48 protein-coding genes, 1 tRNA gene and 1 other annotated feature (1 of these 50 cut by a window edge) are annotated in these 53,976 nt (G+C 39.0%); of the genes, 45 read left to right on the top strand and 4 right to left on the bottom strand.

All coding sequences use genetic code 11. The annotated features are described in order from the left end of the window. Positions 1-572: 572 nt before the first annotated feature. From rpmH to BPR_RS14870, 35 genes are all read left to right on the top strand, one after another. Entirely contained in the window at positions 573-707 is a 135-nt protein-coding gene (gene rpmH, locus BPR_RS15045; protein WP_013282343.1) for a 50S ribosomal protein L34, read from the top strand. A gap of 55 nt (positions 708-762) precedes the next feature. Next, positions 763-1,113, top strand: coding sequence for a ribonuclease P protein component (gene rnpA, locus BPR_RS15040; RefSeq protein WP_013282342.1), 351 nt, complete (start codon positions 763-765; stop codon positions 1,111-1,113). After that, positions 1,110-1,319 (top strand): membrane protein insertion efficiency factor YidD, encoded by a 210-nt coding sequence (gene yidD, locus BPR_RS15035; RefSeq protein ID WP_013282341.1) that lies wholly within the window; start codon positions 1,110-1,112, stop codon positions 1,317-1,319. Before rnpA ends, yidD begins: the two co-directional genes overlap by 4 nt. Before the next feature lie 20 nt (positions 1,320-1,339). Next, positions 1,340-2,650 carry a YidC/Oxa1 family membrane protein insertase gene (locus BPR_RS15030; RefSeq protein WP_013282340.1) on the top strand — a complete coding sequence of 437 codons (1,311 nt, stop codon included), beginning with the start codon at positions 1,340-1,342 and terminating at the stop codon, positions 2,648-2,650. A gap of 14 nt (positions 2,651-2,664) precedes the next feature. Then, complete coding sequence (gene jag / locus BPR_RS15025) at positions 2,665-3,423, top strand: RNA-binding cell elongation regulator Jag/EloR (protein ID WP_013282339.1); 759 nt, start codon at positions 2,665-2,667, stop codon at positions 3,421-3,423. A gap of 295 nt (positions 3,424-3,718) precedes the next feature. Then, on the top strand, positions 3,719-5,155 hold the full coding sequence (gene mnmE / locus BPR_RS15020; RefSeq protein ID WP_013282338.1) for a tRNA uridine-5-carboxymethylaminomethyl(34) synthesis GTPase MnmE: 1,437 nt from the start codon (positions 3,719-3,721) through the stop codon (positions 5,153-5,155). A 3-nt stretch (positions 5,156-5,158) separates the two neighbouring features. Continuing rightward, positions 5,159-7,087, top strand: a complete 1,929-nt coding sequence (mnmG, locus tag BPR_RS15015) for a tRNA uridine-5-carboxymethylaminomethyl(34) synthesis enzyme MnmG (RefSeq protein ID WP_013282337.1) — start codon at positions 5,159-5,161, stop codon at positions 7,085-7,087. Continuing rightward, positions 7,077-7,817: a 16S rRNA (guanine(527)-N(7))-methyltransferase RsmG gene (gene rsmG / locus BPR_RS15010; RefSeq protein WP_143754364.1), complete on the top strand. Its 741-nt coding sequence runs from the start codon at positions 7,077-7,079 to the stop codon at positions 7,815-7,817. Before mnmG ends, rsmG begins: the two co-directional genes overlap by 11 nt. Positions 7,818-8,139: 322 nt before the next feature. Further along, positions 8,140-8,904 carry a ParA family protein gene (locus BPR_RS15005; protein ID WP_013282335.1) on the top strand — a complete coding sequence of 255 codons (765 nt, stop codon included), beginning with the start codon at positions 8,140-8,142 and terminating at the stop codon, positions 8,902-8,904. Positions 8,905-8,952: 48 nt separating this feature from the next. Further along, positions 8,953-9,855: a ParB/RepB/Spo0J family partition protein gene (locus BPR_RS15000; protein WP_013282334.1), complete on the top strand. Its 903-nt coding sequence runs from the start codon at positions 8,953-8,955 to the stop codon at positions 9,853-9,855. A gap of 22 nt (positions 9,856-9,877) precedes the next feature. After that, positions 9,878-10,399 (top strand): DUF4446 family protein, encoded by a 522-nt coding sequence (locus BPR_RS14995; RefSeq protein WP_013282333.1) that lies wholly within the window; start codon positions 9,878-9,880, stop codon positions 10,397-10,399. A 154-nt stretch (positions 10,400-10,553) separates the two neighbouring features. Beyond that, on the top strand, positions 10,554-11,849 hold the full coding sequence (serS, locus tag BPR_RS14990) for a serine--tRNA ligase (RefSeq protein ID WP_013282332.1): 1,296 nt from the start codon (positions 10,554-10,556) through the stop codon (positions 11,847-11,849). A 59-nt stretch (positions 11,850-11,908) separates the two neighbouring features. Continuing rightward, entirely contained in the window at positions 11,909-12,811 is a 903-nt protein-coding gene (locus BPR_RS14985; RefSeq protein ID WP_013282331.1) for a DUF3881 family protein, read from the top strand. A 22-nt stretch (positions 12,812-12,833) separates the two neighbouring features. Then, positions 12,834-13,544: a purine-nucleoside phosphorylase gene (gene deoD, locus BPR_RS14980; RefSeq protein WP_013282330.1), complete on the top strand. Its 711-nt coding sequence runs from the start codon at positions 12,834-12,836 to the stop codon at positions 13,542-13,544. 80 nt (positions 13,545-13,624) lie between these two features. Next, the gene (locus tag BPR_RS14975; protein ID WP_167531177.1) at positions 13,625-14,326 is read left to right on the top strand and encodes a histidine phosphatase family protein; all 702 of its coding nucleotides are present in this window, start codon (positions 13,625-13,627) and stop codon (positions 14,324-14,326) included. Between the two features lie 80 nt (positions 14,327-14,406). Further along, positions 14,407-14,480: transfer RNA gene (locus BPR_RS14970), tRNA-Arg, on the top strand. 165 nt (positions 14,481-14,645) lie between these two features. Then, entirely contained in the window at positions 14,646-16,070 is a 1,425-nt protein-coding gene (locus BPR_RS14965) for an ATP-binding protein (protein WP_013282328.1), read from the top strand. Between the two features lie 63 nt (positions 16,071-16,133). Beyond that, on the top strand, positions 16,134-16,415 hold the full coding sequence (locus tag BPR_RS14960; protein WP_013282327.1) for a hypothetical protein: 282 nt from the start codon (positions 16,134-16,136) through the stop codon (positions 16,413-16,415). A 153-nt stretch (positions 16,416-16,568) separates the two neighbouring features. Further along, the gene (locus BPR_RS14955; RefSeq protein WP_013282326.1) at positions 16,569-16,865 is read left to right on the top strand and encodes an STAS domain-containing protein; all 297 of its coding nucleotides are present in this window, start codon (positions 16,569-16,571) and stop codon (positions 16,863-16,865) included. A 23-nt stretch (positions 16,866-16,888) separates the two neighbouring features. Then, a complete protein-coding gene (locus BPR_RS14950; protein ID WP_013282325.1) occupies positions 16,889-17,419 on the top strand; it encodes a hypothetical protein in 531 nt (176 codons plus the stop codon). Positions 17,420-17,659: 240 nt separating this feature from the next. Continuing rightward, the gene (locus BPR_RS14945; RefSeq protein ID WP_013282324.1) at positions 17,660-18,448 is read left to right on the top strand and encodes an MBL fold metallo-hydrolase; all 789 of its coding nucleotides are present in this window, start codon (positions 17,660-17,662) and stop codon (positions 18,446-18,448) included. Positions 18,449-18,477: 29 nt separating this feature from the next. Beyond that, on the top strand, positions 18,478-19,020 hold the full coding sequence (locus tag BPR_RS14940) for a hypothetical protein (RefSeq protein WP_042257209.1): 543 nt from the start codon (positions 18,478-18,480) through the stop codon (positions 19,018-19,020). A gap of 22 nt (positions 19,021-19,042) precedes the next feature. After that, complete coding sequence (locus tag BPR_RS14935; protein ID WP_013282322.1) at positions 19,043-19,519, top strand: methylglyoxal synthase; 477 nt, start codon at positions 19,043-19,045, stop codon at positions 19,517-19,519. Positions 19,520-19,536: 17 nt separating this feature from the next. After that, complete coding sequence (locus BPR_RS14930; RefSeq protein ID WP_013282321.1) at positions 19,537-20,667, top strand: SGNH/GDSL hydrolase family protein; 1,131 nt, start codon at positions 19,537-19,539, stop codon at positions 20,665-20,667. 180 nt (positions 20,668-20,847) lie between these two features. Beyond that, complete coding sequence (locus tag BPR_RS14925; protein WP_013282320.1) at positions 20,848-21,975, top strand: aldo/keto reductase; 1,128 nt, start codon at positions 20,848-20,850, stop codon at positions 21,973-21,975. Positions 21,976-22,214: 239 nt separating this feature from the next. Further along, complete coding sequence (locus BPR_RS14920; protein ID WP_052301838.1) at positions 22,215-24,008, top strand: glycoside hydrolase; 1,794 nt, start codon at positions 22,215-22,217, stop codon at positions 24,006-24,008. Between the two features lie 107 nt (positions 24,009-24,115). Further along, positions 24,116-25,171, top strand: a complete 1,056-nt coding sequence (locus BPR_RS14915; RefSeq protein WP_013282318.1) for a LacI family DNA-binding transcriptional regulator — start codon at positions 24,116-24,118, stop codon at positions 25,169-25,171. Between the two features lie 271 nt (positions 25,172-25,442). Continuing rightward, a complete protein-coding gene (locus BPR_RS20065) occupies positions 25,443-32,297 on the top strand; it encodes an Ig-like domain-containing protein (protein WP_013282317.1) in 6,855 nt (2,284 codons plus the stop codon). Between the two features lie 250 nt (positions 32,298-32,547). Beyond that, positions 32,548-35,040: a clostripain-related cysteine peptidase gene (locus BPR_RS14900; RefSeq protein ID WP_013282316.1), complete on the top strand. Its 2,493-nt coding sequence runs from the start codon at positions 32,548-32,550 to the stop codon at positions 35,038-35,040. A 2-nt stretch (positions 35,041-35,042) separates the two neighbouring features. Then, positions 35,043-35,852 (top strand): YlmH/Sll1252 family protein, encoded by an 810-nt coding sequence (locus BPR_RS14895; protein ID WP_042257204.1) that lies wholly within the window; start codon positions 35,043-35,045, stop codon positions 35,850-35,852. A 186-nt stretch (positions 35,853-36,038) separates the two neighbouring features. Next, complete coding sequence (locus BPR_RS20060) at positions 36,039-36,509, top strand: TetR/AcrR family transcriptional regulator (RefSeq protein WP_052301837.1); 471 nt, start codon at positions 36,039-36,041, stop codon at positions 36,507-36,509. Between the two features lie 42 nt (positions 36,510-36,551). Then, the gene (locus BPR_RS14885) at positions 36,552-37,481 is read left to right on the top strand and encodes a hypothetical protein (RefSeq protein WP_013282313.1); all 930 of its coding nucleotides are present in this window, start codon (positions 36,552-36,554) and stop codon (positions 37,479-37,481) included. 57 nt (positions 37,482-37,538) lie between these two features. Continuing rightward, on the top strand, positions 37,539-38,387 hold the full coding sequence (locus tag BPR_RS14880) for an SDR family oxidoreductase (RefSeq protein ID WP_013282312.1): 849 nt from the start codon (positions 37,539-37,541) through the stop codon (positions 38,385-38,387). A gap of 16 nt (positions 38,388-38,403) precedes the next feature. Continuing rightward, positions 38,404-39,213, top strand: coding sequence for a DUF1295 domain-containing protein (locus BPR_RS14875; protein ID WP_013282311.1), 810 nt, complete (start codon positions 38,404-38,406; stop codon positions 39,211-39,213). 36 nt (positions 39,214-39,249) lie between these two features. Continuing rightward, positions 39,250-39,870: a hypothetical protein gene (locus tag BPR_RS14870; protein ID WP_013282310.1), complete on the top strand. Its 621-nt coding sequence runs from the start codon at positions 39,250-39,252 to the stop codon at positions 39,868-39,870. Positions 39,871-39,970: 100 nt separating this feature from the next. On the opposite strand, the gene BPR_RS14865 is transcribed toward BPR_RS14870, so the two are convergent. Next, the gene (locus tag BPR_RS14865; protein WP_013282309.1) at positions 39,971-40,513 is read right to left on the bottom strand and encodes a glutathione peroxidase; all 543 of its coding nucleotides are present in this window, start codon (positions 40,511-40,513) and stop codon (positions 39,971-39,973) included. A 177-nt stretch (positions 40,514-40,690) separates the two neighbouring features. Here BPR_RS14865 and BPR_RS14860 point away from each other — a divergent pair, with 177 nt between their 5' ends. Further along, positions 40,691-41,521, top strand: a complete 831-nt coding sequence (locus BPR_RS14860; RefSeq protein WP_013282308.1) for an alpha/beta hydrolase — start codon at positions 40,691-40,693, stop codon at positions 41,519-41,521. A 1-nt stretch (position 41,522) separates the two neighbouring features. Then, positions 41,523-42,458: a 3'-5' exonuclease gene (locus BPR_RS14855; protein ID WP_013282307.1), complete on the top strand. Its 936-nt coding sequence runs from the start codon at positions 41,523-41,525 to the stop codon at positions 42,456-42,458. A 65-nt stretch (positions 42,459-42,523) separates the two neighbouring features. Here BPR_RS14855 and BPR_RS14850 read toward each other — a convergent pair whose 3' ends face one another. Further along, positions 42,524-43,921 carry a D-alanyl-D-alanine carboxypeptidase family protein gene (locus tag BPR_RS14850; RefSeq protein WP_167531176.1) on the bottom strand — a complete coding sequence of 466 codons (1,398 nt, stop codon included), beginning with the start codon at positions 43,919-43,921 and terminating at the stop codon, positions 42,524-42,526. A gap of 132 nt (positions 43,922-44,053) precedes the next feature. Here BPR_RS14850 and trmB point away from each other — a divergent pair, with 132 nt between their 5' ends. From trmB to BPR_RS14835, 3 genes are read left to right on the top strand one after another with little or no spacing between them, the layout of a single operon-like run. Next, positions 44,054-44,704 (top strand): tRNA (guanosine(46)-N7)-methyltransferase TrmB, encoded by a 651-nt coding sequence (gene trmB / locus BPR_RS14845; protein ID WP_013282305.1) that lies wholly within the window; start codon positions 44,054-44,056, stop codon positions 44,702-44,704. Between the two features lie 3 nt (positions 44,705-44,707). Beyond that, complete coding sequence (trxA, locus tag BPR_RS14840) at positions 44,708-45,028, top strand: thioredoxin (protein WP_013282304.1); 321 nt, start codon at positions 44,708-44,710, stop codon at positions 45,026-45,028. Between the two features lie 41 nt (positions 45,029-45,069). After that, positions 45,070-45,855 carry an SH3 domain-containing protein gene (locus tag BPR_RS14835; protein WP_013282303.1) on the top strand — a complete coding sequence of 262 codons (786 nt, stop codon included), beginning with the start codon at positions 45,070-45,072 and terminating at the stop codon, positions 45,853-45,855. 7 nt (positions 45,856-45,862) lie between these two features. Here the strand turns inward: BPR_RS14835 and BPR_RS14830 are convergent, their stop codons facing one another. Next, positions 45,863-46,312, bottom strand: a complete 450-nt coding sequence (locus BPR_RS14830) for a hypothetical protein (protein WP_013282302.1) — start codon at positions 46,310-46,312, stop codon at positions 45,863-45,865. Positions 46,313-46,361: 49 nt separating this feature from the next. On the opposite strand from BPR_RS14830, the gene murI reads away from it, so the two are divergent. From murI to nrdG, 3 genes are all read left to right on the top strand, one after another. Beyond that, positions 46,362-47,180 carry a glutamate racemase gene (murI, locus tag BPR_RS14825; protein ID WP_013282301.1) on the top strand — a complete coding sequence of 273 codons (819 nt, stop codon included), beginning with the start codon at positions 46,362-46,364 and terminating at the stop codon, positions 47,178-47,180. A 159-nt stretch (positions 47,181-47,339) separates the two neighbouring features. Then, positions 47,340-49,571 carry an anaerobic ribonucleoside-triphosphate reductase gene (gene nrdD / locus BPR_RS14820; protein ID WP_013282300.1) on the top strand — a complete coding sequence of 744 codons (2,232 nt, stop codon included), beginning with the start codon at positions 47,340-47,342 and terminating at the stop codon, positions 49,569-49,571. A gap of 139 nt (positions 49,572-49,710) precedes the next feature. Then, a complete protein-coding gene (gene nrdG / locus BPR_RS14815; RefSeq protein WP_013282299.1) occupies positions 49,711-50,262 on the top strand; it encodes an anaerobic ribonucleoside-triphosphate reductase activating protein in 552 nt (183 codons plus the stop codon). A gap of 264 nt (positions 50,263-50,526) precedes the next feature. Here nrdG and BPR_RS14810 read toward each other — a convergent pair whose 3' ends face one another. Then, positions 50,527-51,549, bottom strand: a complete 1,023-nt coding sequence (locus tag BPR_RS14810) for a sugar kinase (RefSeq protein ID WP_013282298.1) — start codon at positions 51,547-51,549, stop codon at positions 50,527-50,529. Positions 51,550-51,789: 240 nt separating this feature from the next. Between BPR_RS14810 and BPR_RS14805 the strand changes: the two genes are divergently transcribed. Together BPR_RS14805 and proS are read left to right on the top strand one after the other, a co-directional pair. Continuing rightward, positions 51,790-52,926 (top strand): hypothetical protein, encoded by a 1,137-nt coding sequence (locus BPR_RS14805; protein WP_013282297.1) that lies wholly within the window; start codon positions 51,790-51,792, stop codon positions 52,924-52,926. 114 nt (positions 52,927-53,040) lie between these two features. Beyond that, positions 53,041-53,280: a binding site (T-box leader), on the top strand. Between the two features lie 80 nt (positions 53,281-53,360). Further along, positions 53,361-53,976, top strand: partial view of a proline--tRNA ligase gene (proS, locus tag BPR_RS14800; protein WP_013282296.1) — the start only. Its footprint extends 818 nt past the window's final position; 616 of the gene's 1,434 nt are visible here — the first part of the coding sequence; its start codon is at positions 53,361-53,363; the stop codon falls past the right edge of the window.

Raw genomic sequence — 53,976 nt, 5'->3', positions numbered from 1 at the left:
TAAAAACTCCCCAACTAGGCATAATTTTAGACTTTAACTATTTTATATTAATTGAGTTTAAATATCAAACCACATACCTTACATTGTGGGTAAGTGGAAAACCACATTTTATTAGTAAAAAAACACAATAAAAAAATAAGCCTGTGGAAAACTCACCCTTTTTCCACTTTAAACTATCTACAGTTATAAATGGCTTAAAATAGGCATTTCTGGAATTTTATCAACCTATTATGTACAAGGTTTTCCACAGAAATTTGGAAAAATGTGGATAAAAAATGCCGGAAAATATTAATCAACATGTTATCCACAAAATCAACATTTTGCTGTGGATAATTTTTTTTTACACCACATGTAGATGAAATTAATTTTAAAAATATTTTAAGATTTTTATTATGTAATTACGTGGAGTTTATGGCTTGACTGACGCGTTTTTATTTATTATAATTATAAAGATTTTTTCCACACAGGATGCAATCATTAATCATTTAAATGGATTTTTCAATACATTTAGGTGATTACGTACATTAAATTCGAGATTGATTTAGTTTGTATAAGAAGGAGGTGTTTCCACTATGAAGATGACATTCCAGCCTCATAAGCTTCAGAGAGCCAGAGTACACGGCTTCAGAGCAAGAATGGCTACTAAGGGCGGCAGAAAAGTACTTGCTGCTAGAAGAGCAAAGGGAAGAAAGAGATTATCAGCATGATTTAAAGGCCGCAGTAAATGTGGCCTTTTTTCTTCAATTAAAAAAGGAATAAAAAATGCTTTTTTCAGAATCAATGAAAAAAACAAGTGAATTCCGCAACGTTTATGAGAATGGCAAGAGCTATGCCAATAAATATATTGTGTTATATGTGTGGGAAAATGGCCGTTCTGACAATAAACTTGGGATTTCATGTAGTAAAAAAATAGGGAACAGTATTGTGAGGCACAGATTTGCAAGACTTGTTCGAGAATCATACCGATTACAGGAAAATGTATTCAATAGTGGTTTGGATATAGTAATCGTAGCCAGAGCCTGTGCGAGAGATGCTAGTTTTTTTGATATTCAGGAATCTCTATTAAGCCTGGCAGGTAAGGCCCGCATAAAGAAAAATGGCGGTATTTTATGAAGAAAATATTGATTTTTCTTATAAAATTTTATAGGAAGTATTTGTCTCCATTAAAGAGAACAAAATGTCCATATATACCGACTTGTTCGGAGTATGGACTAGAAGCAATAGAAAAGTACGGGGCATTAAAAGGGGGACTTTTAGCCGTTTGGAGAATTATTAGGTGTAATCCTTTTTCAAGCGGAGGTTACGATCCGGTTCCGTGAACTTTTAGAGGAGGTACAATTTGATAGGAGTTTTGTTAACTAAGGACACAGGCAAAATTGTTGGTCCTGTAGCGTGGCTTCTTGGCCATGTTATGAATGGAATTTTCAATGTTCTCAACACTATTGGAATTCCTAATATAGGTCTTGCAATTATAATTTTTACAATTGTTATTTATCTGTGTCTTCTTCCTTTAACTTACAAACAGCAGAAGTTTTCTAAACTTCAGGCTAAGATGAGCCCTGAACTCAAGGCTATTCAGGATAAGTATAAAGGTAAAAAAGATAATGATTCAATGCTTGCTATGCAGGCAGAAACTAAAGAGCTTTATGCTAAATATGGCGTTTCACAGACTGGTAGCTGTCTTCAGCTTATCATTCAGATGCCTATTCTGTTTGCTCTTTACAGAGTAATTAGTAATATTCCTGCATACGTTACAATCGTAAGAAATGCTTTTTATCCTCTTGTAGAGGAACTTCGTACAGCTGATGGGGCTGCTGATTTCTTTCAGACACTTAAGAGCGCTTCTCAGTTTACAAGTAGATTTTCAAATGAACAGTTCACTTCAGGAAATGTAGAATTTGTTGAGAATACATATATTGATATCCTCAATAAGACATCAACAGCAGATTGGGCTAGTATTTCTGAGCACTTCACAAATCTTTCTTCTTCTATAGATAAGACTCATAGTGCTCTGAATACATTTAACTCATTCCTTGGACTTAATATAGCTGATAGTCCAATGTATATGATTCAGACTGCATTTGCCAATAAGAATTTCCTTTTATTCTTTGGCGGTGTTATGGTTCCTGTTCTTGCAGCATTTACTCAGTGGGTTAACACTAAGCTTATGCCTCAGAATACTGATCCTAATGCCAAGCTTGATCCTAATGATCCAGCTGCTCAGATGCAGCAGTCTATGAAGACTATGAACATTATGATGCCTCTTATGTCAGCATTCTTCTGTTTGAGTCTTCCTGCAGGTATGGGTGTTTACTGGATTGCCGGTGCTGTGATCAGATCTATTCAGCAGATTGTTATTAATAGACACATTGATAAGACTGATATAGACGCAGAGATTGCCAAGAATACTGAGAAATACAAAAAGAAGATGGAGAAGATGAAATCATCTCCTAATATGAATATGTATGCCAATATGTCTACAAGAAATCTTTCTTCAGTTGCAAGAAAAGAGACTGTTACTACTGAAGATGTAGAGAAGAAGGTAGCCAGATCCAGAGAAATATACGAGAAGAACAACATTCGTAAGGATTCTCTTTTAGCCAAGGCAAATATGGTTAAAGATTATAACGAAAACTATACAAAAGAATGATAGGGGAGATTGTAATGGACTTTAGGGAATTTACAGCTAAGAATGTAGATGATGCTATTACAGAAGCTTGTGAACAGCTTATGGTTACAAGCGACAGATTAGAGTATGAAGTAGTTTCAAGCGGTTCAGCAGGATTTCTCGGAATCAATGCTAAGCCAGCTATAATCAAAGCAAGAATTAAAGAGGACAAGCCTGAAGTTAAGGAAGTTGCTCCTAAGACTAATGAAGTTAAGACAGAAACATCTAAGGTTGATACAAAAAGTGAAACTAAGGAAGCACCTAAGGCTGAAGCTAAGAAAACATCAGCTGCTGATGGTGATCTGTTTGTTCAGAAAGCTAACGATTTTCTTAAAGATGTCTTTGGCGCTATGAATATGGAAGTTAACGTTAATACTAAATTCATTGCTGAGGATAGTATTCTTGACGTTGAGCTTAGCGGAGCCGAGATGGGCGTTCTCATTGGTAAGAGAGGACAGACTCTGGATTCTCTCCAGTACCTCATTTCACTTGTAGTTAACAAAGAGTCATCTGATTATGTTCATGTTAAGGTTGATACAGAGAACTATAGAGAGAGAAGAAAAGCTACTCTCGAAAATCTTGCCAAGAACATTTCTTATAAGGTTAGAAAGACTAGACAGTCTGTTGCTCTTGAGCCTATGAATCCTTATGAGAGAAGAATTATCCATTCTGCTCTTCAGAATGACAGATATGTTACTACTCATAGTGAAGGTGATGAGCCATTTCGCCGTGTTGTTGTAACACTCAAGAAATGATACTTTTAGATAAGTATCTAAAATACTTGTTTTCGTCTGTGTTGTAATTCATTAAGACTTTAAAACAAGAATCTGCTTCCTTTCAGCATTGATCAAAACAGTTAGCAGATTCTTGTTTTTTGTTTAATGCATTATCAGATCATTTGAAAACTGAGTATTTTAGATACTTTTTCTTTAGGTCTATTTTTTTATTTATTTCTTTGTATGCTATATTAGTATTAGTTGATAATACTTTTTGATTATATAATTGCTACTGTTTCTTTTTGTTTAAGTGAAGTTACTAGGTAAGGAAGAAATGTCGAATTATTTGAATAACTTTAATGGTGATACAATCTGTGCTATAGCGACTGCAATGAGTGATGCGGGAATTGGCATTATCAGAGTTAGTGGTCCTATGGCTCTTGAAATATGTGATAAGATTTATGTTTCTGCAGCTAAAGAACACAATCTTTTAAAGCATAAAGCCAATACCATTACATATGGATATATTGTGGATAACTCTCTTCCGGAAGAAAATCAGATTATTGATGAAGTAATGATTTCTTTTATGAAAGCACCTCATAGTTATACCAGGGAGGATGTTATAGAGATTAATTCTCATGGTGGAATGTTGATCATGAATCAGATTCTGCAACTTCTATTAAAAAACGGATGTCGAATTGCTGAACCTGGAGAGTTCACAAAAAGAGCTTTTTTAAATGGTAGAATTGATCTCACAAAAGCTGAAGCTATTATGGATGTAATAAGTGCTCAGAATAATTTTGCACTTGAGGCATCAAGAAATCAGCTTCAGGGAAAAATTTATAAAAAGATAAAATCCCTTAGAGAGAAGATTATTTATCAGATGGCTTTTATAGAATCTGCTCTAGATGATCCTGAAAATTATGACCTCACCGGATTTTCTGATAAATTAGATATTATTATTTCTGATATTATGTCGGAAATTGGACATATGATTGATACTGCTGATGAAGGCAAAATTAGAAAAGATGGTATTAAAACAGTAATTGTTGGTAAGCCAAATGCCGGTAAATCATCTCTTCTTAATACTCTTACCGGAGATGAGAGAGCTATAGTTACTGATATTGCTGGAACAACCAGAGACATTATTGAAGAAACAGTAAGGCTTGGAGATATCGTTCTGCATCTTATTGATACTGCCGGAATTCGCAATACTGAAGATGTTATCGAAAAAATCGGCGTTGATAAAGCTAAGTCTATGATCCAGGAAGCAGAACTTGTCTTGTATATTCTTGATTCTACAGCAGAAATTGATGATGAAGACAATGATATTATTGACCTTTGCAAGAATAAGAAGACTATAGTTCTTTTAAATAAGGATGATTTAAGTGATGAAATTAAGATAACAGATGATATTGTTCGTATGCGTTTTTCAGATACTTCTAACTATAATTTACCTATTATTAAGACTTCAATGCTCAAAGGAAACGGTATTGATGATCTGAAAAAAGCTGTATCTGATTTATTCTTAAATGGTGAGATTGTTCCTAAACAGGAGCTTTACATAACAAACCTTAGACATAAAGCTCTTTTACAAGATAGTTTCGATAGTTTGCAGCTTGTAAGGAATAGTATTGAGCAAGGTTTGTCTGAAGATTTTTATACTGTGGATTTAAATGATGCCTATGCAAGTTTAGGCGAAATAATAGGTGAAGAGGTTGGGGATGATCTTGTTGAAGAAATCTTCTCCAAGTTCTGTATGGGTAAGTGATTTATGATGGATATTAGAGAAAAATATGATGTTGCTGTAATTGGTGCTGGTCACGCCGGATGTGAAGCTGCACTTGCGTGTGCCAGACTTGGACTAGAAACAATTATTTTTACAATGAGTGCTGATAATATAGCATTCATGCCATGTAATCCACATATTGGTGGATCTTCCAAGGGTCATCTTGTTCGTGAGATTGATGCTCTTGGTGGACAGATGGGTAAAGTTATTGATAAAACTTTTCTGCAATCAAAGATGCTTAACACTTCTAAAGGACCTGCTGTCCATTCTCTCAGATGTCAGGCTGATAAGATGGAATATTCCAAGGAGATGAAAAGAGTTCTTGAAGCTCAGGAACATTTATCTATCAAGCAGGCTGAAGTTTCTGAAATACTAATGGAAGATTATCAGGTTGATAATGAAGAAGCAGAGTACACCAAAAAAATAGTCGGAGTTAAGATTTTTTCCGGGATTGTTTATGATGTAAAAGCTGTGATTCTTTGTACAGGCACTTATCTAAAAAGCAGGTGTCTTACAGGAGAAGCAATTACTTATAGTGGCCCTAATGGACTACTTCCATCTAATCTATTGTCTCAATCTCTTATCGATGCCGGTATAGAACTTCGCAGATTCAAGACCGGAACACCAGCAAGAATGGATGGTAATACAATTGATTATTCCAAGATGTCAGAGCAATTTGGTGATTCTCCTGTTGTTCCATTTTCTTTTGATACAGATCCTGATGAGGTTCAAAGGCCGCAGGTGTCATGCTGGTTGACTTATACAAATGAAAAAACACATGAAATAATACGTAATAACATTGATAGGTCGCCAATTTATGCCGGAATTATTGAAGGTATTGGTCCCAGGTATTGTCCTTCCATAGAGGATAAAGTTGTTAAGTTCCCTGACCATGAGAGACATCAGGTATTTGTAGAACCTGAGGGAACATATACAAACGAAGTTTATATTGATGGCATGTCATCTTCACTTCCGGAGGATGTTCAGATTGCAATGTATAGAACAGTTCCGGGTCTTGAGAATTGTAAAATTGTAAAAAGTGCTTATGCTATCGAATATGATTGCTTATGTCCTGGACAATTGATGCCTTCTTTGGAAATTAAAAATATTCATGGACTATTTAGCGCTGGTCAGTTTAATGGAAGTAGCGGTTACGAAGAAGCTGCTGCTCAGGGATTATATGCCGGAATTAATGCAGCAATGCAGATTAAGAACAAACCATATCTGACTATTGATCGCTCGGAAGGATATATTGGTGTTCTTGTAGACGATCTTGTTACTAAAGAAAACCTTGAGCCATACAGAATGATGACATCAAGAGCTGAGTATAGACTTTTACTCAGACAGGATAATGCAGATATAAGACTTCGGAAAAAAGGTTATGAAGTTGGTCTTATCAGTGAAGATAAATATAACAGGCTTACAGATAAGATAGATAAAATTGCTAAGGAAGTAGAACGCCTTAAGAATACTACTGTTGGTGCTAATGCTACTATTCAGAAATTTATGGAAGATAATGGTAGTTCTCCACTTAAAACAGCGACATCTCTTGCAGAACTAATTTGCAGACCTGAGTTTTCATATGAAACATTAGCCCCTATTGATAAAGAAAGACCTGTTTTATCTAAGGAAGTTATTGAACAAGTTGAGATAACTATCAGATATGAAGGTTATATTAATAGACAGGAAAGACAGGTTGAACAATTTAAGAAGCTTGAAAAGAAACTGATTCCTGCTGATATTGATTATAGTGATGTTTCAAGTTTACGACTTGAGGCAAGACAGAAACTTGAGAAGTTTAGACCTACTAATATAGGACAGGCTTCCAGAATTGGAGGAGTTAATCCTGCTGATGTTTCTGTTTTGTTGATTTACCTTGATTCTATTTATAGAGGAAAAAATGATGAGAAATAAATACTCGCAGATGTTAAAAGATTTAAAATCTTTTAACGTGGAACTAAGTGATAAACAGCTTGAACAGTTTGATAAGTATTATGAATTACTTATTAAATGGAATGAAGTAATGAATCTAACTGCTATTACAGATTTTGATGATGTTTGTAAGCTTCATTTTGTTGATAGTATATCTGCTGTACAATATTTTGATTTCTCTGATAAGGAATACTCACTTATTGATATAGGTACCGGAGCAGGCTTTCCAGGTATTCCTCTTAAGATTGTTTTTCCTAATTTACATATTACTCTTTTTGATTCTCTTAATAAGAGACTTAAATTCCTGGATGAAGTTATCGATACTCTTGGACTTAATGAGTCAGGTTCTATTGTAACTCTGCACGGAAGAGCAGAAGATTATTCTTCTTCTAAATCAAAAGATTCTCTTAGGGAGTCTTTTGATCTTGTAGTATCAAGAGCTGTTGCTAATATGTCTACTCTTTGTGAATACTGTTTACCATATGTTAAGGTTGGTGGTAACTTCATAGCTTATAAAAGTGAAAAAGCTTCTGATGAATTACAGAAAGCAAAAGGAGCAATTCATTTGTTAGGTGGAAAGCTTATTAGCTCTGATGAATTTCTTCTTCCTAATACTGATATCAATAGAACTATTTGTATTGTTAATAAGATTGAACCTACTTCAAAAAAGTATCCTCGTAAAGCAGGTGTTCCTTCTAAAGAACCACTTTAATATATATTGTGTTGATAATTTTTTATCGGTGAGAATGTTTCATGTGAAACATTAAATTCTCATTACTAATGATTGTTTCACATGAAACATTGCAGTACTAAATATAGTATTGTTTCATGTGAAACATTACTTTTGTATTAGAATTGTTGAAATAAGACAGAAAATAGTCAGCACAACATATAGTGATTTCATTAAAATCAAAAAATAAAAAGCAGATTTTAAGACTTTGTGACATAAAAAGTTTAAAAGAAATACAAAAACTTAGTGTTTAGTTTTAGTTTTGTGCTAAAATCATATTAGTGCTTAATTATGTGGAGGAGAAATGGGTAGAGTAATAGCAATAGCAAATCAGAAGGGAGGAGTCGGTAAAACAACGACTTCTATTAATTTGGCTGCAGCCCTTGCAGAAAAAGGTAAAAAAGTATTAGTTATAGATACTGACCCGCAGGGTAATACGACAAGTGGACTCGGACTAGATAAAAATGAGCTTGATAATACAATTTATGAATTGATGATCGGCGAATGTGATGTTAAAGATGCAATTCATGAAGAGGTCTTTGATAAATTAGATATTATTCCTTCAAATGTCAATCTGGCTGCTGTAGAAATAGAACTTATAGATGCGGAACAGAAGGAATACATTCTGAGAGAATCAATAAAAGAAATCAAAGATAACTATGACTTTATTATTATAGATTGTCCACCTTCACTTAGTATGTTAACTGTAAATGCTATGACAACAGCTAATACTGTACTGGTCCCAATTCAGTGTGAGTATTATGCTTTGGAAGGACTTAGCCAGTTAGTACATACAGTCAATCTTGTTAAAGACAGACTGAATCCTGAACTTGAAATGGAAGGTGTTGTATTTACAATGTTTGATTCAAGAACAAACCTTTCACTTCAGGTAGTAGAGAATGTTAAGGAACATATTCAGGAAAATGTTTATAAAACAATAATCCCTAGAAATATCAGATTGGCAGAAGCGCCAAGTTATGGACTCCCAATAAACATTTATGAGCCTAAGTCAGCTGGTGCAGAAGCATATAGACTTCTTGCAGATGAAGTTATAGATAGAGAATTCTGAAAGCAAATTCTAAATATATAAAATGGGAAACAATAGTTGGAGGAGATAATGGCAACAAAAAGTGTTAAAAGAGGTCTTGGAAAAGGCCTTGATTCAATAATACCTGCAAAGGTAAGTCCTGCTAAAGAAGTAAAGATTGAAGAAAAGCATATAGAGGGACAAGTTGAAAAGGTAAATATTACAAAGGTTGAGCCTAACAGAAATCAGCCAAGAAAAACATTTGATGAAGATAAGCTCTTAGAACTTGCTGATTCAATCAAACAATTTGGAATCATAAATCCTCTTATAGTTAAGGATAGAGGAGACCACTATGAAATAGTAGGTGGTGAGAGAAGATGGAGAGCAGCCAAGAAGGCTGGACTTAAAGAAGTTCCTGTAATAATTAAGGACTTGTCTGAACAGGAAATAGCAGAAGTTGCTCTTATAGATAATATTCAGAGAGAAGACATCAATCCTATTGAAGAGGCACTTGCTTATAAGAAATTGATTGATGAATTTGGATATACACAGGATGTAGTTGCTGACAAAGTATCCAAGAGCAGAGTTACGATTACTAACTCACTCAGACTTTTGAAACTGTGTGACAAAGTAAGAGAGATGGTAATTGAAGGTCTGTTATCAACGGGACATGCCAGAGCACTTATACCGGTAGAAAATCCTGATGAGCAGTATGAGCTTGCGCAGAAAGTTTTTGATGAAAAACTGAGCGTTAGAGAGACAGAGAAGCTTGTTAAGAATCTTGGAAAGACAACACCTAAGAATAAGAAGAAAGCTCAGAACCAAGAGAGTATAGATGCTGTTTATGGAAGTCTGTCAGAGAAATGTAAGCAGGCTCTTGGAACAAAGGTAGATATTTCATCTAAAGGAGATGGAGTTGGCCTTATCCAAATTGAGTTCTATAACAATGATGATCTCGAGAAAATCATTGAGAGAATATGTAAGGAAAATTAAATAACATTGTTGGGGAGCTAAAATGAACAGTAGTATACTTAGTGCGATAGGATTAGGAAATTTTGATCCGGCAATTATATTTATAGTAATGCTGGTACTTCTGATTGTAGCGTTTATACTGATAATCATCCAGTGGAGAAAAATTTCCAAGCTTGAGCGTAAATATTCCAAGTTTATGCAGGGCAAGGAAGCAGAATCTCTTGAGGATGAGATCGTAGGTCTTTTCCATGATAACAGAATGATCAGAAGTGAGAATGAGAAAAACAGAAAAGATATCATTGACATAAACAGAAGGTTGAATAACTCGTTCCAGAAAATTGGCCTTGAAAAATATGATGCATTTAGTCAGGGGGGTGGAAAACTTAGTTTTGCCCTGTGTATGCTCGATGAAAAGGATAATGGATTTCTTTTGAATTCAGTTCATAACTCAGATGGAATGAATTATTCATATTCTAAAGAGATTACTTCCGGAGTTGCAGATGTTGAACTTAGCAAAGATGAAAGAAGAGCATTGGAAAAAGCTTTGGAAAGTACAAAAAGATAAAGAATTTTAAAAAAATAAGAGAAAAAATAGAATCAAAAAATTGAGTTATAATAACGGATGATATTTAATAGATAGCATCTAACAAAAATACCAATAAGGGTACCTACAATTAACAGATACCTGGAAATAAATAAATATTTTGGAGGAGATCAAGATGATCGACATTAAATTTTTACGTGAGAATCCAGATGTAGTAAGAGAAAACATCAAAAAGAAATTTCAGGATGAGAAGCTTCCTCTTGTAGATGAAGTTATCAAACTGGACGAGCAGAGAAGAACAAACCAGCAGGAAGCTGATGAAATTAGAGCTCACAAGAATAAGATTTCCAAAGAAATCGGTGGACTTATGGCACAGGGCAAAAAAGATGAAGCTATGGCCCTCAAGGATGAAGTAGCCAAGGAAGCAAAGAGACTCGAAGAGCTCGAAGAGAATCAGAAAAAGCTTGATGAAGAAGTAACAAATAAAATGATGATCATCCCTCAGATTATTGATGAGTCAGTACCTATCGGTAAGGATGATTCACAGAATGTGGAAATCGAGAAGTTCGGTGAGCCTGTTGTTCCGGATTTTGAGATTCCTTATCATACAGATATTATGGAAAGCTTTGACGGAATTGATCTTGATGCAGCAAGAAGAGTAGCAGGAAATGGTTTCTACTATCTCATGGGAGATATTGCAAGACTTCATTCTGCAGTTATTTCTTATGCAAGAGACTTCATGATTGATAGAGGCTTTACTTACTGTGTACCACCTTTCATGATCCATGGAAATGTAGTAGCCGGAGTTATGAGTTTCCCTGAGATGGAAGCAATGATGTACAAGATTGAAGGTGAAGATCTTTACCTTATCGGTACAAGTGAGCATTCAATGATCGGTAAATTTATCGACCAGATCATTCCTGAAGAGGAAATGCCTAAGGCTCTTACAAGCTATTCACCATGCTTTAGAAAAGAGAAAGGTGCACATGGTATCGAAGAAAGAGGTGTTTACAGAATTCACCAGTTCGAGAAACAGGAAATGGTAGTTATCTGTAAGCCTGAAGAATCCAAGGCATGGTATGACAAGCTTTGGAAGAATACAGTAGATCTTTTCAGATCAATGGATATTCCTGTACGTACTCTTGAGTGCTGCTCAGGAGATCTTGCAGATCTTAAGTGTAAGTCATGTGATGTTGAAGCTTGGTCACCAAGACAGAAGAAGTATTTTGAAGTTGGTAGCTGCTCTAATCTTGGCGATGCTCAGGCAAGACGTCTTAAGATCAGAATCAAGGGTAAGGATGGAAACTACCTTGCTCATACACTTAACAACACAGTTGTTGCTCCACCAAGAATGCTTATAGCATTCCTTGAGAACAATCTTCAGGCTGATGGAAGCGTACGTATTCCTGAGGTTCTTCGTCCATATATGGGTGGAAAAGAAGTACTTGTTCCAACAAAGAAAAAGGCTTAAATCTGTGACTGTTGCACAACAGTCATAATTAGTACTAGTAAATATGAGGTGAAATCCTAGTGCATAAATTTTTACGCTGCGTAGGTTTTTCAAAAATTAAAAATAGAAAAGAATTAACGGCACTTATAACAGCTTGTATACAGGATGCTACAAGAAGAAGTTATGTATCCACTGAAGATGACGGAATGGTAGCAGAGTTTACAAGGGATTTTGCTGATGACATAGGACTGGCTGTCTGCGGGGAATTTGATGAGGAAGATAAATTCATTTATGAATATTATTATCCTTATCTGATCCCATCAGGAGTCAGTACTGAAGAAGATCTCAATGTAGAGAGACATGCGGCCACTATTTCATACGAAGGAGTGTGTAATGAACCGAGGGTTGGTGTAACACTCATATTTTATCTATTGAATATGATTCCTTATATGAAATATGAAAATGAGAAAAATTTCCCGATAAGAGGAACAACACTCAGTCTTTCAGCGCTTTCTACAAAGGGACAGATTCTGATGCCTATTGCCAAAACTGAAGAGGAAAAAGAAGTAGCCAGAAAGAAAAACAATTATCGTAATAAGCTGATCAATAATGCCAGAAAAGGAGACGACACAGCAATTGAGTCTCTGACATTGGACGACATGGATATATATACATCTATTTCTAAGAAGATAAGGAAAAATGATGTTTATAGTCTTGTTGATTCTTATTTTATGCCATTCGGAGTAGAGTGTGATCACTATTCTGTTCTGGGAGAAATTACTGCAACCAGAAAAGTTACAAACAGATTTACAGGTGAAATAGTTCACATTATGAGGATCAATTGCAATGATCTGGAGTTTGATCTTGGAATTAATGAAATTGATCTTCTCGGAGAACCGGCTGTCGGTAGAAGATTTAAGGGAAACATTTGGATGCAGGGACAAATAAATTATCCTGATTCCAAAGACAATAAAGGAAATTAAAAATATTTAAGGAGGAACAAAAATGGCAACACCACATAATAGTGCAGAAAAAGGCGATTTCGCTAAGACCGTCCTGATGCCTGGAGACCCATTAAGAGCTAAATTTATAGCAGAGAATTTCCTTACAGACGTTAAATGCGTTAATGAAGTAAGAGGAATGCTCGGCTTTACAGGAAAATATGAAGGAAAAGAAGTATCTGTAATGGGACATGGTATGGGTATTCCTTCAATTGGTATCTATACATATGAGCTTTTCAATTTCTATGATGTTGACAATATTATCAGAGTAGGCTCTGCAGGTGGAATGCAGGACGATGTTAATGTAAGAGACATAATTTTTGCTATGGGTGCACACACTGATTCCAACTATGGATTCCAGTTCGGTCTTCCTGGAACATTCTGTCCTACAGCTACATATGACATCCTCGAGAAGGCTGTTAATATAGCTAGAGAAAAGGGTGTAAGATACCATGTAGGAAACGTTCTTGCTTCTGATGCTTTCTATAAAAAGAATTGTGATGAAGCTGATCGTTATAGAAATCTTGGATGTCTTGCTGTTGAGATGGAGACAGTAGCTCTTTATATGAATGCTGCAGAAGCTAAAAAGAATGCTCTTACAATTCTTACTGTATCTGATCACCTCTACAAGACTGAGGAACTCTCAGCAATAGAGCGTCAGAACAGCTTCACAGACATGATGGAGATTGCTCTTAAGACTGCAATCAAGCTTTGATAGATAGTAATCCCAATAATATGAAAGATTATATACAGCTGTTACAAATTAGTTTGTTAACAGCTGTATTTTTAAAGAAAATGAGACTAATATTTGTTCGACACGGAGAGCCTGATTATGCTAACGACTGCCTGACAGCCAATGGTGAAATACAGGCTAAGGCAACAGCCACGAGACTTGAAAAAGAAAACATTAAAAAAATATATTCATCTCCTATGGGAAGGGCAGTTGCAACAGCCGTTTATACAGCTAAAGACCATGACCTTGATATAAATAAGCTGGATTTTATGCACGAAATAGACTGGGGTGATAAAGACAGTGACAGTCAGGAAAAAATACCTTTTGACGGACATCCTTGGTCACTTGGTTACAAGCTTCTTACAGAAAATCCTGAGTATATCGGAAGTAATAACTGGTCATCACATCCATATTTTCAAAAGAACAGATGCAGTAACTATTTTGAACCAATATCAAAGGGAATAGATGAGCTTTTATCAGAATATGGGTTAAAAAGAGAAAACGGATTTTATAGATGTGTAGAAAAAAATGATGATACTATAGCTCTTTTCGCACATGGCGGATCAGGAGCTGTTCTCTTTTCCCACATACTGAATATGCAGTTTCCGGCGGTGCTAACCATGCTTCCATATGGAGTATGCTCAGTTTCTGTAATTGCATTTGACGGAGAAGCAGGAGATATGGTTATTCCCAGGTTTGAGATATTCAATGATATGAAGCATCTTGAAAAAGTAAAACTTGAGAAGATGAATTTTGGAAAGTGATAATCTTGATTAGAGAAATTCATTGTGATAATATATATAAGCGTGCTGACTGCGACATTCAGTCAGCACATTCATATTGTGTTTCCGTAGCTCAGCAGGATAGAGCGTTCGCCTCCTAAGCGAAAGGTCGTGCGTTCGAATCGCATCGGGAACATTGAAGGGAAGTGCTTTTTGCACTTCCTTTTTTATTTTCCCCGAAAAAGTGAGTGAGTATGAGTGAAAAGTTGAAAAAAACATTTGAGGACGTTATAATTTATTCAAAGAGATTTTATTAAAACGGATTTTAATAAAAATGATTTTAATAAAATGGAGGCTTTAGATGTTTATTGGAAGAGAGCGAGAATTACAGTCGTTAGAGACAGTGTATGCTAAAGAAGGTTTTGGAATGACCGTTATTTATGGTAGACGAAGAGTGGGTAAGTCTACGCTTATTACTGAGTTTATAAAGGAAAAGAAAGCAATATTTTATACAGCTACAAAAGTGGGAGCAGATAGAAATCTAGAGCTTTTTGCTAAACAGGTTTTAGATGTGGTAGATCCGGATTATAGTGGCGTAGCGTTTTCTTCTCTTGAAAATGTGCTTGATATACTAACCAAAAGGACATCTGTATCAGATGGGAAAGTAATTCTTGTTATTGATGAGCTTCCATATTGGGCAGAGAAGGATGAAGCGCTTCTTTCCATTCTTCAGAAATACATAGATACACAGTGGCTTGATAAAAATCTCATGTTGATACTCTGTGGCTCAGCGCTAAGCTTTATGGAAAATAAAGTACTTAGCGAAAAGAGTCCTGTGTTTGGAAGACGCGATTCTCAAATCAAGCTGGAAGCATTTAATTACAGGGATTCAGCATTATTTGTTCCCAATTATTCACCTGAAGATAAGGCTGTTTGTTATGGCGTAACTGGTGGTGTAGCCAAATATCTGGCTATGATCGATTCGACAAAAAGCTTGGATGATAACATAAAAAGATTGTTCTTTAATACAGATGGGTATCTCTTTGATGAGACTAAGAATCTTCTTACGCAGGAGTTTGCGGATGTTACCTTGGTAAACAATATTATTGAGCAAGTAGCTTCTGGAGAGAATACATTAAATATCATTGCTTCTAAAGTAAAAGAGAAAGATGCTACAGTACTGTACTCTTTGGAAAAACTGATCGATGTAGGATTGGTAGAAAAGAAAAAGTGCATAACAGAAGAAAAGAACAAGAAGAAAACTCAGTATGTGCTTAAAGACCATATGTTTAAGTTCTGGTATGAGTTTATACCGAAAGCTATAAGCGTAATAGAGATGGGACAAGGTGAACTTTATTATGATAAGGTTGTAAAGCCGCAGCTACATGCGTTTATGGGAAGTGTATTTGAGGAAATGTGCAGGTACTATACCCTCGAACATGGGATACAAGGAGCATTTGGATCATTCATAACTGAGGCAGGAACATGGTGGGGCGTGGAGCAGCTTCAAGATGACACTGGTAAGTGGTATCAGCAGGCAACAGACATTGATGTAGTGGGGCTTTCCACAGTTGATAACACTGCCGTGATTGGTGAATGTAAATTCAAAAATGAGAAAATTGATAGAGGTGTATACGAAACTCTATTAGGAAGAGCGAGGCTGATCGCAGGTAAATACAATGTTACAAAGTATCTTCTGTTTTCGTTAAGCGGATTTACAGATTGGTTTGATACGCAAGATAAAACCAATATTGTACTGATAACAGTAGAGGATATGTATCATTAAAAAGCGCAGACGTCTGCGTATATTGACATTAATTTAACGAATATTAAGTTTAGGTGGCTATAAATGATAATCAAGATAGCTGAATATGAATGTACCGAATGCTGGGATGGAGTTTTTTACAAGAAGCTTTCAGACTACCCTAATATTACAGAATGGGAAATCCAGACAGTATATGATTTCATAAATTACGAAAAACAAAATGGCAGGGCTTGTTCTGTAGAAGCTGATGATAGTATCTTAAAAAAGATTGAAGAATATAGGAAAATATATGATGTAAGACATTCTATCTTGATAATGATTGTAAGGACATCTGGAGTTGGTCAGAGAAAGTGTATGAATTTGTAAAGGGTGAAAAACGATGAAGGTGGGGATAGTCTAACCTTCTTCCTAAGAAAAAATTAATAAAGGATAGCCGTCAGGTTGCTATAAATATACACTTAATTATGATAAAATTATTAGTACAAAACAGATGACCCGTTTATAGCAAGGAGGGCAAGTATGACTATAACCAAAAACCTGAATGGTGATCAACTTGAAATTGTACTTGAAGGCAGACTTGATACAATGACAGCTCCTGACTTAGAGCAGGTAATAAGAGAAAGTCTGGATAATGTTAGGAATCTGACTGTTGATATGAAGAATCTGGAATATGTTTCTTCTGCTGGTCTAAGGACTCTTCTTATTGCCAAAAAACAGCTCCACAACAAAGGAAACGTGAAAATTGTCAATGCCAATGACATTGTGAAAGAGGTATTTGAAGTAACAGGCTTTGATGAATTACTAGACGTTGAGTGATCTGCGCTAAGGAGGTGCTATAGATGAAGTCAGATGTTGTTACAATTGATAATAAAGGATTGGGATTTAAAGAAGCTGTAGAGGCAACCAAAAAAATAGCTGATTTTAACGGGCTTGGTGACAAGGAATCATTAAAGCTTCAGTTATGTGCTGAAGAGATGCTCAGCATGGCACGCAGTATTACCGGAGAAATTAAGGCTTCTTACTGGGTCGAGTGCGAGAATGGCAAGTATGATCTAAAGATGACAACGCAGACTGTGATGGACAAGGAAAAGAGACACCTTCTTCTTTCTTCTGCCTCATCACATAAAAATGAAGCAGCAACAACCTTTTTGGGAATGCTAAGAGATGCCTTTGAAGAGGCTATGCTCTCCGAAAGTGATAAAACATACTATGAGCTTCCGGACGAAATTGCTTCTGACGTTGTTGGAAGATATATTGATGATCCTGAGTGGGATCGTTATGAACAATCAGTACTTAAAAAGCTCGCTGATGATATTAAGATTTCTATCAAAGGCGGAGTAGTAGAAATGACGGTTACAAAAGCTTTCTGAAATATACTTGAGTAGACATAATAGAATTCAATATATGAAGTCTGTTAGTGGTTTGTAATACTCGCAATATTTTTCAAATAATAATCAGGGTCGGCTTATCAAAAAGAGCTGACCCATTTTTGTTGTACAAGACCGGCAAGCGAATGGATGCGGTTCTTTGTAATATAAATAAATACCCGCAACAATTAGGTAGATGTCAGGGCTCTAATCTATTACTATGGATTCTAGGAGGGTGAACTTATGGATGAGGGCAAAAAACTGATAGTAAAGAAATTAAGACCATATCTGTATCTTTTGGACGAGAATCATGAGTGTACAGGTTTTCTTGTCATTGGGGAAAAGAAAGCCTGTCTTATAGATACAATGCTGGCTTTTCACGATTATAAAAAGGTAATAGAAGAAATAACTGACAAACCTGTCATAGTTATAAATACTCATGGCCATCCGGACCATATTTACGGAAATATCTTTTTTGACGAGGCATATATTAATCCAAAAGATATTCCGATGACAAAAGAATTCATCGAAGATCCTGAGTTTATAGAAGAATGTAATGAAAGAGGATTGACTTTCCCTCCTTTTAAAGAAATAAAGGGAGGCGACGTTGTAGACCTTGGCGGGAAAACGCTTGAAGTTTACGATCTTCCGGGCCATACTCCCGGAGGAATAATACTGCTTCTAAAAGAGGATAGGATTCTTTTTACAGGAGATGCAATCAATCATCATCTGTGGCTGCAGGTTCCACATGCAATGACTTATAGAGAATGTGTCAAGGCAATTGACGATGTTCTGTTTTTGGAAAAAGAGGCAGATTATATTCTTCACGGACACGCAAGAGATTTTGATGACATTTCTCTGATGCGCTGTGTGAGGAATGGTATTCAGGAAATAGTTGATGGTAAGACAGAAAATGATATGCCCTATGAGTGGTTTGGCGGAGTCTGCAAACAGCATCCGTTCAAGGTTGTAGAAGGCAGACAATATCAGCAGGATGATCATGTTATCGTGTACATTGAAGGAAATATCTAGAATTATATTTTTAGGAAGGAATGGGGAAAATGGCAGAAAATTTTTTTCCGCTGAAGACTAAGCACTTCATTATTGCACCTGGCAATGTGAAAAATGTTTTAGAAGAGGAGTGGAGCGTAACACTTAACGATGGTGACAAGGCAAGAGTCGGCAGTATCCACTTTGAAAACGGCATTTTAAATGGCGAAGTTCAGATGGAAGTTGAACTTGAGAAGGAGTATGAAAAGAGTAAATATGTACAGGAGCTCTTTTATTCAATGGCGCGCTTTGTTTTTCAGTCTGATGATATCAGAGAAATCTCAACGCAGTGCAGGCATGAAAATGACCATAGAGTAAAGGGACTGGAAAAAGCCGGTTACGTATTTAGACAGTTTAAAGATGGAAACGACTATTACTCCATGAAAAAGCAAAAGACTTCATGGACCGGATTATATGTTTTCATCGGCCTGATTGCGGGATTTATTCTGGGACTTACAGTATCAAATCTCTTTATGGGGACAATTATTGGAGTATTATCAGGTGCAATCATAGGATTTCTACTTGATAAAAGAGAAACCGGTAAAAACAAATAAAAATAGCAAGGAAAGAGAAAATATGGAAGAAAAAATAACACTTACAATTCCCAAAAAGAAAAATATTGCGCTTATAGCTCATGATGGAAAAAAGGCTGAGCTGATCAAATGGTGCAAGGATAATTCAGAAATCTTAAAAAGGCACTTTTTGTGCGGAACAGGAACAACAGCCAGAATGATAGCAGATGCAACAGACCTTCCTGTCAGAGGTTATAATTCAGGACCACTTGGCGGAGATCAGCAGATTGGTGCCAAGATTGTAGAAGGTAAGATCGATTTTGTAATATTCTTTTCAGATCCTCTTACAGCGGCACCTCATGACCCTGACGTAAAAGCTCTTATGAGAATTGCGCAGGTTTACGATATTCCATTTGCCAACAACAAAGCAACTGCAGATTTTCTGATAAATTCATCACTTATGGAAGAGGAATACAATCACGATGTTATTAACTTCCAGCAAAATATTGAGCACAGAGCAGAAACACTGCCTAATAAGTAATTATGCGGGAGGACAATATGAGTGTTTTACAATACACAGAGATAAGTAATATCTCTTCAGATAAGATCAATATCCTTGGAAGAACAGGTAAAAAGCGTCAGCCTCTGCCTGTCTTTTTCAATGGAGGCGGAGTAGAGGTTGTTGTTACAGGATCTGAACTTTGGATTGATCTGGAAACAGATTCTGATGTCAATGAAATGTGGGTTGCACTTGAGATAAATGGCGCGTTTATAGCAAGACAGATGCTACTTCCGGGGGAGCACAGCCTGTGCCTGTTTAGGAGCATGGAAAAGACAACGCCTAAGAGAGTCAGATTATATAGAGAGCTTCAGGCAATGAATGACGATCCCAAGGTTAAGCTTCTGTTCAAAGGATTTAAACATGATGGAGAATTTCAAAATGTTCCTGTATATAGCAGAAAGCTTGAATTTATCGGAGACAGCATAACATCAGGAGAAGGCAGCTACGGAGCATTTGATGATGTAGACTGGATCCCAATGTATATGAGCGCTTCTGCTAACTATGCGACTATGACAGCCAAGGCACTTAACGCAGATTATCACCTTGTTTCTCAGGGAGGCTGGGGAGTATTCTGCGGATGGGATAATGATGTAAGGCATAATCTTCCTTCTGTATATGAGAAAGTATGCGGCCTTGCAAAAGGTGAAATGAACGAGGAACTGGGAGCTCAGGAAGAATATGATTTTGCAAGCTGGCAGCCTGATGCGATTATTGTTAACCTCGGAACTAATGACGTTACTTCTTTTAACCAGCCTGAGTTTTTAAATCCTGACGATGGCAAGACCTACAAGATGAGGACAAACACTGACGGAACCAGAAACAGAGAAGATGAGCTCAAAATAGTTTCTGCAATAATTGATTTTTTGACTATGTTAAGAAAACATAATCCAAATGCGCAGATCATATGGAGCTACGGAATGTTAGGCAGTGATCTCAATCTTGTTATAACAGAGGGAATAAATAAATATAAGGAAAATGCGGGAGATGAAAAGGTTTCATTCTTCCAGCTTCCAAATACAACAATGGAAAACTTCGGATCTCATATGCATCCAGGACCCAAATCACATCAGAATGCGGCAAAAGAGCTGGTGGATTATTTGAGAAATAAACTTGGCTGGTTTGAATGATTAGTTTTAAAGTAAGTATCAAAACCAACAATATTTTCTCAAAATAATCGGAAATATTGCCATTTGTTTATGAGACGGGCCATGTTAGAATACACATAGGTAGGTTTAATAACATATTATTGCGCACAACTGATGAGGCTCCTTATCAGTTGCATTTTTGCGCTGTTCGGAGGGCAAGCGATGGACAAATCATTTCCAGAAATAAAGACCTTTTTTGGCTTTGGATGTATGAGACTTCCAATGATCGGGTCAGAAGTAGATATTGAGCAGTTCAAGGAGATGGTTGATTACTTTATTGATAATGGTTTCAACTACTTTGATACAGCTCACGGATACATTGATGGCAAGTCAGAGAAGGCTATTAAAGTAGCTATTTCAGACAGATATCCAAGAGAGAAATTTCTTTTAACTAACAAATTATCAGATTCCTACTTCCACAAGGAAGAGGACATCAGACCATTTTTCCAGAGTCAGCTTGAGTTCTGTGGTGTGGAGTACTTTGACTTTTATCTTATGCATGCTCAGAATGCAAGAAATTTCGAGCAGTACAAAGAGTGCAGAGCGTACGAGACAGCATTTGAGCTGAAAAAAGAGGGTAAGATTAAGCACGTAGGTCTGTCTTTCCATGACAGTCCTGAGGTTCTTGATAAGATTCTTACAACTTATCCTGATGTTGAAATCGTGCAGATTCAGTTCAACTATGTGGACTACGAGGATCCAGCTGTTCAGAGCCGTAAGTGCTACGAGGTTTGCCGTAAGCATAATAAGCCTATGATTGTTATGGAGCCAGTTAAGGGCGGAAGCCTTGTTAAGCTCCCTGAGGAAGCTCAGAAGGTATTCGATGAGATGGGCACAGGCCTTTCAAATGCAAGCTATGCCATCAGATTTGCAGCTAATCAGGAGGGTATCAGAATTGTTCTTTCTGGTATGAGTGACATGGCTCAGATGAAGGACAACGTTTCCTTCATGAAGGACTTCCAGCCTCTTTCAGATAAAGAGCTGGCTGCGATTGCCAAGGTTACAGCAATCTACAAGGGCAAGGACATGATTCCTTGTACATCCTGTCACTACTGCGTTGAGCAGAATCACTGTCCTATGAATATCAAGATTCCTGAGATGTTCGGATGTCTTAATACTTACAAGATATTCAATGACTGGAATCAGAAGAGATATTACAGAGAGCAGCTTGCTTCTGGCGAGAACTCACCAGCCAGCGCCTGCATAGAGTGTGGCGGCTGTGAGGCAGTTTGTCCTCAGCATCTCGAAATCAGAAACCTTCTCAAGGAAGTGGCTAAAGAGCTGGAGTAATCTAATTTAATAGAAATGTCAAAAGGCGGCACTATTGTAAATGAAGCAGTAGTGCCGCTATTTATATTAAACATAAATATGAGTAAAAATTTAGTAAAAAAATGAATTATAATATATAAGCAGATATATTATCATGATTTGTAGAATGACAAAAATGATAATCATAGAGCAAATCATCAATTAAAGGAAATAAAGAGGCCTATTTATTCATGAGTGTAAAAATTATGGGGAAAAACACGATGAGAAGAAAACTATCTGCCGGGATACTTGCAGGGATATTAGCAGGAAGTCAGCTTGTTGGGTGCGGAAGTGCGAGTGCAGAGCATGACAATACTAATGAAGCGGTGCAGGAAAGATCAGATACCGAATTTATTGATAAAACAAGTAATGAAATCGATTCATCTGACAGCACCGAGAATAAAGCAGATAATGATATTGAGGAGACAATAGCAAATATGGAGATTTCAAGGACAATCAAGCTTGATACCAGTAATATTCAGACATTTAACGATACTAATGGTGATGGATATGGAGAATTTCAGGGTTTTGGAACAAGCCTTTGCTGGTGGGCTAACAGATGCGGATACAGTGAGAAGCTTACTCAGGATTCAGCCGAGGCCTTTTTTAACAAGGAAACAGGACTTGGTATGACAATAGGCCGATACAATGTTGGCGGCGGAGATAACGTAACAACAGAAGACATCACAGCTTCGATGAAGGAGGAAAACCCCTTTATTCACAAGGATCACATCAGAAGATCAGACTCAGTAGTTCCGGGCTATGCTACAGATGTTACGAAAATAGATTTGTCCGAGAATACCAAAGAGTATTACGAGACCAATTTTGCAAGAGCTGACTTCGACTGCGGATTTGCATGGAACTATGACTGGAATGCAGACAAGAATCAGATGAATATCCTGATGGCTGCAGCAAAGGCTGCGGGAGATGAATTTATTGCAGAAGCCTTTTCTAATTCGCCCCCATATTTCATGACAGTTTCAGGATGCACATCAGGCGGAGAAGACCCTTCAGTTGATAATCTCAGAGAGGACTCCTATACAGCGTTTGCCTGCTATATGGCAGATGTAATAGAGCACTGGGCAAAAGAGGGAGTGATAAATTTCCAGAGCGTTGATCCTATGAATGAGCCCGCATCAAGCTACTGGAAATATGAAAGCGAGAAGCAGGAAGGATGCCACTTTTCTCAGGGAGAGTCGCAGTCAAGGATACTTGTTGAGCTTAATAAAGAGCTTCAGAATAAGGGTATAAACATAATAATCTGCGCATCTGACGAAACCAGTATTGAAGCGGCTATCATGTCTTATAAGAACCTTTCTGCAGAAGCCAGAGAAGTAGTGAGCAGAATAGATACCCATACTTATCAGGGAACACAGAGAAATATGCTAAGGACAATTGCTCAGGAAGCAGGTGTTAATCTGTGGATGAGCGAAGTTGACGGAACCTATTCTATTGGTAAAAAAGCTACCAAAATGAGCGCAGCTCTTGGTTTTACAGAAGCTATCATGACAGACTTAAACGGCCTTATGCCAAGCGCATGGATAATGTGGGACGCAGTAGACCTACATGTAGATTCAAATAATAAATATGATACCTGCACAAGAGCAGAAGCAGACAAGATAATTGAGGAGGGCACTCCTTTTTGGGGAATTGCAATTGGAGATCACGATAAACAGGAGCTCCTTCTTAGCAAAAAATACTATGCTCTTGGACAGTTCTCAAGATATATCCGCCCTGGATATACCCTTGTTGGTTCATCGGATAATACAGTAGCAGCAGTTAACAAGGAAGATAAGAGTATTGTTATAGTAGCACTTAATACAAATTCAGATGATCTTAAATGGGAATTTGATCTGTCTAAGTTTGAAACCGGAACAGGAAACATCACAGCAATCAGGACAAGTGGCGATGAGAACTGGGCAGATGTAACGGATTCATGTGGAATTACACAAAACGGCAATACATTTACAAGCTTTATCAAGGGAAGTTCTGTTACTACATTTATTATCAGGTAATAATATAGGATACCGAATAAAGTCATGACTAAACAAATATGAGAAATTAGCAGTTTCTGAATATTCGTATATCATATTGGTAGCGTTAAGGAATGCGAAGGGGGAATATGGCAACACTTAAAGAAATTGCGGCGGAAAGCGGCTTTTCTATAGCGACGGTTTCAAGAGTTCTTAATGAGGATGACACATTAAATGTACCTGAATCCACAAGAGAACTTATTATTGAGACAGCTGGGCGACTTAATTACAAGACCAAGACTGAGAGGAAAAGAGATGAAGCAGCCAAAAAAAGGGGTCTTCATAAGCTTTCAAGCGTTGGAATTGTAGAAATGCTCAGTGTAGGTGAGCAGATAGAAGATGCTTATTACATGTATCTTAAAAACAATGTTGAAAAAGTATGCATGGAAGAAGAAATAGAAGCGGTTCCAATGCAGTATGATGAAGGGCTTTCTGAATACAGGAACATGGGAAGGCCCGTTGATGGAATAATAGCCATAGGGCAGTTCTCAGAAGACAGAATATCAGCCATGAGGAAAAGAACTGAGAAAATAGTTTTCGTAGATTCTTCTCCGGATGAGCAGAAATACTGTAGCATTAAGACAAACTATGAAACAGGCGTAAGACAGGGAGTAGATTATCTTGTAAGGCAGGGACATGTGAACATAGCTTTTGTCGGACCGGAGAATTCAAGGGATTCCAAGGCTGTTACAGCACCTGAAGACAGACGCCGAATATTTAAGGCAATTACCAGAGAATACGGTAACAAAGTGCATCCTGAGACCATAGATGTCACAGGAACAGCGAGAAATGCCACAGAAAATATCACAAAATTCATTATAGGAGATAATAATCTTAGACCTGATGAAGAGAAAGTGACAGCTCTTTTTACCTACAATGAAGCAACAGCTCTTGGAGCAATCAAGGCAGTTCAGAATTCAGGCTTAAGAGTTCCTGAAGATATAAGTGTTCTTGGATATAACGACACAGTTCTTGCCTCCTATATGCAGCCACCGATAACAGGAATCCATATTTATATGGACGAAATGGCAAGGGCAGCGGTCGAAGCTCTTACCAAGCTGATCAACGGGTATGTCAATATTCCATTTACAACACTAATACCAACTACTCTCAAAGAGAGGGGAAGTATCAGAAAAAAGCAGTAATATAGCGGAAAAATGAACATGCGAAGACTTATAGGCATCCATCAAAATGATGGGTGCTTATTTTTGTGGAAAAACACGAAAAGATGTGAAATAAACTTGCTAAAAATGTGCAAAATATTTGAAGTAAAATTTTAGTAAAAATGCAATATAGTATTATATTACAATTAATCTTAGAATTTTAAGTGGAAGAGTTAGCGATAATTTATAAATTATCACTAACTTATTTCGTCACAAGGCAACTCGGTATGAAAAAGTTGAAAGGGGAAAAAGAATGCAAAGGAATTGGAGGAGAGTACTAGCTTCAGTACTTGGTGTGACGACTGCGTTTACAACAGCCTTTACATCAGGAAGTGCCGCCACTGTGACCACACAGGCTGCAGAGGGCAAAGTTGACAGAACTGTTAAGCTGTCACCGGCAATAGCCTCAGTATTTAACGATACTGATGGCGATGGATTTGGAGAATTCCAGGGATTTGGTACAAGTCTTTGTTGGTGGGCTAACCGTGTAGGCTACAGTGATGAGCTTACAAAACAGTCGGCAACTGCTTTCTTCGATAAAGAAGAAGGCCTTGGTATGACAATCGGCAGATACAATGTAGGTGGCGGTGATAATGTTGGGGAATCACCTGAAGTACCTGTTAATGAGAAGGCTTATTTTTATGACACATCATCTGAGAACCTTAGTTACAGCGGTTCTAAAATGAGTGTTTCAACAAATACCAGTTTGGCAGATGCAAGCTATTCCAAGTCAGATGCTGATTTTGGACTTACTTCTGGCCAGAAAGTAGGCTCTTTTAACGCAATTGGATGGATCAATAATCTTGATGGCGAGATTGGATCAGGAGATAATCTCCACTATTTGATCAATTCAGAAGAAGATGGAACTTATACTATCAAAATGTTGTTCACTTTATCAGGAACAAACAAAAGAGGCGTTAGTATAAAGGTTACTTCAGAGGATATGACAACATATAGCCATGAAAACAAAGAGGCTGGAACAGAAGGGGAAGTTGTCGTATCAGGCGATGATCTTGAGGGTGATAGTAAGAAAGATGAAGCAGCAAGTGAGGCTACATCAGCAGAAGAGAAGGCTGCAGATGAAGCGGTAACAGAGGCTTCAAAGGAAAAAGATGAAGTATCAGAAGATTCATCAGATAGAGCATCTACTGCAAGTTCTGAAGATATTTCTGAAGAAGAAACAAAGGAAGAGACAACAGATGAAGCTGCAAGTGAAGACTCAGTAAATCCTGTAACAGATAAAGAAAGTGCTACAGATAAGCTTCTTGCAGTCACTAACGGAGAGTCCAAGGTTTACACAGTTCCTTCATCAGAAGTTAATAAGAACCTTGTAGCTTCCGGAAATAACAACATGCTCTACGTTGTTACTTTTAGCGATGTTGAGCTTAAGGCCGGAGTTAACAAGATTGATATCGGCGGAGCAGATGGTGACTGGTGTCTTGATTTTGTTAAGATGGCAGTTATTAAGTCAGGTGAGGAAGGCGTGCTTCCTGAGAGCAGTGATTTCCTTCACGGAGCTCACATAAAGAGATCAGACTCTATCGTTCCCGGCTATGCAACAGATGTAACCAAGATCAATCTTGAGAAGCATGATGCTGAGTATTATGAGACAAACTTTGTTAGAGCTGATTTTGACTGCGGATATGCATGGAACTATGACTGGGATGCTGACAGAAACCAGATGAACGTTCTCATTGCAGCAGCACAGGCAGCCGGAGATGAGTTTATCGGCGAGGCATTTTCAAATTCACCTCCATATTTCATGACAGTATCTGGCTGCTCATCAGGCGGCGTAGATCCAAACGTTGATAATTTAAGAGAAGATTCCTATACTGCATTTGCATGCTATATGGCTGATGTTATTGAGCACTGGGCAGATGAAGGAGTAATAAACTTCCAGAGCACAACTCCTATGAACGAGCCTTACACAAATTACTGGTCAGCATTTAACAACAAGCAGGAAGGCTGCCACTTCGACATAGGAGAGTCTCAGTCCAGAATTCTTGTTGAGCTTAATAAAGAGCTTGAGAAAAAAGGCATTGATATTCTCATCTCTGCTTCTGATGAGACAAGTATCGATACTGCAATAACCTCTTTTAACGCATTAACAGATGATGCAAAAGAAGTAGTAGACAGAATCGATGCTCACACATACTCAGGTTCAAACAGAGCCGGACTCAAGGCGCTTTCTGAGTCTGCTGGCAAGAACCTCTGGATGAGTGAGGTAGACGGAACATTTACAGCAGGCACAAATGCTGGAGAAATGAGAGCCGGTCTTGGCTTCGCGCAGAGAATAATCACAGATGTAAATGGCATGATGCCATCAGCATGGATCATGTGGGATGCAGTAGATGTCCACATCGATTCAAATAATGAATTTGATACAGCAACCAGAGAGTCTGTTGAGAGAACTCTTTCAAACGGAGATGGCTTCTGGGGAATCGCAATAGCAGATCATGATACCCAAGAGCTTCTTCTTAGCAAAAAGTATTACGCATTTGGACAGTTCTCAAGATATATAAGACCAGGTTATGCAATAATCGGATCAAGTGATTCTACAGTAGCAGCTTACGATCCAAAGGAAGGTAAAGTTGTTATTGTAGCAGTTAATACTGCAGAAAACGACCAGACATGGAAATTCAATCTTCAGGATTTCTCTGAGATTGGCTCCAAAGTAACTGCAATCCGTACAAGCGGATCAAGAGCAGATGGCGAGAACTGGGCAGACGTTACTGCTTCAGATGATATCGTAGTAGATAAGGCTACCAAGAATGTGACTGCAACTCTTAAGGCTAATTCAATCACAACTTATATTGTTGAGGGTGTTGTGTATGATAGCAGCGCAGAGTCAGTGGTAGCAGTAGATGATAAGAATATCTACGCGGCGAAGGGAACACTTCCTGTTCTTCCGGAGACAGTAAGCGTTAAGACCAGTAAGAATAATACAATCAATGCAAAAGTTACATGGGATCTTGAAAATGTAGACCTTGCCACAGCTAGTGAGGTTACAGGAACACTTGATGGATACGGATATGAAGTAACATATGCTATCAAGTACGTTGATCCTAACATGGCATGGTACATTGATTGTAACGACAACGAAGTAGGTCATACTTCCTACAGAACAATGGACTCCTATGCAGATCTCTTCAACGAGGTTTCTGATCAGAAGTACGATGGAACCTGGGGAAGACTTGCAGATTACGGTGCATACAATAATTCGGACGATGACCCATGGGCATATGGCTGGTATGCATATTCTAATCAGAGCATTGATTATACAGTTCCTCTTGAAGCTGGCAATTACACACTTACCTTTGGATTTAAGGAGTGGTGGAATCAGTCACGACCTATGTCAATTTATGCGGTGACTGATGGTGGCGAAACACTCATAGGTAATACAAATACCAAGAACGGTAATAACAACTGGAATACACCTGTTTACAGCTATAGCCAGGAGGAAGCAGGAAATGTAACTTTCTCTGTAAGGAAAAACGGTGGTCCTGATCCTGTTCTTTCATTTATCAGAATTCAGAAGAATTTGAATCTGGATGAATTAAAGAGCGTTCTTGCAAAGGCTCAGGTCATGGATACATCTGACTATTCAGAGTCCAAGTCAGCTCGTCTTCATTCTCTTTTTGAAAGAGCACAGAGACTGATGCTCAGAGCAGCTACAACACAGGAAGATGTAGATCTTTTGGCAAAAGAGATTTCTGAATTTGTAGAAACAGATGGAAACGTATTCTCAGAGGAAGAAATAGCTGCAAATGACTATGTACTCTATCTTGTAGATGTTGCAAGTAAAGAAACAACTCAGGTTCCTGAAGGATATAAGCTTGGTCTATATCAGTCAGTAACTGATCAGGAAGATGCAGTTGATGCAGGAACAGGGCTTAAGTGGGGATATGGCACAGATCCTTCCTACGGTGTAAGAGTAAATGGCGGTGCATCAGATGGAACTCTTACAGGAACTTATGCTTATATGTCAGATAAGGGATGGACATATGAAAAGGGCGTAAGTGGACTGTACTACAGCTTCGAGCTTCCTGACAGAAGCAATAACGAATATCTTGTTACTATCGGTGTTAAGAGCCCTTGGAGTGCAAGAGATATAAGCTATGATCTTGAAGGTGTAAACGTTGAATCAGGTCTTAATCTTGGACAGGGTTCACTTGTTGAGCGAACATATAATGTAGAAGTTACAGACGGAACACTTAATCTGTACGCATACGCTACTAACAGAACAAGTTCTTATGTTGACCCGCTTCTTAGCTATGTAATTGTTAAAGCAGTACCTGAGTATACTTACGAAACACTGATCTCTGCAATTAACAAATACAGAGCGGAAATGGAAGGAAAAGTTTATTCAGAAAAGAGCCTTGCTGTATTTGAAGAAGCAGTAGTCAAAGCACAGGCACTTATTGACGTTAAATCAACTGATGTTGCTGCTATTAAGAAGGCTTATAAGGATCTTGAAGAGGCATTTAAAGCGTTGGCAATTGTTGTTACTTATTCATCCATAACAGGTGTAGAGGGAGCTCCACTTTATGATAATAATGGAATCCTTGTACAGGCCCATGGCGGACAGATCCAGCAGTTCACAATTGATGGAGTTACCAAGTATTACTGGTATGGTGAAGATAAGACATATGACTATCAGCCTGTTGTAGGTGTTCATCTTTATACTTCAACAGACCTTTATAACTGGACTGATGAAGGCGTACCATTTAGAGCAATACCTATTGCAGATGAAGACTATGGCAAATTCAAAGAAGCCGGCTATAAAGCAGATCTTTCAATCTTTGAAGAAGACAAATATTTTGCGTCACTGTACTCTGATTACAAGGATCAGGCTGCAGATGATTCACAGTATGACAACAAGCTTGAAGAAGTTTATTGGAATATCGCAGCTGACAGAACAGTTATGGAAAGGCCTAAAGTCCTCTATAACGACAAGACCGGTAAGTATGTAATGTGGTGGCACTGCGATGGCAATACAAAGAGCAATCCTACAGGCTCTAATTATGGTAAGGCTAAAGCCGGAGTTGCTATTTCAGATTCACCGTTTGGACCATTTAAGTTCCTTGGAGCATATAAGCTCAACTACTCAGAGACAGCAGATCATCAGTGGGATAGCGATGAATCAGCATGGGGTTCTGTAAGAGATATGAACGTCTTCAAGGATGATGACGGAACAGCTTATGTTATGTATTCTTCAGACGGCAATACAAATATGTATATTGCCAAGCTCAACGATGAGTATACATATCTTGCCAAAGATCAGAAGCATGCAGTTCTTGGTGAGGACTTCACACTTAACTTTGCCGGTGCATCAAGAGAAGCTCCTGCAATGTTCAAGTATAACGGAACATATTACATGATCACATCAGGATGTACAGGATGGGATCCAAACCCGGCCAGCTACGCATATGCAAGCAGTCCACTTGGACCTTGGACAACAGTAAATAACCCTTGTACAGATGATGGTGCAAACACAACCTATAGAACACAGTCAACTTGCGTATTTCCTGTAGATGCTGCAGCAGGCAAGTTCATCTATATGGGAGACAGATGGAATTCAGGTGATCTGAGCGAATCAAGATATGTATGGCTTCCTGTAGAATTCCTGGCTGGAAACAAGATTGCTCTTAGAAGTTATTCTAACTGGACACTTGATGAGCTTGAGAACAAGGGCGTATTTGAAATCAACACAAAGCTTCCTGAGTATGCTCTTTCAAAGGAAGACCTGGAAGAAAAGCTTCCTTCAGAGGTTGAGCTTACTCTTTCAGATGGCAGCACAGTTACAAAGGCAGTTACATGGAATACAAATTCAGCCAGACTTGTAGGTGATGTCGAGATTACAGGAACACTTGCTGATTTCAACAGATCTTTTGCAATCACTGTAAGTATGATCCCTGAGAAGATGATCTATTTCTACGACAGTGCATCAAGAAATGTTCTGGGCGATGAAGAGGCTTCTTATCTTACATCAGCAAGATCAGTTCTTAAGAAACAGCTCCGTAATGCATCAGCAGATGAAGACTTTGCTACTACTAAGGTTTCAGGATATAGAGGAGTGAGAAGCTCTGAAAATGCAGAGAAATATGATGTAGGATTTAAGAACTCCGGATCAGATATCTGGGGACATGGATTCTGGGCAGCCGGAAATAAACCAATCGACTATGTATTTACACTTGAGGAAGGTCAGTACACTGTAGCTACAGGATATCAGGAGTGGTGGAATACATCCAGACCTACAAGGATCACAGTAACTGACGCTTCCGGCAAAGAGCTTGCAAGGCAGAACTTCACTCTTGGCTCAAGTGACAGTGCAAGACTTGAAACAGTCAGCTTTGAGCTTACAGAAGATACTCAGGTTACAGTTAGAGTTGCCAAGACAGGAAATCCTGATCCTGTACTTAGCTTTATAGCTGTTATCAAGGACAATCTGGAAAAAGAGCCTGAGGATGAAGGTACACTTATCAAGAAGTATGGTAAATACTATCTTGTAACAGAAGATGGTGAGAAGCTTACAGGATTCCATGAAGTTGATGGTATTCTCAGATACTTTGATGAAAATACTGGTGTAATGGCTATAAACAAGTGGGTTACTGTAGGAGATAACAAGTACAGAGCTCTTGATGAAGGCAGGATCGCAAGTAATGAAATAATCAGAGAATACGGCTCAGATTATTATCTTGGCGAAGATGGAGTGCTTGTGACAGGTCTTTTCGATTACAATGGTGATAAGTACTATGCAAAGGCTAATGGTAAGATTGTAAAGAGCGGACTTCTGGAAATAGACGGAGAATACTATATTCCTGATTCAGATGGAAGGCTCATGCATGACATTAAGACTGAAGTATACTTCTCAGAGTATATCTTAGGTTCTGATTGCAAGGCTGTTAAGGGCTTTACAACCTATGAGGGACAGAGGTATTACGGCAAAGCTAACGGAAGAGTTGCCAAGGATTATATGTTTACAGTAGATGGTGATACATATTATGCCAAGAATGATGGAACACTTGCTGTATCTGAGACAATTACAAGATACTTCAAGAAATACACATTTGACGAAAACGGCAAACTCATAAGTGTAGGCAAGTAATATTCATGACATTTTCAAATTATAATTTTAAGTAGTTCTAAACTTCAAAGAGGGTAGTTGGGCATAAAAGCTGACTATCCTCTTTTTTCTTTTTGCTCAGAGCCAGAAGAGTATGTATGCTCTCTTATTACCTCGATTAATGAATAAAAAAATACTATAATATGACATAAGACAGTTGCTGATTTTTACAGGCAATTAGATAAGTGACAGATTGAAAAGTAAGTATAATAGGGTGTTTTGGAGGTAGACAATGGCAGATAGGCCTATTGGAAGAAAAAAGAATATAGGAGAAGGCGGATCGGGCGTACATAAGAGAGGCGATGGCCTTGGTGGCGGTCCTGTCGGAAGCAGTAACGGCTATTCAAGCGGCGGAAATGGTAGTGGATCAGGTTCAGGAGGAATGAAGAGATCAGGCGGAAGAAGTCCTCTCTTTATGATAATCGTTATTATTTTCCTGCTACTTGGAGGCGGTGGTGGTCTTACATCATTCCTTGGAGGAAGTGGTGATACGTCTACTGATTATGAGAGTGTTGCAGTGCCTCAGACTACAACGCAGCAGACTACCTCTCAGACAGGTCAGTCCCAGACTGGATTTTCAAACGGATATAACAGTAGTATGTTCGATCTGTTTGGTTCCATGCTGGGAGGAGGCAGTTCCTATACCGGTGGAAGTATGGCTTCAGCAAGCTGGAGTGATACACCAAATACTGGTAAGCTTGATACTTCCGTAGTAAGCGGAGCAAGGGCTAAGCGCACTACAATCAAGGGAAACGGGCAGGATACTATAACCATCATGGTATATATGTGCGGAGCTGACCTTGAATCAAGAGGCGGAATGGCTTCCAAGGATATTCAGGAGATGCTCTCAGCAAGATTTGATGACAGGATAAATCTTATCGTTTATACAGGCGGAGCCAAGCAGTGGCAAAACAATGTTGTTTCAAGCTCTACCAACCAGATTTATCAGATAAAAGATGGAAAATTTATCTGCATCAAGGATAATCTCGGAAGCGTACCTATGACCAAACCTGAAACACTTTCCGGATTTATTAAGTGGGGCGCGCAGAACTATCCTGCTGACAGATATGATCTTATTTTCTGGGATCACGGCGGCGGATCCACCGGTGGATATGGATATGATGAGAAGTTTTCTTCTGCAGGTGCTATGTCACTTGCAGGTATCAATACAGCGCTTAAGGATGGCGGAGTTACTTTTGACTTTGTAGGCTTTGATACATGTCTTATGGCGACAGTAGAAAATGCGCTTGTTGTATCCAACTATGCTGATTATCTTGTTGCCTCTGAGGAGACAGAACCGGGCGTAGGCTGGTATTATACTAACTGGCTCACAGCCCTTGGCAGTAACACATCAATGGAGACAACAGAAATTGGTAAAAACATCATTGATTCTTTTACCAGTGCATGTGCACAGAACTGCCCAGGACAGAAGACAACACTTTCTCTGATCGACCTGGCAGAGCTTTCCTATACAGTTCCTTCGGAGCTTGCAGATTTTTCAAAAGATACATCAGAGATGATCCGAGGAAACGACTTCGCAACAATATCGGATGCCCGTAGCAGCACAAGAGAGTTCGCAGCTTCATCCAAGATAGATCAGGTCGATCTTATCGATTTTGCGAACAAAATTGCAACACCTTCGGCAAAAGAATTAGCGACTGCTCTTAAGGGTGCGATCAAATATAATAAGACAAGCTCCAATATGACAAATGCTTATGGTTTGTCTATTTACTTCCCTTATAAGAAGACATCCAAAGTTGATTCAATGGTTGGAACTTATGAAGCTATTGGAATGGACGAGGAGTATGCAAAGTGTATTCAGAACTTTGCTTCTCTGGAAGTTGCAGGCCAGCAGGTAATGGGCGGAACATCAAGTCCAATGCCATCTCTTTTGGGAACACTTGGAAACACAGGCTCATCAAGTGCCGGTGGAAATGCATCAGCTGAGATGATTTCGCAGCTTCTGACGACATTTTTATCTAGTGACTTTAGCAGTATTTCTGGGCTTTCTTCATCAAATACAGGATTTCTTGGTAAAGGCCTTGATGTTGATCAGGCTGCAAATTATATTGCAAGTCACCAGTTTGACCCATCAGCTCTAGTATGGACTACAAATGCAGAAGATTATACCTGCATTTCGCTGTCTGCAGAGCAGTGGAAGCTTGTTCATGATCTCAAGCTCAACATGTTCTATGATGACGGTGAAGGATATGTTGATCTTGGACTTGATACTACGTTTGAATTTGATGAAGAGGGAAATCTTCTGGCTCCGGAGGATAAGACATGGCTTGCTATAGACGGTCAGATAGTTGCCTTTTATGTAATTGATGTTCAGGGTGACAGTGACAGCTACGCAATTACAGGCCGCGTTCCCTGCGAACTTAACGGTCAGAGAGCTAATCTCATCCTCATATTTGATTCGGAAAATGAAGACGGCTATGTAGCCGGTGCAAGCTTTGATTACATTGAAGGTGAGACAGAAACTGTAGCCAAGAACCTTACAGAGATAAATGTAGGTGATACTATCGATTATGTTTGTGATTACTACAACTATGACCAGACTTTCCAGCAGAATTATTATCTTGGAGAGCAGATTACAGTAGATAAAGCAATGTCTGATATGGTTATAGAAAATCTCCCTGTTGGGGAGGGCAAGGTAATCGAGACCTACTGCTTTACTGATATTTACGGACAGAATTACTGGACACCAAAGTTGGAATATTGATAATGGAAGAAAAGACAAGAGATTTTTTAGCAGGTCGAATTAAAGACCTGGCAAACAGAGCTTATTTGAACGGATTCGTGACGCATACAGATTTCCTTTCGGTATCTGAGATAGCGATGTTCTACCAGATTCTGGCGTCTGAGGGCGTTCCCGGAAATGTTCATGAGTACTGCGGCGCAAGTTATGTAGTGTACGGAGGAGCAGAAGATGCTGAGAGAGCAATGGTCTGTTTTCTTCCGGATTATCTGGATGAAGAGACCTTTCTTGTATCGGAAAAGGCTGACAACACAGTTCTAAAGTGTGTTCACATTAAGCCACTTAACAACAAATTTGCAGATGATCTTAATCACAGAGACTACCTCGGAAGTATCATGAATCTGGGAATTGAGCGTGATCAGATAGGCGATATACTTGCAGGAGATAAAGAGGCTTATATATTTGCTACACCTGACATTGCTCAGATGATGGAAAAAGAGCTGATCAGGATCAGACACACATCAGTAAGGTGCGGTATAGTTAATGCTGCAGACTGTGATATTGAACCAAAGTTCGAGGAAATAAGCGGAAGCGTTGCATCTGAGAGAATAGATGCAATTCTGGCTTTTGTATATCATCTATCAAGGTCTGAGGCACAGAAGCTGATTGAGAGTGAGTCAGTGTTCATAGATGGCAGAACGGCCTATAGCGGCGGATATGACCTCAAAGAGGGAGCGAGAGTTTCCGTAAGAGGACATGGAAAGTTTATTTATTTGGGAACTTCCAATACTACCAGAAAAGGGAGACTATTTATTTCAGTCAAGCTATTCAAATAATTAAATAATAAGCTATAAATAAGCGGCTTTTTGTGTTAATGCACAGAAAGACCGCTTATTTTTTGTGATAAACCGATATTGTTTAATATGAACACGCTCGTTATAATTATAACGAACACGTTCATAAAGGATAAAAATATGCCAAAAATCATTGATAATTTAAGAGAACAAATACAAATCGAAGCTATGCATCAGATCTTGAATAATGGCTATGCCAAGACAACTATCAGATCAGTAGCCAATGGATGCAATATTGCAGTTGGAACACTCTACAATTATTTCAAATCCAAGGATGAGCTTATAGTTTCCTTCATGTTAGAAGACTGGGAACAGTGCGTTAGCGTAATAACAGCAATACAGGACTCTGATCCGGAGGCATTCCTGAGGCAGGCTCACTCAGCCCTTGATAAATTCATCAGGAAGTATGAGAGATTGTTTTCTGATGAAGATGCTCAGAGGGTTTTTTCGGATGTGATATCCAAGAGACAGGTTCAGTTCAAGGCGCGAATTGCACAGCTGATAGCAAGAGCAGTAGAAAACTCTGACTACGATGATATAGAGTTTCTTACGCTCCATATAGCAGAATCAATTATCAGATGGACTATGGCAAATATACCTTTTGATAAACAGTATTCGATCATAAAAAAACTCGTGTGACAGATTTTGGGGGTAACACGAAGAAATAGGAGGACATACAACATGAGTAGCTTTGAGAATCTGAGGATAGTAGACAACTTTTATCAGACATCACTTTTTTTCCCAATGCCTACAGTAGTCATCAGCACTTTATGTGAGGATGGCACAACTAACTTAGGGCCTTATTCACTAATCCAGCCCTACTATGTAGCAGGTAAGGAGTATTACGCAATGCTCTTAAACTGTCGTAATTCATCAAATACAGCACAGAATATACTCCGCACCGGAAAATGTGCAATTAACTTTATTGATGATAATCCCAAGAATTTTAAAGAGGCAGTTAAGCTCTCATGGCCAGGGGACAAGCCATCAGAGAAGATGCCTAAGTGTAATTTTAGGCTGGAGAAGAGCCTTATTCAGGAGGAAAATCCTGATGACATAAGACCGATGGTTATGACCGATGCAATAGAGGTTATAGAGTGCACGTGGATGAGAGAACTTGATGGTGCAGATAAGGATCAGCCCGGACAGCTTGAAGGATATGAAGGACCTTATCATGATTTCAATGGAATCACCAGCAAATTCGGAGCGCATTTCATTCTCAGAATCGACAAGATACTTATGAAAAAGAAATATTCCGATGCCATTATAAACGGGGTAAGGGCCAAGGATTTCCCACCTCTCCCTGTAGACTACGGTTACAGAGACAGTAAGAACTTCTGGTTCCATAGAAAAAGACATATGAGAGCAGAACTGTTACAGATGAGACAGGCTTCACTTCAGTCAGTACGTTATGCGGCAGACAGGATTGATGACAAGATCAAATTCACTGATGATGCTCTCAAGCTTATGCTTAATGTTCCAAGAGTATTTCTTCCGGCAGCTCTTAAGGGATGCGTGGACTGGGCCAGAGAGAATAATGTTGAGCTCATCACTGAAGAGCATATGAAGATAATTAACGATAAGAGAGCGCAAGAGAAAAAGAAAAAATAATAATGGGGAAGGAGAGTAGGCCTATACATATAAGCCTATAGGTCTACAGGTAAGAAAATGAAAGTAGTACTTGCAGGCGCTTTTGGAAATCTTGGCGCAGATATTTTCAGATCACTTGTCAAAGAGGGACATGAAGTAGTGGCTCTGGATATGATGACAAGAGATATTGGGGTTGATGAGAAAGCATATACATTTAAAAAGGTTGATGTAACCAAGCCTGAAACTCTTAAAGGAACATGTGATGGTGCAGATGTTGTTATCACAACAGTAGGTCTTACAAAAGGATCAGCAACAGTATCTAACTATGATATCGACTATCAGGGAAATCTTAATATTCTGAATGAGGCTAAGGCCGCCGGTGTTAAGAGATTTACCTATATCTCAGTTATCAAAGCAGATAAGGCTCCAAAGGTTCCTATGCTTCACGCTAAATATCTTTTTGAAGAAGAGCTTAAAAAGAGTGGCCTTACTTATGTAATCCACCGTCCAACAGGATACTTTTACGACATTGTTAAGGTATTCCGTCCAATGATAGAAAAAGGAGAGGTTACACTCCTTGGTAAAAAACCGGTTCATGCAAATGTTATTTCAACAGAGGACTTTGGTGAGTTTATTGTTAAGCACATGCTTGATGATAACAAGTCTTACAACGTAGGTGGTAAAGAGACATATTCTTATGAAGAAATTGCCAATATGTGCTTTGAAGCCGCTGGCAAGACACCGGTTATAAAAAGAGCTCCTGCTTGGCTTTTTGATGTTCTTGCATTTGTTAACAAGCTCAAAAAGAATGGCAAAGAGGCTATTTTAAGATTTTCAAAGTGGACACTTACTGAGGAGATGGTAGGAGATACCACTTATGGAGAAATGAGCTTCAAACAGTATATAAAGGACAATTTTACTAAATAAGACAGGAGAGCGGAAAATGTTACATCTGGATTCTTTACTTATTATCTGCCTGGTATGTCTAGTACTGTGTGCAGTAGGTTTTTACAAATATATATATTTTCTTTCTATAGGTTATGGTTTTGCTATAGCAGGAGGCGGTATATGCGCATTTATAATTGCACTTAAAAATGGATGGACACAAGGGGTATTGTGGCTCTGCATTTTACAGATGATCCTCTTTATCGCATATGGAGCCAGATTATCTGGATTTCTTTTGTATAGAGAAATAAAAAGCGCCGCATACAGGAAAACGTTTAATGGGGAAATCGGTGCAAGTAAGAAAATACCAGTATTTGTCAGCATAGCAATATGGCTTTTTTCAGCAGTTCTTTATACTATTCAGGTAAGCCCTATGTTCTACAGATATGCAAATGAGTCTAAGGATGTGATCCTTCCTGTGATTGGTATGGTAATTTCAGTGTGCGGGCTTATCCTTGAATCAGCTTCTGACAAGCAGAAATCTGCTCAGAAAAAAATAAATCCTAACATGGTAGCTACTGAGGGCCTTTATAAAATTGTCAGATGTCCAAATTATCTTGGGGAGATAATTTTCTGGACAGGAGTATTTATTAGCGGGGTTACAACTTATACAGGAATTGGCCAGTGGCTCATGGCAATAATTGCCTATGTTGCTATTGTCTACATTATGTTTAACGGAGCACAGAGGCTGGAAAAGAGACAGCTTGGGCACTATGGCAACAATCAGGAATACATAGATTATGCGAATAAGACTCCGATCATTATTCCATTTTTGCCTATTTATCATCTGAATAAAGTGGGGAAGTAAGGTCTTTTTAGAAAAAGGTATTTGTTGGAGGGGTATATGAAGGATTACACCGTTATTATGGCTCTGGCAGATTTCATTCCGGTCATATTATTCGCGGTCGCTGCAGTTAAACTGCAGAGGGATCTGTATTTCAAAATGAGTAAAGGGGCTTTTGCTCTTTTTTCTACAGGGACTATGGATGTAGTTTTTGCAGGAGTCTCGAAAGCTCTTTATAAATTGTTATATGCAGCAAATATATGCGATTTTGAAGCACTCAATAATTTGTATTTTCCGGTTATTTCTATTGGCTTTTTGCTTTCAGGGTTAGGGCTTATAGGCATGCTCTCATACAAGCAGGTAGAAAATGCTGCCATGTGTGTTGTACCGCCCGTGCTATTTAAAGGGACAGCTATTATGGTCAGTTTCATGATCGTGGGACTTGCCATGATATGCTACAGTCTTGGAGTCCTTGCGCATAAGCTTAAAAGGCCTTCAATAATAGTATTGCTGGTAATTGATTTTGTGTGTTCACTTTGTATGGGGTATCTTGCTTCCAAAGATTTTGATAAAGCCTACTGGAACTGGATTGCAGAAGGAATCAATATTGTAGGACAGGGAGCTTTTCTTATGGCGGCAATCGAACTTAGAAAGGCCGGACTTTCTAAGCTGAAACTATAAGATAATGATCAAAACGGCTGAACAGTTTAACACTGCTCAGCCGTTTCTAAATATATAATGGGTGTTTTGCTGCATCGCAATTACGCAAATCTTATGGAGATTAGATAAGAGATGCTACACACTCTGCAACCTTTTTCATGTCTTCTGTAGGCTCGAAGCGGGCTACAACATTACCCTCACGATCTACAACGAACTTAGTGAAGTTCCACTTAATATCAGGATTATTCTTGTAATCTTTATCAATCTTCTTGAGCATAACACTCATAGCAAGAGCTGCAGGTCCCTTGCCGAAACCTTCAAAGCCCTTCTGCTCCTTGAGGAACTTGTAAAGAGGAAGCTGACCCTCACCGTTAACCTCTGACTTAGTCATCTGAGGGAACTTAGTATTGTAATGAAGCTGGCAGAACTCATGAATCTCATCGTCTGTACCAGGAGTCTGTCCAGCGAACTGGTTACAAGGGATATCAAGAACCTCAAGACCCTGATCATGATACTGCTCATACATAGCCTCGATATCCTTGTAATGAGGTGTGAAGCCACAACCTGTAGCAGTGTTAACAACAAGAACTACCTTGCCCTTGAAATCAGCCATAGAAACTTCGTTTCCCTGAGCATCAGTTACAGAATAATCATAAAATCCCATTTTGGACCTCCATAAATAATATATGTGCAATTAAATTAGTTACAATGTTTTGATTTAGTTAAATTATATTGCACACAATATAAAATGTCAACACTTAATTTGAAAATATTGCAAAATGCATTGATACACCTTATATTTTAGTAGAATGAGAAATAAACTTGAACATGGGGGTTATAAATGTTTTATAAAGAATTTCTGATAAAAGAAGAAGGCTCTTTGGAAGGAGCAAAACTTACTGTATATATTCAGGAGAAATCAAAAGAGATAAAACTCTCAAAGCGTCCGCTTATCCTCTTATGTCCCGGAGGTGGATATGCTTATACATCAGACAGAGAAGCTGAACCAATGGCACTTACATTTTTGGCTAAGGGTTTTAACGCAGCAATTCTCAGGTATTCTTGTGCTCCTGCAACTTATCCTACAGCTCTTTTAGAGCTTGGGAGAGCCTTTCATATAATTAGAGATAATGCAGATGAATGGAATGTGGATTCAGATGCAATTGTTGTAGAAGGGTGTTCTGCAGGCGGACATCTTGCTGCCAGTTATGCATGCTTTTGGAAAAAAGATTTCATATCAGAAAAGCTTTTTGGAAATGCTTACAATAATAATAAAGAAAAGCTTCGCCCAAACGGACTTATGCTGTGCTATCCTGTAATTACATCAGGAGAATTTGCGCATAGAGACTCATTTAAAAACCTTCTGGGGACAAGGTACGATGAACTTGTAGATGAAATGTCGCTTGAAAATGTATCCTGCGAGGATGTTCCAAGGACATTTATCTGGCATACATATACAGATGGAAGTGTACCTGTTGAGAATTCTCTACTTTTCGCAATGACACTAAAGAAATATAATATAAATACAGAGTTACATATTTTCCCTGTGGGAGGACATGGACTTGCTCTTGCAAATAAGATAACAGAAAGCCCAAGTGCCAAGGAAGTAATTCCTCAGTGCGAGCCATGGACAGAACTGGCTGTTACTTGGATGAATCAATATTGGAACTAATATGAAGAATTACATTATATTTGACCTGGAATGGAACCAGGGAGATGCGCCTGTAGTAGAGAATGGTAAGACACTTAATTTCGAGATAGTAGAGATTGGCGCAGTCAAATTAAATGAGAAAAAAGAAAAGATCGGCGAGTTTTCCAGACTCATAAGACCGCAGGTATTCAAGCAGATGCACAGGATCACAGGTAAGCTGATACACTTGACTATGGAAGACTTGGAGAGTGGTGAGCCATTTACAGATGTAGCCGATGAATTTCTTAAGTGGTGCGGAGAAGATCCACAGTTTTGCAGCTGGGGACCACTTGATCTGACAGAATTTCAGAGGAATCTGGATTTTTTTGGAATGCCTCTTTTGTCGGACAGACCAATTGCCTTTTACGATGTACAGAAGCTCTATAGCATAGCCTTTGATGATGGCAAGTCCAGAAAGGCTCTGTCAACTGTAGTTGATGAGATGCAGATGGATAAGGATATTCCTTTCCACAGAGCTCTTGCAGATGCTGAATACACAGCAAGAATATTCAGAAAGCTAGGAGATAAGGTTCTTCAGAGAGTATCCTTTGATACCTACGTAACTCCCAAGACCAGGAAACAGGAGATCAAGATTACCTTTGATAATTATTTCAAATACATATCGAGGGAGTTTGATTCCAAGGAAGATATTCTGGAGAACATAGAAATAATGAGCACAAAGTGCTATTTGTGCCATCGCAACATTAGGCGTAAGGTCAAATGGTTTACACCAAACAGTAAGCATTACTATTCTGTAGCTTATTGCGAGCTTCACGGTTTTATGAAGTCCAAGGTCAGGATCAAGAAGGCTGAAAATGGCAGATTATATGTAGTTAAGACATGTAAATTCATTCAGCCGGAAGATGTTGAAGCCATGAAGGTCAAACAAAGAAAAATCAAGAAAAGACAAAGCGATTAAATAAAAAGAAATCTCAGCTACCTATAACATATTTGCTATAGAATGAGATTTCTTTTTTAATGTCTTTATTTAAAATGAAGTTTTCCTTTTTTGTATTCTCTTTTACGGCGTTTGTATCTAAGTCTGTCGTTTTTACTTGTGTAGCGCCTGTTCAGGGACACTCTGGCCGAAACAGTACTGATTATAGTCATCAGGACTACGAAGGCGGCTGCCGAGATAAAAATATAATATACGTTGATATATGTAGTATGCGTGTGAGCGGAGCCACCAAAATTACCATTTCCGCGCTGGGCTGCGTAGCATAAAAGGGCAGTGCCGATCGGAACACCATTGTAGGTATAAGATATCTTGGCAATGGCGCTTGGAGAGCTGCTAAGATCATCTTCTGTCAAATCGTAAGATACTGAATAATCTGTATCATTTATAGAAGAAGTCTTGGGAATTATGATCGTACTGGATTTACTAAGGCTAAGTATTGTCCCAGATCTTCCAAAGACATCGTTTTCTGATTCAAAGAAAAGAGAATCATTAGGCATATATCTGGTGTCGGTATCTGCTACATTTACAGAGGTAAAATTATTAAAACCGTAATTAAACAAAGTAACAGTGTCAGTAAACTGGGAAGGAGATTCTTCTTTGAGGATCACGCAGATTAACTTGACGCCATCTCTTTCTGCACAGGTCACAAGGGTCTCGCGTGCCTGATCGGTATAGCCGGTCTTGCCACCAATAATACCGTCAAATTTGACTTCACCTGTTATCAGCTTGTGTTTGTTATTGAGATAAAAATCATCAGGCTGGGTAGAAGTCTCCGTGAAGTGATATCTTGGAGTGTTACCGACCTTACATAAGAGCTCGTTGTTAAAAAAGGCTCTTGCTATAAGCGCCAGATCATAGGCACTGGTGTAATGATCATCATCCTGAAGTCCATTGGTATTGTTAAAATGAGTATTGGTACAGCCAAGCTCACTGGCTCTTTGGTTCATGAGATTAACAAAGGCATCAATACTGCCACTTACATGTTCAGCGACAGCGTTGGCAACCTCATTGGCGCTTCCTACCATGATTCCGAAAAGAGCCTGCTCAAGCGTAATTGATTCGCCAACATCCATACCTATAGAAGAACCATCTCTTGGAACGCTGAATACAGCTTCATTTGAAAAAGTTATCTTATCACTGAGACTGGCGTTCTCAACTGCAAGCAGACAAGTCATGATCTTGGTGGTACTGGCCGGATACAACTCTTCATGGATATTCTTGGCATAAAGGATTGTACCAGTGGAAGCATCCATGACAATAGCTGCCTCAGCCCCAATCTGTGGCCCCTCTGGCCAACCGGAGGTTTCGTTGCTCTGAATAGGCAGCTCTTTACGCTGTTCAGCCTCTGCCTGATAGTCGATGGTTTCGGCAAAAGAGGTGAAACTAAGGCTATATGCCAATATCATGAATGTGATGACACTCAAAAGGCCTCTATATGCAATTTTCCTTGTATTAAAGAAAAAAGAATGTCTCATAGTATATAGATAATACACTACTTTCCAAGTGGTCGCAAATGTTGTAAAATTCTATTATAAGAATTTTAGGTAGGATGAGAAATGCGTTTAAGAAACATTGCAGGTTCCAGAGAAGTTATTGCTGACAGTAAGTATACTGTCAAGGAGCCCGAGACCAAGAAGGGACTCTGGAAGAAAGAAGTATTTGGTAATGACAACCCGATCCGGATTGAGATTGGAATGGGTAAGGGCAGATTCCTTATGGATTTGGCTGAGCTTAACCCTAATGTCAATTATGTAGGTATCGAGAAGTATTCCAGTGTACTTCTGAGAGCAATACAGAAGCAGGAGCAGAGGCAGCTTCCTAATGTTATTTTCATTAGAATGGATGCCGAGAACATCACTGATGTGTTTGCTCCATCTGAGGTAGACCGAATTTACCTCAATTTCTCAGATCCGTGGCCCAAGGACAGACATGCCAAGAGACGACTTCCATCAAGAGAGTTTTTAGGCAGGTATGATAAAATTCTCAAGCCTGACGGAGTCGTAGAATTTAAGACTGATAACAAGGACCTGTTTGATTTTGCCCTTGAAGAGGTTGAGCCGGCTGGATGGAACCTGGATGCAGTTACACGAGACCTTCATAATGATCCTGTTATGAATGAAGGCAATGTAATGACGGAATATGAGGAGAAGTTCTCATCACTAGGCAACCCGATTTACAAATACATTGTTAGCAGAAAGGGGAAGTAACTCATGGACTACAGTTTAAACAGTCAGAATTTCGAAGAAGAAGTTTTAAAGAGCAAAGTTCCGGTACTCGTTGATTTTTCCGCGGATTGGTGCGGCCCCTGCAAGATGATGGCACCTGTTATCGATGAACTTGCCGGCGAATATGAAGGCGAGATGAAGATTGGCAAGATCAATGTTGATCAGTCTCCTGACATAGCTCAGAAGTACAATGTAATGTCAATTCCGATGTTCGCGTTTTTCAAGAACGGTGAAGTTATTGAGACAGCAGTTGGTGCACTGAATAAGGCTAAATTACAAGGAATTATAGATAAAGTGCTGGCCTAACGGTCAGCATTTTAGTTTTATAAAGGAATAGGTACAAAACGTTGGCGGATAAGATTACTAATTTTGAAGACTACAAGAAAAAAGGCAACGTCGAAGATACAACAGATATCGATATTCAGATAGAAGATCCATACAATTTCTTCAACGAACAGGAAAGAGAAGAGTATTTTCAGGAGAGACAGAAGGAGTTATCCAAGGATAAAGAAAAGACAGCTCCGGAGCATAAGTCTGTAAGACCTGTGCACGAAGAAAAAGCTGAAAATACTGATACTGACGATGTTCGGGACGAGGAACCAAAAAGACTTAAAGAGCCCGAAGAAATTATTGAGCCTGTTCGCAGGAGGACTCATCACAGAGAGAAACCGCCTGTGGATGAGGATTATGATGAAGAACCAGACGAGGAATATGATGAGGATGATAATGAAGACAGTGAAGATGACGCCGAGGACGAAGGCGGATTCCCAATTGAGCTTCTGATAAGGATATCATCAATCATTACAGGTATTTTGATACTGGCGTTTCTTGCTATAGTAGCTAAAGTCAAGATTTATGATAAGTATTTTGCACCAGATCCTGATGAGGTGCAGACTGTTCAGGTTGCGCTTCCAGCCGGATATACCGACAAGAATGACACTGTTGTCGTTACTGCTGAGAAACTTAATCTCAGAACCGTCGATAATTCTCAGAGTGATTCAACGATAGTAACTTCTGTTCCAAAGGGAACCGAGTTAAACAGAGTAGCAGTAAACTCGGATGGGACATGGGCGCTTGTGGATTATAACGGTCAGAGAGTGTATGCGTCCATGAAGTATCTGACAGAGAAATAACAGGTGATCATCTACTGCGGCTATGGAGCCAGGAGTAGAATTTATCAACAGCTTCAGAAAGAGAATTGCTGGATCTTGTGAAGGAGTCTACGTGCATAAGGACATCTTCTACAGATGTATCCTTTGCATGATCTGCAATCTTCTGAGCGCAGTTGTTTTCAAGAAAACGATAATCCATATTGATCAAAAGAGTATTGTGCATCCCGCTAACTGACCTGTATAGATCGGGATATTTTTTTTGCACAATAGAAAGTTCATCCAAAATCTGTTCGCGACTCTGCAGGCAGAACAAAAGATAGACTGATTCAGTAATTTCAGGTGGTTCAATTTCATCCTGATAAGAATTGTCCTCATAGTCATCCTGAGTTGCGAAGTATTCGCAGATTTCCTGGACCAGACTTCCGATTTTGGAATTGTCGTACAATTTATGAAGTTCATCAAATTTTTTTTCGTTCATATTTTTAGAGTAAACATTTTAAAAGAAAAAGTAAAGATAGGATTAACATATGAAAATAGGAATTTTTGATTCTGGAATAGGTGGATTATCCGTATTACATGAGGCTTACCACAGACTTCCGGGGCAAGAATACATATTTTATGCAGATACTGACCACGTTCCCTATGGAACCAAGACTCCGGAGCAGATAGTGGAGTTTGCTATTGATAATGCACAGTTTCTGATAGACAAAGGGGCAGAGGCACTTGTTGTAGCCTGTAATACTGCTACGAGCGTCGCTATCAAGGAACTCAGAAGCCGCTTCGATATTCCGATACTTGGAATGGAACCGGCAGTTAAGCCTGCAGTAGAAGGCACAGACGATAAGCGGATAATGGTGATCGCGACACCTGTCACAATAAGAGAGGATAAACTTAAAGACCTGCTCCACAGAGTAGATGAAGAGCACAGAGTGGATCTTCTGGCTATGCCAAGGCTGGTAGAATTCGCAGAAAAAGAGCAGTTTGACACAGAGGAAGTAGTAGGTTATATTAGAGGTCGTTTTGCAAATTTTGATCCGACAGATTATTGTGCACTTGTTCTTGGATGCACACATTTTAACTACTTTAAGCCGGTTTTAGAGGATTTTTTTGGCAAGGATACTCTTCTTGTAGACGGTAATTATGGTACTGTTCATCATCTGGCAGATGTCCTTGGACTTGAAATGAATAGTGATCAAGATACTGAGGTGTATTTTGATGACTACCACAAGATGTTGGATGAGTATAAAACGGAATATTATTTTTCTAAAAATTTTATTTCGGACGAAAATACGCTGGAACACTTGAAAAGACTGCATAATCGCCTTGAAGAGGTCAGAAAAATTTGATTTCTCAAGACTTGAAATCAACAAAATATTGTACTAATATATTAGTGTAACCACAAGATATAGATGGTTTTTGAATAAATCTTGTGGTTATAATTATGTTTATCAGCTAGAATCTGTGATTCTACATTATGTGATTGTTATTCTACGAAGGGGGATACTATGAAGATTATCAAAAGAAGTGGCAAAGAAGTAGACTTTGATGTCAGCAAGATTTCTGCAGCTATTGAGAAAGCGAATAAAGAGGTAACTGAGGAGAAGAGACTGACACATGGCCAGATAATCGACATAGCTACCGGAGTAGAGAAGCTCTGCGCAACTCTTACACGTGCGGCAAGTGTCGAGGAAATCCAGGATATGGTCGAAGATGGCCTCATGAGAGCCGGTAAATTTGATGTTGCCAGAAAATATATTACTTACAGATACAAGCATGCTCTTGTCAGAAAGTCCAATACAACTGACGAGCAGATCATGTCTCTTATCGAGTGCAGTAACGAGGAGGTTAAGCAGGAGAATTCCAACAAGAATCCTACGGTTAACAGCGTTCAAAGAGACTATATGGCAGGTGAAGTCAGCAAGGATATTACCAGAAGATTCCTTTTGCCTGAGGATGTTGTTAAGGCCCATGAAGAGGGACTTATCCACTTCCATGATTCAGATTATTTTGCTCAGCATATGCACAACTGCTGTCTTGTAAACCTTGAGGATATGCTCCAGAACGGAACAGTTATTTCTGAGACAATGATCGAGCGTCCCAAGAGCTTTTCAACAGCCTGCAATATTGCAACGCAGGCAATTGCGCAGATTGCAAGCTCACAGTACGGTGGACAGAGTATCACTCTTTCACATCTTGTTCCATTTGTTGATGTCAGCAGACAGAAATTCCGTAAGGAAGTAGCCCTTGAGTTTGAAACCGCAGGAGTCAAGGTCAACAAGAAGCAGGTTGATGAGATCGCTGAGATGAGAGTCAGAAAGGAAATTGAGAGAGGATGCCAGGTTATCCAGTACCAGGTAATCACTCTTATGACTACAAATGGTCAGGCTCCTTTCATTACAGTATTTATGTATCTCGATGAGGTTCCTGAGGGACAGCAGAGAGAAGACCTTGCGCTTGTTATTGAGGAGATGCTCAAGCAGCGTATCCTTGGAGTTAAGAATGAGAAGGGACAGCTTATCACACCGGCATTCCCTAAGCTCATATATGTTCTTGATGAAGATAATATCCATGAGGATTCCAAGTACTGGTATCTTACTGAGCTGGCTGCTAAGTGCACAGCTAAGAGACTTGTTCCTGATTACATCTCAGCCAAGAAGATGAAGGAACTTAAAAAGGGTGATGTTTATCCATGTATGGGATGCAGATCATTCCTGACACCTGATAGTGAGGAAAATGCAGAGGGGCTTTGCAATAAGGGTAACAAGTCACATGCACGTAACTATGAGGAGGGCGACCACAAATACTACGGCCGTTTCAATCAGGGTGTTGTTACGATCAACCTTGTAGATGTTGCCTGCTCTTCATTCAAGGATGAGGAGAAGTTCTGGGCTATCCTCGAAGAGAGAACTGAACTCTGCAAGAGAGCACTTATGTGCAGACACGAAAGGCTCCTTGGAACTCCTTCAGATGTTGCACCAATCCTTTGGCAGAATGGAGCACTTGCGAGACTTCAGAAGGGTGAAGTGATTGATCCGCTTCTTTTTGGCAATTACTCAACAATTTCACTTGGATATGCAGGACTTTGCGAATGTACCAAGTATATGAAGGGCGTATCCCATACTGACCCAAGAGGCAAGGATTTTGCACTTAAGGTAATGCAGTTCCTCAATGATAAATGTGCTAAGTGGAGAGCTGAGACAAATGTAGCATTCAGTCTGTACGGAACACCACTTGAGTCAACTACTTATAAGTTTGCTAAGTGCCTTCAGAAGCGTTTTGGTATTATTCCGGAAGTTACAGACAAGAACTACATTACTAACAGCTATCATGTTCATGTAACAGAGCAGATCGATGCATTTACCAAGCTTAAGTTCGAATCTGAGTTCCAGGCTCTTTCACCAGGAGGAGCTATCAGCTACGTTGAGGTTCCTGATATGAACAGCAACATTGAAGCTGTAATTTCAGTTATGAAGTATATTTACGATAACATCATGTATGCTGAGCTTAACACTAAGTCAGACTACTGCCAGTGCTGTGGCTATGACGGAGAAATCAAGATAGTTACAGATAAAGACGGCAAGCTTGTTTGGGAGTGTCCTAACTGCGGCAACCGCAATCAGGATAAGATGAATGTAGCACGTCGTACATGCGGATATATCGGAACACAGTTCTGGAATCAGGGACGTACTCAGGAAATTAAAGAGAGAGTACTTCACATGAGCAATCCAAAGCTTTGATGCTTTGATTTGATTGATACAAGTACCCGTGTATGCGCTACTTGTAGGGGGATTATGAAATTAACATATGACATAGGCCGGGATGTGATCCCGGCTTATGTTGTATAAGGTAATCAGTAATATTTAAGAGGAATATCATATGAACTACGGACAGGTTTATTACAACGATGTTGCCAATGGAGTAGGTTGTAGGACAGCCTTTTTTGTAAGCGGATGTACTCATCACTGTAAAGGGTGTTTTAACGAAATGACCTGGGACTTTAATTATGGAGTACCTTATACCAAAGAAGTCGAGGATGAGATTGTTGAGTCGCTTAAGCCTGACTATATTGCAGGACTTACAATTCTCGGCGGAGAACCAATGGAAATCGTCAATCAGAAGGAAATTCGTCCTCTTCTTGAGAGGATAAAAAGAGAAGTTCCCAAGGCCACTATTTGGATTTATTCAGGTTATACATGGGAAGAGCTTACAGACAAAGATAATAAAAGATGCCATGGAGAGGATACAGATGCGATCCTCTCGATGACAGATGTTCTGGTTGATGGCGAATTTATGCTTGATAAAAAAGACCTCATGCTAAGATTTAGAGGGTCTTCTAATCAAAGAGTCATTGACGTACCTCAAACTCTAAAAAGTGAAAGTGTAGTATTGTCAAAATATAATGACAGAGATGAATCAAGGAAATTATGACTCTTGGATCATGTGAGAGTATCACAATCGAGTAGGCTGATTCCTACTCGATTCTGCACACAGACATTCCGCACTTTGTGCTCCATGTCCTTACGACCGGCAAATGAATTTGTATGCAAGCATACATTCGCTTGCCGGTCTTGTGCAACAAAAAAGACTGGGGGAATCCAGTCTTTTTTGTTTGTAGGAATAGCTCCTGCAATTATTAGAGGTTTTTATAAAGGAAATACGTTATGGCGAACGTAAATCGGCAAACTTAAAATGTCAGCGGTTGAGCTCGCTTGTAGGGCCGTCGGACTGATGGTTTCTGATGATGCTGTCAATTTCTCTTAAATCACTAGCAGGAAGATCTCCTGGAATGGTATTCTTGACACTTGATGTGGCATTACCATAGGCAAGGGCTTTCTGACCATCGTTGTATTTGAGCATTCCATAGAGAACGCCGGATACATAGGCATCACCTGATCCAATTCTATCTATAACATCAATATTTGTATAAGGCTTTTCTGTAAAGAACTCGTCGCGCTGGGCATCATAAATTGTTGATGTAAAGTTGTGCTTGCGAGGGCTGATAACCTCTCTCTGAGTAGTGCATACAACCTTAACCGGATATTCTAAAGTGTAGCTCTTCATTATATCCTTGAGCTCGCCCTCTTTTTGCATCATGCGTCTCGAGGTCTCTTCTGAAACAAAGAGAATATCAACATATGGAAGGATGTTCTTGATAGCTGCTCTGGCATCTTCTTCGCTCCACAGATTTGCTCTGTAGTTGCAGTCAAAAGAAACAAGTGCTCCGCCTTCCTTAAAGCGTCTGATCATCTCTGTTGTGACTTCACAAGTGTTCTTGTTAAGAGCAAGCGTAATACCGCTTGTATGGAACATTCTGGTGGAAGTGTATACATCTTCAGGAATCTCGTCGAGAGATATTCTGGTGATGGATGAATTCATACGATCATATACGATTGAAGGCTTACGTGGAGCAGCGCCATTCTCGTAATAATAAATTCCAAGTCTGGCCTCAGGAGATTCATCATAGATAAGATAATCGTCTGAAACACCTTCAAATCTGATCCTGTTCTTGATAAATGTACCAAGGGCATTCTGAGGAAGTCTTGAAATGATACCTGTGCGAAGCCCCAAAAGAGCAACACCTGAAGCTACATTAAGCTCGGAGCCACCAGCCCTCTTATCAAACACATCACCACGAGTCATGCGCTCATAATTAGGTGGTGAAAGTCGGAGCATTATCTCACCAAAGGTTATAAGGTCAAATCTTCCGTCTCCCATAAAGGCCTCCTTGCATAATATAAAACCCATCAATACTGAATAAACATTAGTTGCTTACAATGCATATCATAGATTAAAAGATATTCTCTTGTAAGTGCTTACATCGCACCAAATATGGAAAATTATGAACACTATCTAAAGATTTTAGGAAACTGTGACGATATATGAAATGATAAAGGATAGTATGCTCTTTTACTATAAAAGGAAACGGATTTGTTATAGGCGTCATGGAGGATGCAAATGTCTATAGGTATAAATACGAATAATTATTCGAATATGTACCAATCTGATTCTTCATGGGGCGAATCTGCGTCAATTTCTAAGTCTGAAGAAAGTGGAAGCAGCGATATGTACAGAAAGCTGGAGTATAATCGCTGGAAACAGGAAAAAAGTAAGTCTGTTGTTGATCAGAGTGTCAGCTATGCTGATCAATTAAGGGCTATGAGGAAAAAAACAAAAGATATATCTAACGAAAAAAAGAAGCTTCAGTATAATTTCAAAAAAATATCCTCGCAGATAGTTCGCAGTAAAAACTCAGTCAGCGCCAGAAAAGCCGTGCAGGCGGCAAAACGTGAAATTGCGCGCTTAAAGCGTCTAAAAGGCAGCGGTGAGTATGATGACGAAGAGCTTCAGCTTGCTATAGATCACGCCAAGAGCATGGAACAGGTTGCCAAGAAAAAGGTGTCGCATCTTGAGCAGGAAGAATTGGTGGAGAGGGCTCATAGGGGCTTTGGAGCTGCGCTTGAAGAGATTCAGGATAAAAAGAAAGAAGATGAGAATGAGAATCCTGAAGAGTTAGATGATGAGAAACTGGAAGAAGCTGCACAAGGGCTGGATGTAGACGATGAGTATGTTCCTGAGGCAGATTATCAGTATGAGCTTGAGCAAGCCATAGAACAGCAGCAATATGCGATGGAACAGCTGATGGAGAACAATCAGCAGGAATATGAGGAGTTGATGGCGGAAACATCTAGTGATGCCATGTCTGAAATGATGGATGAGATGTCACAGGCTATGGAAGATATGATGGAAGATTTAGACCTGACAGAGCTGTCACAGACATTGTATGCTCCTGATCCCGACATGTCTGAGGATGACCTTAAGATGCTGAAAATCAAGCATCGAGCCAAAGAAATGAAAGAAATTGCAGAGGCAGATAAAGAGTATCTGAAGGGCATAATGGAACATGAGAAACAAAAGGCAGAAAACGCCGGAAGTATGTCCACAGGTGCGACATCAGCGGGCTCTGCAACTGCAATATTTGGTAATAATAAAGCCACCCATATTACTCCGGTAATATCAATGCCGGGAGCAGCTATGGGCGGCTCAGGTGCTGCGCCAACTTTATCAGATGGCGGATTTAGCGTTTGTATATAAGATTATTCTTCAGGGCAGACAATCATTTTATTCCTTCTAAAAATTGTATCTATCGATTATACACTAATAATCTTGACATTGTTTCAAAATATGAATAAAATCATCTTTAAATATAAATAGACGTTGAAGAGGAATAGTAACTGTGTAAGCGTTTCAGAGAGAAAGCCAGTGGTGGAAGGCTTTTACGACCAAACAGCGAACCTGCCTTGGAGTTCTGTGTGAACGTATTTGTGATAATCCATTGACAAGCATAAGCACAGCGTTTCCCGCGTTAAGGGGTAGTTGAGAGAAGTCCGGGAGCTTTTTATCCGGATTTAAAAAGGGTGGTACCGCCGATGAACTTCGGTCCCTGATTTGGGATCTGAGAGCATCGGCTTTTCTTTTTGCATAATGCTTGAAAGTCCCTTAGCAAAAATCAAAAAGGAGAAAGAAAAATGGCAGACAACAAGAAATTAGTAGCAGAAATCACGTCCATGGATGAGGATTTCACACAGTGGTACACAGATGTGTGCATCAAGGCAGACCTTGTAAGTTACTCGAATATCAAGGGATGTATGGTAATCAAGCCTGCAGGTTATGCAATCTGGGAGCTTATTCAGAAACATCTTGATGCAAGATTCAAGGAAACAGGAGTGCAGAACGCTTATCTTCCTATGTTCATTCCTGAGTCACTTCTTCAGAAGGAGAAGGATCACGTTGAGGGATTTGCTCCTGAGGTAGCATGGGTAACACACGGCGGACTTGAGCCACTTACAGAGAGATACTGCGTTCGTCCTACATCAGAAACTCTTTTCTGCGATTACTATAAGGGAGAAATCCATTCATACAAGGATCTTCCTCAGGTTCTCAACCAGTGGTGCAGTGTAGTTCGTTGGGAAAAAGAGACAAGACCTTTCCTTAGAAGCCGTGAATTCCTCTGGCAGGAAGGACACACAGCACACGCTACTTTTGAAGAGGCAGAAGAGCGTACACAGCAGATGCTGAATGTATATGCTGATTTCCTTGAGAATGATATGGCTATTCCTGTTATCAAGGGACAGAAGACAGAAA

It is taken from the genome of Butyrivibrio proteoclasticus B316, from assembly GCF_000145035.1.
Classification (GTDB): Bacteria; Bacillota; Clostridia; order Lachnospirales; family Lachnospiraceae; genus Butyrivibrio; species Butyrivibrio proteoclasticus.
This window is presented reverse-complemented; position numbering and strand designations above follow the sequence as displayed.

Bases quoted from the DNA above. Each gene is read 5' to 3' on its own strand.
- rnpA (WP_013282342.1), top strand. From the start codon at position 763: ATGCTTTTTTCAGAATCAATGAAAAAAACAAGTGAATTCCGCAACGTT.
- BPR_RS14945 (WP_013282324.1), top strand. From the start codon at position 17,660: ATGGATGAGGGCAAAAAACTGATAGTAAAGAAATTAAGACCATATCTG.
- BPR_RS15000 (WP_013282334.1), top strand. From the start codon at position 8,953: ATGGCAACAAAAAGTGTTAAAAGAGGTCTTGGAAAAGGCCTTGATTCA.
- nrdG (WP_013282299.1), top strand. From the start codon at position 49,711: ATGAACTACGGACAGGTTTATTACAACGATGTTGCCAATGGAGTAGGT.
- BPR_RS20060 (WP_052301837.1), top strand. From the start codon at position 36,039: ATGCATCAGATCTTGAATAATGGCTATGCCAAGACAACTATCAGATCA.
- BPR_RS14830 (WP_013282302.1), bottom strand. From the start codon at position 46,312: ATGAACGAAAAAAAATTTGATGAACTTCATAAATTGTACGACAATTCC.
- BPR_RS14880 (WP_013282312.1), top strand. From the start codon at position 37,539: ATGAAAGTAGTACTTGCAGGCGCTTTTGGAAATCTTGGCGCAGATATT.
- jag (WP_013282339.1), top strand. From the start codon at position 2,665: ATGGACTTTAGGGAATTTACAGCTAAGAATGTAGATGATGCTATTACA.
- BPR_RS14870 (WP_013282310.1), top strand. From the start codon at position 39,250: ATGAAGGATTACACCGTTATTATGGCTCTGGCAGATTTCATTCCGGTC.
- BPR_RS14940 (WP_042257209.1), top strand. From the start codon at position 18,478: ATGGCAGAAAATTTTTTTCCGCTGAAGACTAAGCACTTCATTATTGCA.
- BPR_RS14950 (WP_013282325.1), top strand. From the start codon at position 16,889: ATGAAGTCAGATGTTGTTACAATTGATAATAAAGGATTGGGATTTAAA.
- mnmG (WP_013282337.1), top strand. From the start codon at position 5,159: ATGATGGATATTAGAGAAAAATATGATGTTGCTGTAATTGGTGCTGGT.
- BPR_RS14855 (WP_013282307.1), top strand. From the start codon at position 41,523: ATGAAGAATTACATTATATTTGACCTGGAATGGAACCAGGGAGATGCG.
- BPR_RS14955 (WP_013282326.1), top strand. From the start codon at position 16,569: ATGACTATAACCAAAAACCTGAATGGTGATCAACTTGAAATTGTACTT.
- BPR_RS14885 (WP_013282313.1), top strand. From the start codon at position 36,552: ATGAGTAGCTTTGAGAATCTGAGGATAGTAGACAACTTTTATCAGACA.
- deoD (WP_013282330.1), top strand. From the start codon at position 12,834: ATGGCAACACCACATAATAGTGCAGAAAAAGGCGATTTCGCTAAGACC.
- murI (WP_013282301.1), top strand. From the start codon at position 46,362: ATGAAAATAGGAATTTTTGATTCTGGAATAGGTGGATTATCCGTATTA.
- BPR_RS14995 (WP_013282333.1), top strand. From the start codon at position 9,878: ATGAACAGTAGTATACTTAGTGCGATAGGATTAGGAAATTTTGATCCG.
- BPR_RS14860 (WP_013282308.1), top strand. From the start codon at position 40,691: ATGTTTTATAAAGAATTTCTGATAAAAGAAGAAGGCTCTTTGGAAGGA.
- BPR_RS14805 (WP_013282297.1), top strand. From the start codon at position 51,790: ATGTCTATAGGTATAAATACGAATAATTATTCGAATATGTACCAATCT.
- BPR_RS14920 (WP_052301838.1), top strand. From the start codon at position 22,215: ATGAGAAGAAAACTATCTGCCGGGATACTTGCAGGGATATTAGCAGGA.
- serS (WP_013282332.1), top strand. From the start codon at position 10,554: ATGATCGACATTAAATTTTTACGTGAGAATCCAGATGTAGTAAGAGAA.
- yidD (WP_013282341.1), top strand. From the start codon at position 1,110: ATGAAGAAAATATTGATTTTTCTTATAAAATTTTATAGGAAGTATTTG.
- BPR_RS14965 (WP_013282328.1), top strand. From the start codon at position 14,646: ATGTTTATTGGAAGAGAGCGAGAATTACAGTCGTTAGAGACAGTGTAT.
- BPR_RS14900 (WP_013282316.1), top strand. From the start codon at position 32,548: ATGGCAGATAGGCCTATTGGAAGAAAAAAGAATATAGGAGAAGGCGGA.
- BPR_RS14975 (WP_167531177.1), top strand. From the start codon at position 13,625: ATGAGACTAATATTTGTTCGACACGGAGAGCCTGATTATGCTAACGAC.
- BPR_RS14875 (WP_013282311.1), top strand. From the start codon at position 38,404: ATGTTACATCTGGATTCTTTACTTATTATCTGCCTGGTATGTCTAGTA.
- BPR_RS14960 (WP_013282327.1), top strand. From the start codon at position 16,134: ATGATAATCAAGATAGCTGAATATGAATGTACCGAATGCTGGGATGGA.
- BPR_RS14810 (WP_013282298.1), bottom strand. From the start codon at position 51,549: ATGGGAGACGGAAGATTTGACCTTATAACCTTTGGTGAGATAATGCTC.
- BPR_RS15005 (WP_013282335.1), top strand. From the start codon at position 8,140: ATGGGTAGAGTAATAGCAATAGCAAATCAGAAGGGAGGAGTCGGTAAA.
- BPR_RS14935 (WP_013282322.1), top strand. From the start codon at position 19,043: ATGGAAGAAAAAATAACACTTACAATTCCCAAAAAGAAAAATATTGCG.
- BPR_RS14925 (WP_013282320.1), top strand. From the start codon at position 20,848: ATGGACAAATCATTTCCAGAAATAAAGACCTTTTTTGGCTTTGGATGT.
- trmB (WP_013282305.1), top strand. From the start codon at position 44,054: ATGCGTTTAAGAAACATTGCAGGTTCCAGAGAAGTTATTGCTGACAGT.
- BPR_RS20065 (WP_013282317.1), top strand. From the start codon at position 25,443: ATGCAAAGGAATTGGAGGAGAGTACTAGCTTCAGTACTTGGTGTGACG.
- trxA (WP_013282304.1), top strand. From the start codon at position 44,708: ATGGACTACAGTTTAAACAGTCAGAATTTCGAAGAAGAAGTTTTAAAG.
- nrdD (WP_013282300.1), top strand. From the start codon at position 47,340: ATGAAGATTATCAAAAGAAGTGGCAAAGAAGTAGACTTTGATGTCAGC.
- BPR_RS14915 (WP_013282318.1), top strand. From the start codon at position 24,116: ATGGCAACACTTAAAGAAATTGCGGCGGAAAGCGGCTTTTCTATAGCG.
- rsmG (WP_143754364.1), top strand. From the start codon at position 7,077: ATGAGAAATAAATACTCGCAGATGTTAAAAGATTTAAAATCTTTTAAC.
- BPR_RS14930 (WP_013282321.1), top strand. From the start codon at position 19,537: ATGAGTGTTTTACAATACACAGAGATAAGTAATATCTCTTCAGATAAG.
- BPR_RS14895 (WP_042257204.1), top strand. From the start codon at position 35,043: ATGGAAGAAAAGACAAGAGATTTTTTAGCAGGTCGAATTAAAGACCTG.
- mnmE (WP_013282338.1), top strand. From the start codon at position 3,719: ATGTCGAATTATTTGAATAACTTTAATGGTGATACAATCTGTGCTATA.
- rpmH (WP_013282343.1), top strand. From the start codon at position 573: ATGAAGATGACATTCCAGCCTCATAAGCTTCAGAGAGCCAGAGTACAC.
- BPR_RS14865 (WP_013282309.1), bottom strand. From the start codon at position 40,513: ATGGGATTTTATGATTATTCTGTAACTGATGCTCAGGGAAACGAAGTT.